The sequence below is a fragment of the Streptomyces sp. NPDC057950 genome (assembly GCF_042887295.1).
Taxonomy (GTDB): domain Bacteria; phylum Actinomycetota; class Actinomycetes; order Streptomycetales; family Streptomycetaceae; genus Streptomyces; species Streptomyces kaempferi.
Genome location: NZ_JBHVPP010000027.1, coordinates 1 through 51,087 on the forward strand (window position 1 = coordinate 1; position 51,087 = coordinate 51,087).

The following is a 51,087-nucleotide window of genomic DNA, read 5'->3' on the forward strand; positions in this document are numbered from 1 at the left end:
CACCCGCACCCGCACCCGCACCCGGCGACGCACGCGAGGGGCCGTGCCGGTACGTCGCAGCCCGTCGCTTACGCCCGGATCGAGCAACGGCTCCCCACCCGGCCCACGCCTGATCCAGCGGCGACGGGCTCGACGTACCGGCACGGCCCCGCCCCACCACCACCCGCACGCTCGGGGACACCCCTCATCCACCCCAAGGCAACCACGCCCGCACCTCGAACCCCCCGTCCCCCTCCACCCCGTGCGACAACCGCCCACCCGCGAGGGCGGCACGCTCGGTCAGTCCGATCAGCCCCTGCCCGGACCCCGGCACGTGCGGCACCTCCCCCGACGGCGCCGGATTGCGCACGGACACGGTCAGACCGTCCCCGAACCCACCCGAGACACGGACGGTGACCTCCGCGCCCGGCGCGTGCTTGCGCGCGTTGGTCAGCCCCTCCTGGGCGATGCGGTACGCGGTGCGGCCGACGGAGGCCGGCACGCCCGCGTCGTCGGCGACGACCAGATCGAGGACCACCTTCATACCCGCCTCCCGCGACTCCGCGGCCAACGCGTCGAGCGCCGCGAGCGTCGGCTGCGGCCGCCCCGCGTCGTCGGCGTCCCCCGCCCGCAGCACGCCGATGATCTCCCGCAGGTCCTGCAGCGCCTCGTGCGCGCTCTCCCGGATCACCCCGGCGGCCCGCGCGACCTCCTCGCGCGGCGCGTCCGGCCGGAACTCGAGCGCCCCGGCGTGCACGCTCAGCAGCGTCAGCCGGTGCGCCAGCACGTCGTGCATCTCGCGCGCGATGGCCTCCCGGGCCAACTGCTGCGCCTGCTCGGCCCGCAGCGCGGCCTCCGTCTCGGCCCGCCGCGCCCGGTCCCGCAGGCTCAGCATGAGCTGCCGCTTGGACCGTACGAACATGCCCCAGCCGACCACCGCCGCGGTCAGCAGCGCGGTGACCAGCACCGCGGCGAGGTACGGCAGATCGGGGTCGGGCCGCAGCCAGAAGTAGGCGGGGAGCAGCGCGAGCTGGCTGCCGGCGATCCAGGCCACGTACGGGAAGGGCCGGTGCACGGCCAGAGTGAAAAGGGCGACCAGCCCGGCGCCGCCCGCGGTGTTCGACACCATTCCGACGGGGATCATCGCCACGGCCAGCCCCAGCGGCCAGCGCCGTCGCAGCCAGACCGCGGCGCAGGCGAGCCCGCCGATCCACTGGTCGGCGACGGCCAGACCGTGCGGGACGTTCGGGTCTCCCGTCAGCGTGTCCGCGGCGAGCGCTCCGATGAGGACGGCCAGCGCAAACCATCCGAAGTCGACGATCCAGTCGCGCACGGTACGCCGGGGTCGCCCGCCCCTCCCGGTCCGTCCGGGATCGAGCTCGGCGGCCACCGCCGAGGGCAGCAGCCAGCGCCGCCCGGTCAGGAGCAGGGCGGGCGGCACCGGCAGACCCGGCGCGGACAGGTTCCCCGGTATGCGCGGCGGCAGGTCAGCACTCACGGTCGACAAATCTACGCAGTCGGATCTGCCGCTACCTCCCTCCGCCCGCCATCTGCGACCAAAGTCGCAAAGGCGAGGACTTTCGTTCCTCCTCGCCCCGGCACGGAACTCCGGACGGACGTGCCTCGCCCCGCGGGCGACGAAGACGGGGGCCATGGGCCGAGGGTCTCGCGACGAAGGGAGCGGTGAATCGGTCCCTGGAGGCACTGGGCGTCGTCACGCCGGCGCAGGGCGCTCTCGGCCCGGTGCACGGGGCGACCGGCCGCTCCAGGAGGGTGGGGCCTCATGGAACGGCTCGGCGTCCTCGACGGTTCCGTCTTGGCATATCACCGCCAAGATTTCTCCCGCCGCGTCCGATGAGTTTCCCGCAGGTCAACCTGCCGCCCGCCGTCCCCACACGGTCCCCGCGATCACGAGAACGCCGCCCAGCAGCCCCGCCGCGCCCAGTCGTTCGCCGCCGAGCGCGATGCCCGTGGCGGCGGCCCACAGCGGCTCGGTGCCGAGCAGCAGACCGACCCGGGACGGCGAGGTCCGGCGCACGGCCCACATCTGTACGAAGAAGGCGAAGAGCGTGCAGAACACCGCGAGGAACAGCAGGCCGGCCCACTCCCGCGCCCCGAAGTCCGCGGCCGTGGCCCAGGGCGTGGCGTCGGCGCCGACCGACAGCAGCGCGAACACGAGGACCGCGGTGCCCAGTTGCACCGTGGTCAGCGGCAGCGCGCCGGCGCCGCGGACCGCCTTTCCGCGGGACATGACGAGTACGTGCACGGTCCGGGCGGCGGCCGCGAGCAGCATCAGCAGATCGCCCGGCGAGGGGCGGGTGAAGCCACCGCTCTGGGTCAGCAGGACCACGCCGAGTACGGAGACTCCGGCCGCGGCGAGGAAGGAGCGGGCGGGCCGGACACGGGTCACGGCCGCCTCGGCGAGCGGCGTGAAGATCATGGTGAGGCTGATGACGAGGCCCGCGTTGGTCGCCGAGGTGTGCACGACGCCGTAGGTCTCCAGCAGGAAGATCCCGCTCAGGATCAGGCCCAGCGTCGCGGCCCCACGCCATTGCGCGGCGCTCAGCGCGCGCAGGGAACGCCACGCCACCGCCACCAGCACCGGCAGGGCGACGGCGAAGCGCAGCACCAGTACGGCGATCACCGTCCGGGCGGTGGTGACATCCTTGGCCGCGAGATAACTGGCTCCCCACACCGCCGCGACGAGCAGCAGGGGCAGGTCCGTGAGCCACGCGCGGCGGGGCGCGAGCGCGCCGGGTACGGCCATCGTCGACATGGGAGCGGTCTCCAGCGGGGCGGGCGCGGGCGTGGAGACGGCACCGGCTCGCACGGGGGAACGATCACCGTACCGACAGGAACGCGTGAGGGCTACACCTTTCCCGGGACACGACAGATTCCCCGGTCGGCCGCGCGCGGCGCCTTCGGCGGTAGTGTGCGGTCGACATTGCAGTTTGCACATGCCGAGGCGTCCTGCGTCGCGATCGGACACGTCATCCACGGTGAGGGACGATGATCGTATCGGTGGTGTCGATGCCGGAGGGCGTCGTCGTGCGCACGGACCTGCAGGGGGCCCGCGAGCGTCTGACGGCCTCCGGTTTCGTGATCGTGGACATCGATCTGGGCGAGGAGCCCCCATCTGACGACGACCGGCCCCTGTCGCGTCGGCTCGGGCTGGACGACGAGATCTGGGAGTGGCTCGGCGAACACGACGAGCACACGCGCGCCGACTTCCACGAGGGCGCCGCCGCGGGCATCGTCCCCGTGGTCTGCGGCGACCGGATCGTCCACGTCCAGATCCACGCCGACGAGGAACACGTGATCACGGTCCATCGCGGGCCCGTGGAGCTGATCGACACCTTCGTCGAACGGCTGCGGCACGACCGGCCCGTCGACTCGGTCACCGCGCTCTATCTGATCCTGCAGGGCGTCCTGGAGAGCTTCCGCCGGGCCGTCACGGCGGCTCACCTGGAGGTCGAGGACCTGGAGGAGGCGATGTTCGAGGAGCGGCAGCCGCGGCACGCCCAGGCGCTGGCCCGGCTGCGGCGGCGCGCGGCCCACCTGCACCGCTCGTTCCTGCCCTACGCCTCGGTCGTCCAGGAGATCCTCGTCCGCCGGAGGATGACCGCTCACGGCATCCCTGAGGAGCGGCGGGCGATGAACACCTTGCACGAGCACACGGTGCAGCTGGTGCTGCTGGAGATCGAGTCGCTGCGGGACGCGACCCGGCGGGCGGCGGGCAGTTACGCGTCGATCGTCGCCGATCAGCAGAACCTCGTGATCAACAGACTCACCGTCGTCTCGATGATCTTCTTGCCGTTGTCGTTCCTGACCGGGTTCTTCGGCATGAACTTCACGTTCTTGACCAAACGCCTCATGAGCGAGGACTCCTTCCTGGCGCTCGGTCTGGGCCTGCAGGCCGTCTCCGTGGTCGCCGCGCTCTACTACGTGCTGTACCGCACGCACTGGCGGCAGCTCGGGGGCAGCCGTTCCCGTGGCGCTACCGACGACCAGCTCTGACACCCCGGCCCCGGTCCCACGGCACGGCGGGGCCGACCCGGACGCCGAACGCCGGACGCCGAACGCCGGACCCCGGGTGTCGGACGCCGGGTGTCGGGCGCCGGACCCCGGACCCCGGGTGTCGGACGCCGGACGCCGGACGCCGAGCGCCGGACCCCGGGCCCCGGACGCCGCGGATCGTTCCTCCCGCGTCGGCGTCGGGCGGCCGGGACTCAGCCGCCTAGCGCCCGGTACCTGGCCTCCAGACCAGCCGCCCCCTCCCGCGTCAGCGAGCCGAACAGCCGCAGCCGGGAGATGCCGCCGTCCGGGAAGATGTCCACGCGCGCGTGGGTGCCGACGGCGGGCGCGGTGAGGGTGAAGCGATGGTTGGTGTCGGGCTGGAGGCGGGTACGGGGGAGGATCTCCCTCCACTCGCCGCCCTCGCCGTCCCGCACCGACACCGACGCCCAGCCCGCGCTGTTGCCCTTCAGACAGGCCGTGTCGATCTCCAGGGCACGGATCTCGGACCGGGCGACGAGCCGGTAGCGGATCCAGTCGTGCCCGGTGTCACGGCGGCGGCGCGTCTCCCAGCCGTCGTCCATCCTGCGGGAGCGCCCCGGCTGGATTGTGTTGGTGGCGGGCGAGTAGAAGCGGTCGGAGGCGTCCTCGGCCCGGCCGCCGTTCTCCAGGGCGACGACGTCGAAGGTGCCGAGCGCGCGGAGCCACGCCGGGTCGGGGACGATCTCGCCGTGGACCCGCAGGCGCGCGATGCCGCCGTCGGGGTGCTGGTTGACGCGCAGGTGCGTGAAGCGCTGTTCGACGTCGACGGCGAATCCGTTCGCCGCGTGGCCGCCGACCGCCGTGCGCGGGACGAGGGTGGTCCACTTCACGTCGTCCGCCAGCAGTTCGAGCGGCGACGGGGAGCCGGGCATCGACACGCCCTCGACCGACACCGCCTGCGGGTGGTTGCCACGGAAGTGGGCCGTGTCGACGACGATGCCGTGGATGACGCCGGGCGCGCCGAGGCGGACCAGCGCCCAGTCGTGGTCCTCCTCCGTCGGCCACGGGTGGTCGGCCGAGACGCCGCGCCGGCGCCGGGTCTCCCAGCCGTCCATGATCTTGCCCTTGTGGCCGAAGCGCTCGGGGTCGAACTCGGCGCGCCCGGGGACAAGGAGGTTCTCCCGCTCGGCGAAGAACTCGTCGGCGGCGACGACGACGCCCGCGCCGAGCCGCCGGTCCGCCAGGTCGGCGTCCCGCGCGAACGGGAACTCGGCGGTGCGGTAGTCGGCGTACGGGTCGCCGCCGCCGTAGGGGTTCGCGTCGCCGGTGAAGCGGGGAATCGCCGTCACGATGATCAGGTCTGCCTTTCGGGAGTCGGCCGGTGCGGGCGCACGTGCGGGTGCGGGTTGCCGGTACAGCGGGTGCGGGTACCCCACGTGGCCGCGGACGGCCACAGGAGCTACGGGGCTTACGGGGCTTACGGGGCTTACGGGCGCCGAGAGAGGAGTTCGCCGGCCGGTTCGGTGAACCGGCCCTCGGACATGACGCGTTCGCCGCGCAGCCAGGTGGACTTCACGACCCCGGTGAGGGTCTTGCCCGCATAGGCCGTGACCCGGTTGCGGTGTTCCAGCGCGGCGGGGTCGACGGTGAACGTCTCGTCGGGCGCGAGGACGGCGAAGTCGGCGTCGTGGCCCGCCCGGATGGCCCCCTTGCGGTGGCCGAGACCGACCAGCCGCGCCGTACGGGTGGACATCCAGCGGACGACGTCCTCCAGGCCGTGGCCACGCCTGCGGGCCTCGGTCCAGATGGCCGGCAGGCTCAGCTGCAGGCCGGAGATGCCGCCCCAGGCGGTCGCGAAGTCGTCCGTCTTCAGATCGGCCGTCGACGGCGAGTGGTCGGTGACGACACAGTCGATCGTGCCGTCGGCCAGCGCCTGCCACAGCAGGTCCTGGTTGGCGGCCTCACGGATGGGCGGGCAGCACTTGAACTCGGAGGCGCCGTCCGGGACTTCCTCGGCGGTGAGCGTGAGGTAGTGCGGGCAGGTCTCCACGGTGAGCCGGACGCCCTCGGCCTTCGCCGCGGCGATCAGGGGCAGCGCGTCGGAGGACGACAGGTGCAGTACGTGCACGCGTGCGTCGAGGCGCCGGGCCTGCGCGATCAGGTTCCCGATGGCGGTGTTCTCGGCGTCGCGCGGGCGTGAGGCGAGGAAGTCCGCGTACCGCCTGCCACCCTGGTGAGGGGCCGCGTCCAGGTGGTGCGGGTCCTCGGCGTGCACGATCAGCAGGCCGCCGAACCCCGAGATCTCGGCGAGGGACCGGGCGAGCCCGTCCTGGTCGAGCTCCGGGAACTCCTCCACGCCGGACGGCGACAGGAATGCCTTGAAGCCGAACACGCCGGCGTCGTGCAGGGGGCGCAGGTCCTTGACGTTGTCGGGCAGCGCGCCGCCCCAGAACCCGACGTCGACGTGCGCCCTGGAGCGCGCGACGTGCTGTTTCGTACGGAGGTGGTCGACCGTCGTCGTCGGCGGAAGGGAGTTGAGCGGCATGTCGACGATCGTGGTGATGCCGCCGGCCGCGGCGGCGCGCGTCGCCGTCCAGAAGCCCTCCCACTCCGTGCGGCCGGGATCGTTGACGTGCACGTGGGTGTCGACGAGGCCGGGAAGCAGGACGTCGTCGCCGAAGTCCTCCAGACGGGCGCCGGACGGCACCTCGGCGTCGTACGCGAGCACGCCCGTGATCCTGCCCCCGGCGACCGCGACCGAGGCGGCGCGTGTTCCCTCGGGAGTGATGACACGCGTCGAGCGCAGCATCAGTTCGATCTCTCCGACCTCGGACACCCGGACCCCTCTCGCCGCCGCTGTCGTCTTCCGGTACCGCTGTTCACTTCCACGCAAGAGAATTCAACGTTCTGTTGAAGGAGTCTTCACTCCCGCCTTCCCGCCGTCAAGAGCACGCTCCACCCTCCGCCGCGGGTACGCGCTCCCTTCCGCCGCGGGTACCCGATCTCTGGATGTTTCCACTTAATGGAAATATACTTCCGCACAGCAGAACGTAGCCACGCGCCACGAGGGAGTCAACCGACACCCGGGTAGGCTGCATCACTGCCTGTCAGCCTCGAAAGGACCGCGCCGTGCCGACGTCCCGCGCCAGCGACGCCCCAGCGCAAAACGCCTCCGCCAAGTCATCCGCGCCGAGCGGCGGTGTCCAGTCCCTCGAGCGCGCCTTCGATCTGCTCGAACGCATGGCCGACGCCGGTGGCGAGGTCGGCCTGAGCGAGCTCTCCGTCAGCAGCGGGCTGCCGCTGCCCACCATCCACCGGCTGATGCGCACGCTGGTGGTCTGCGGTTACGTACGCCAGCAGCCGAACCGCCGGTACGCGCTCGGCCCCCGGCTGATCCGGCTCGGCGAGTCCGCGTCCCGGCTGCTCGGCACCTGGGCCCGCCCGTACCTCGCGCGCCTGGTCGAGGAGACCGGCGAGACGGCGAACATGGCGCTGCTCGACGGGGACGAGATCGTCTACGTGGCGCAGGTGCCGTCCAAGCACTCGATGCGCATGTTCACCGAGGTGGGCCGCCGGGTGCTGCCGCACTCCACGGGCGTGGGCAAGGCACTGCTCGCGAACACCCCGGCGGACGAGGTGCGCGCGCTGCTCGCCCGTACCGGCATGCCCGCCGCGACGGAGAAGACGATCACCACGCCGGACGGTTTCCTCACCGCGCTGGAGGAGGTGCGCCGGCTCGGCTACGCGGTCGACGACAACGAGCAGGAGATCGGCGTCCGTTGCCTCGCCGTCTCCGTCCCCGACTCCCCCACCGCCGCCGCCATCTCGATCTCCGGACCCGCGGGCCGTGTCACCGAGGCCGCCACGGAGAAGATCGTGCCCGTGCTGCAGCAGGTCGCCGTGGAGCTGTCGGAGGCCCTGGCGAGCTCCGGCCCGAACGCCTGATCCTTCCCGCGCCCGCGCGTGAGCGACTTCCCCTCGGCTTCCCGTGTCCGCGAAGTCTGTACGCTGATTGGCCTGCCCCACAGGGCCAATGCGAGGGAGTTGGCATGGCGAACGGTCCGGTCGTCCACGGAATGGACAGGACGCTGGGAAGCCGGCAGCTCGCCGGGCTGCTGTCCGCCCCGCCGCGCACCGATGGCCGCCTCGGATACCGCGCCCTCGCCGACGGGGTCCGTACGCTGCTCCTGCACGGCCGGATCGCACTGCATGTCCGGCTGCCCGCGGAGCGTGAACTGGCCTCGACGCTCGGGATCAGCCGCGCCACGGTGACGGCGGCGTACGACCTGTTGCGGGAGGACGGGTTCGCGCGCAGCAGGCGCGGTGCGGGCACGTGGACGGAGCTGCCCGACGGCCACCGCCCGGCCAATGTGGCCTCCTTCCCGGCCGACGACGGGATGATCGACCTGGCCATCGCGGCGCCCGGCGCGCCCGAGCCGCAGCTCTCGGAGGCGTTCGCGGAGGCAGCCGGACAGCTGGCGCGGCAAGCCTCGACACCCGGCTATCACCCGTACGGGACAACGGAGTTGCGGGCCGCGGTCGCCGAGCGGTTCACCCGGCGCGGGCTGCCGACACTGCCGGACCAGATCCTCATCACGAACGGGGCGCAGCAGGCCCTCTCGCTGACGCTGGGGCTGCTCGGACGGCCCGGTGACCGGATCCTGGTCGAGAACCCCTCGTATCCGAACGCGCTCGACACGATGCGGCGTATCGGGCTGCGCACCACTCCCGTGCCCGTCACGGAGGACGGCTGGGACCCGGGGCTGATCGACGGTGCGCTGCGGCAGGCGGCGCCCCGGCTCGCGTATCTGATCCCCGACTTCCACAATCCGACGGGCCGTCTGATGCCGACCGAACAGCGGCTGGCCGTACTGGAGTCGGTGCGCGCGACGGGTACCTGGCTGGTGGTCGACGAGACGATGACGGACATCGCGCTGGAGATGCCCCCGGCCGTCCCGTTCGCGTCGCTTGCCCCGCGCGGGACGGGCGAACAGATCGTGACCGTGGGGTCGTTGAGCAAGACGCACTGGGGCGGGCTGCGGCTCGGCTGGGTGCGCGCGGGCTCGCGGCTGATCACGGAACTGGCCACCGCGCGGGTGCCGTTGGACATGGGCGGTTCCGTCCTGAACCAGTTGGTCGCTCTCGGCCTGCTGGCCCGCACGGACCAGGTGTTGGCCGAGCGGCTGCCCCGGCTGCGGACCCAGCGGGACGCGCTCGCCGCGTCTTTGGGCCGCCATCTCCCCGACTGGCGCTGGAAGTTGCCGCCGGGCGGGCTGTCCCTCTGGATCGACCTGGGGCGTCCGATCGCCTCGCCGCTGGCCCGCGCGGCTCTCGCCCGGGGCGTGCGCATCGAGGGCGGCGCCCGCTTCGGCGCGGACCCGGGCACCCATGAGTCCCGGCTGCGCTTCCCCTACACCTTGCCGCCGGAAGTGCTCGACGAGGCCGTACGCCGGGTCGCCGCCGCCCTGGACGGTGGCCTCGACACCGCGGGCGCGGACACCGGACGCCCACGCTGGGTCGCCTGACCGCGCCTGACCCGGACTACCGCGTCACGCCGTCCCCACAACTCGCCCGGCCCGGCTACCGCCTCCGCGGCCGTCCGGACAACTCGCCCGGCCCGGCTACCGCCTCCGCGGCCGTCCGGACAACTCGCCCGGCCCGGCTACCGCCTCCGCGGCCGTCCGGACAACTCGCCCGATCCGGCTACCGCCTCCGCGGCCGTCCGGACAACTCGCCCGGCCCGGCTAGCGCGTCGGCGGCCGTCCGAACAGTTCGACCGCACTGCGCACCTCCGCGAGGCCCGTCGCCAGCGCGCTGACCGAACCGATCGCGCCCGCGATCAGCAGCAGGGAGCGGCGCAGCCGCGGGATCTCGGGGACGCCGCTGAGGGCCATCGCGGCGAGCGCCGCGAGTTCGTCCTCGGCGATGCCTCGGTCGGGGAACTCCGCCGGATGCACCGCGAGTTCACGGCGCAGCCGGGAGACGGCGGTCCGCAGTTCCGCCACTCTCGGGTCCTCGTCGCTGCCGGTCACTGACCTCTGCCCCAAGCTCCGCAACACAGCTCTCTCCCCCCTCGCCCATCCCGGCGCGCGGGTGTCTCGCCCGCACGCCCGCATGTCCTGCGCCCCAGGGCGTCGGTCGGGCGCCGAGGGACGCGGGCAAGTAAACGCCACCCGGTGAGGTGGGCGCCACAGGACGGACCGAAATTCAGCCCCCCGAAACCGTGCGGTCGACGCGCGGTCAGGTATGCAGGACGTATGACGCACAGGGAAGACCAGGTCGCCGGACTGCTCCTCGCGGCGGGCGGGGGGCGACGGCTCGGGGGGCGGCCCAAGGCGCTGCTCGAACACCGGGGGCGCCCCCTCGTGGAGCACGCGGTCGAAGTGCTGCGAGCGGCCGGGTGCGCGCGCGTCCACGTGGTGCTGGGGGCGGACGCCTCCGTCGTACGGGAGCGGGCACGGCTCGACGGATGCGTGCTCGTCGACAACCCGGAGTGGGAGCGCGGGATGGGTTCCTCGCTGCGGGCCGGGCTCGGTTCGCTCGACGGCACGGGCGCGCGGGCGGTGCTGGTCGCGCTGGTCGACCAGCCGGGCATCGGGCCCAGGGCGTTCGCCCGGGTGCTCGCCGCGTACCGGGACGGGACCTCCCTGGTCTCGGCCGCGTACGACGGCAGGCGTGGCCATCCCGTCCTCTTCGGTGCCGCCCACTGGGCGGGTGTCGCGGCGAGTGCGACCGGCGACCGGGGGGCACGTGCCTATCTCGAGGAGCGGGCTGCGGCGATCACCCTCGTCGAGTGCGGGGACGTGGCGAGGCCGTACGACATCGACACGGAGGACGATCTGGGACACCTTGAGTGAGCGGCGTGGCACTGAGCGCCATAGTGCCTCGACCCGGAGAATCTCGACATCAACAAATCATTGAACTTCCACCATGAGGAAACTACTATCCACTGTTCAGAAGCGCCGTGCTGCTCTCCAGGCGCTCACTGCCCTGCCCGGGTCTCGTGGCACCCGGTGCCACGCTCGCTGAAGGAAGTGACAGCTCATGTCCGCACCAGCGCCGTCCCCGCTGGCCATCGTCGACGCCGAGCCCCTGCCCCGGCAGGAAGAGGTCCTCACGGACGCGGCCCTCGCCTTCGTGGCCGAGCTGCACCGGCTGTTCACGCCCCGGCGTGACGAGCTCCTCGCCCGCCGCGCGGAGCGCCGCGCCGAGATCGCCCGCACCTCCACGCTCGACTTCCTCCCGGAGACCGCCGCGATCCGCGCGGACGACTCCTGGAAGGTGGCCCCGGCCCCGGCGGCCCTGAACGACCGCCGGGTGGAGATCACCGGCCCCACCGACCGCAAGATGACCGTCAACGCCCTCAACTCGGGGGCCAGGGTGTGGCTCGCGGACTTCGAGGACGCCTCCGCCCCCACCTGGGAGAACGTGGTCACCGGCCAGCTCAACCTGACCGACGCCTACACCCGGAACATCGACTTCACGGACCCGAGGTCCGGTAAGTCGTACGCCCTGAAGTCGGACGAGGACCTCGCGACCGTCGTCGTACGGCCCCGCGGCTGGCACCTGAGCGAGCGTCACCTCGTCGCCGCCGACGGCACCGCCGTACCCGGCGCGCTCGTCGACTTCGGCCTGTACTTCTTTCACAACGCACAGCGGCTGATCGACCTCGGCAAGGGGCCGTACTTCTATCTGCCGAAGACGGAGTCGCACCTGGAGGCCCGCCTCTGGAACGACGTCTTCGTCTTCGCCCAGGACTACGTCGGCATCCCGCGGGGCACGGTCCGCGCGACCGTCCTGATCGAGACGATCACGGCCGCGTACGAGATGGACGAGATCCTCTACGAACTCCGCGACCACGCCTCCGGGTTGAACGCCGGCCGCTGGGACTACCTCTTCTCCATCATCAAGAACTTCCGTGACGGCGGACAGAAGTTCGTGCTGCCGGACCGCAACGCGGTCACGATGACGGCCCCGTTCATGCGCGCCTACACCGAACTCCTCGTGCGCACCTGTCACCGGCGCGGCGCGCACGCCATCGGCGGTATGGCGGCGTTCATCCCGTCGCGGCGCGACGAGGAGGTCAACAAGGTCGCGTTCGAGAAGGTCAAGGCCGACAAGGACCGCGAGGCGGGCGACGGGTTCGACGGGTCGTGGGTGGCCCATCCGGACCTCGTCCCGATCGCGATGGCCTCCTTCGACGCGGTCCTCGGCGACCGGCCGAACCAGAAGGACCGGCTGCGCGAGGACGTGTCGGTCGCGGCCGGTGACCTGATCGCCGTCGACTCGCTCGACGCCAGGCCCACCTACGGCGGTCTGGTCAACGCCGTCCAGGTCGGTATCCGTTACATCGAGGCGTGGCTGCGCGGCCTCGGCGCGGTCGCCATCTTCAACCTGATGGAGGACGCGGCGACGGCGGAGATCTCCCGCTCGCAGATCTGGCAGTGGATCAACGCGGGAGTCGTCTTCGAGAACGGTGAGAGCGCCACGCCGGAACTCGCCCGCAAGATCGCCGCCGAGGAACTGGCCGCCATCCGCGCCGATCTCGGGGAGGATGCCTTCGCCGCCGGCAACTGGCAGCAGGCGCACGACCTGCTGCTGACGGTGTCCCTGGACGAGGATTACGCGGACTTCCTCACGCTGCCCGCCTACGAGCAGCTGGCCGGCTGAACAGCCGAGCCGTCATCGCTCCGAGTGGCCCAGGGACCTGCCCGGGGCCACTCGGTCGCGTACGAGCCTCTTGACCGCCGTCGGTTCCGGGAAGCCCTGATCGCGGCGGTCCCAGACGATCTCGTCGTCGACGCGGACGACGAAGACGCCGCCCTTGCCGGGCTTGAGGGACAGCTCGTCCAGTTCGGTCTCGAACGTGGTGAGCAGCTCCTGCGCCAGCCAGGCCGCGCGGGGGAGCCAGCGGCACTGGGTGCAGTACTCGATCTGCACGCGGTGAGCGCCCGCCGAGGGTGTCGTGGTCATTCGAGGTGCACCGACCAATCCTGTTCCGCCGCCGGTTTGCCGTGGAGGTCCGGCACCCGCTTGAGCCAGTTCGGCCGCTCACGCTCGGTCCGCGCCGCCCGGTCCGCGTCCTCGGCGGCGAGCTGTTCGCGGCTCGGGAAGTCCGTGGGCAGCCAGGCCGCCGACGCCTTCACCCGGGCGAGGAGGTAGCCGACGTACGCGTCCCGGGCCTCGTCCGGGGTCGCGAAACCGGGCTCGTCCGCGAGCCAGGCGTCCGGTACCTGGGCCGTGACCTCCCGCAGCAGCGCCTCCGACACCTTGGGCGCCAGCTCGGCGTCCGCCGCCCGGGTGTCCGGGGCGCAGCCGCCGAGCGCGTGGTGCCGGAAGTCGTAGGCCCTCTCCGGCGCGGAGGCGTCCCAGCGGTGGTGGAAGACGAGGGCGGCGCCGTGGTCGATCAGCCACAGGCGCGGCGGCGCGATGCCGAACGTCGGCCAGATCATCAGGTTCGAGCTGTGCACCGTGCGGTCGACGTTGACCGTCAGCGCGTCCAGCCAGATCACCCTGCCCGCCTCGAGCGGGTCGACGGCGAAGGTCCTGGCGACCTCCGGGGTGAAGTCCCGCGCGCCCGGCAGATAATCCATCCCGAGGTTCACCCCGGCGCTGGCGCGCAGCAGGTCCTGGACCTCCTGGTGGGGCTCGTCCTCCGCGACCGCGGGGTCGAAGTGCACGAGGACCAGCTCGGGGAAGCGGAGTCCGAGGGCGCGCGCCAGCTCACCGACGATCACCTCGGCGACCAGCGCCTTGCGGCCCTGCGCGGAGCCCGTGAACTTCACGACGTACGTGCCCAGGTCGTCGGCCTCGACTAGCCCCGGCAGCGAGCCGCCCTCGTGCAAGGGCGCGACGTAGTGGTTCGCGATCACTTCTGTGAGCATTTTCCCAGGCTATCTGGCGGATGCGCCCCATCCTCCGGCACGAGGTGAGCATAGTGGTCGCGTGTGATCGTCGAGGGTGAGGGCCCCGGCCGGCTCGTGGACGCCACCACCGACCCGCCGGCCGCGTGCGGCCCCGCGCGGCCGGCGGGTCGTCCGTCGCGGTCACCGGGCGGTTCCCCCGCCGACCGGGCCTCGTCGCCCATGGCCGCCCCGGTCCCGAGCCCCGGCACGCACACCGCACTCGGACAGGAGGAACGAACATGACCACGACCGACCACGACGACACAGCCGTGCTGGACGCCGCCTTCAAGGCCGACGCGCACGACCGGTACGCGGAACTGCGTGCCCGCGGTCCCATCCACAAGGTGCAGATCCTGCGGGGCCTCGACACCTGGGTGGTGGTGGACCACGACCTGGCGAAGACCGCTCTGACCCATCCCGCTCTGCTCAAGGACGCGACGCCGGCCGCCGAGGCCCTCGAAGCGGTCGGATTCACCGCTCATCGGCCGGAGTCCGGCCTGGGTGTCAACATGCTCAACGCCGACCCGCCCGACCACACCCGGCTGCGCGGTCTGGTCGCGGCCGGGTTCACCAGGCCCCGGATCGAGGCGCTGCGGCCTCGCGTCGCCGAGATCGCCGAGGGCCTCGCCGACGCGATGGCGCCGCTGGGCACCGCCGATCTCGTCCGGTCGTTCACCGGCCCGCTTCCCGTCCAGGTCATCTCGGAACTGCTGGGCGTGCCGGAGGACGGCCGCGCCTCGTTCCGCGCCTGGACGTCCCAGGCCCTCGGTTCGCAGGCGGAGAAGCAACGGGAGGCCTTCGTCGAGCTCAACGGCTATCTGGCCGAACTCGTCGCCGAGAAACAGCGTTCACCCGGTGACGACCTGCTGTCCGCCCTCACCGCGGTGTACGACCAGCGGGACGGCCGGCTGTCGAAGGCCGAGCTGGTGGGCACCGCGAACCTCCTGGTGGTGGCCGGTCACGACACGACGGTGAACCTCCTGGGCAACGCCATGGTGGCGCTGTTGCGCCACCCCGAGCAGGCACAGCGACTGCGCGAGCGGCCGGAACTGCTGCCCGGCGCCGTCGAGGAGTTACTGAGGTTCGATCCGCCGGTCGAGTTCACACCGATGCGGTACGCGGCCGAGGAGATCACCCTCGGGGACGCCCGGATCCCGCGCGGAGGCACGGTCGTGGTGGCACTGACCTCGGTCGGACGGGCCGACCCCGCCATGACGGAGACGGAACGCGACGTCCTCGACGTGGGCCGCCCCGACGTCCGTCACCTGTCGTTCGGACACGGCATCCACCACTGCCTCGGCGCGCCGCTCGCCCGGCTGGAGGCGGAGGTCGGCCTCGGCACACTCCTGCGCCGCTTCCCGGATCTGGCCACGGCGGTGCCGCCGGCCGACATTCCGTGGATACCCGTCGGCCTCATGCGCGGGCCGGTCAGCCTGCCCGTGACCTTCACCCCGGTCCCCGCGACGGACTAGGGCGGATCCGACCGGCGTACGGCTCTGATCCCGTCGAGGACCGGTCGTCGAGGACCACGTGAGGAGGCCCGCTCGGTCCGTGTCCCGCCGTGCCCCGCCGTGCCCCGCGGCAGCCGGTGGTGGTGGCGACGGCACGGACGACGGGCCGGTCCGCGCGGGCCGGCGGCCGGCCGGGTCAGTCGCCGGCCAGCGGGTTCGGCAGCGGCAGATAGCGGGCGTCTGCGCCGTCCGCGCCAGTCCAGCGGAGCAGCAGGTTCGTCTTGCCGGGGAGGGTGGGGGCGGTGAGCAGGTCCGTGACCGCGTCCGTGATCCCGGGCAGGCCGTGACCGGCCAGTACGGTCCGTACGGCGGGCCAGGGGTCCCAGCCCGGGTGCCGCTCCGCGAGCAGGGCGGCCAGCTCGATCACGTTGTTGACGATCAGGCAGTAGACCAGCCGCTCCCACCCGGCGGCCCGGTCCACGTCCGTCAGCAGTTTCACGCCCTCCGCGTCCCGGAACAGCGCCTGGACGGGCGTGCCGGCGGCGTCCACGGCCACCAGGGTGTTCTGCAGGTGCGCCTCCAGGACGACGCCGTGCCGCGCGAACGCCTCCAGCACCGGCGGTACGACGTGGCGCAGATATGCCGTCCACCAGGCGGACGGATCACCGGGACCGTCGAGTGGGCTGCCCGCGAAGCCCTCCACCAGGGCGGCCGCGAGCAGGGGTGTGGTGCCCGGGGCGACATGCTCGCGCAGCCCGTCGCGGACGAGGACGGCGAGCTCCTCGAAGGCGAAGTCGGCGGTGCGGTACCCGCGGTCGCTCAGCCAGGCGGCGGGGGCGCCCATGGAGGTGAAGGCCGCCGCGGTCGCCGCGTCCGTGCGGCGCAGCTTCAGCAGGTCGTGCCGCCACAGCCGGCGGATGTCGTTGGTGATGCGCACGTCGAGGCTGAACTTGACGAAGAGGTCGTCCTCCGGGGCGTACAGCGTGCGGATGGCGGCCGTCGGCCACAGCGGGCGCGCCGTGCGCCCCAGGCGGACCAGCCGGCCGTCGGCGAAGGCGTCCCGGACCGACGGGCGCGAGCCGACCAGGTCGAGCTGCCAGGGGTGGGCCGGCAGCAGCCGGTAGCCGTCCGGCGCCTGCCCGAGGGCGTCGAGCGGCGTCGTGTCGCCCTCCTCGACGACCGTGTCCTCGCGCACGCCGAGCAGCTCCAACGGAAATCGCGCGTACGCCTCGGGCGCGTACGGCAGCCAGCCGGCGGCGGGGCCGCCACCGCGCGCCTTGGGCGCCGGGTGGTACGGATGCCCGGTGATCAGGGACTGCTCGGAGCGCACGTACGGGTCGGCTGGCGGCGTCGCGACCGAGCGGGCGGCGAGCAGCGCGGCCACCGTGTCACGGCTGTCGGTCATCTCCGCGGGCAGCTCGGAGTTGGGCAGCCCGGTGAGGAGCAGCAGTTCCTCCGCCGTGAGCTCGACCAGCGCGGTGTGGTCGAGCCGCTGCCACCCGCCGTCGGCGTACACCTCGGGAGCGCGGGGCCGTCGTGTGCCCCGCACCCGCATCAGCCGGCCACTGGCGCGGAGCCGGAACGCACCGGGGTCCCCGGCGGGTTCCGCCACTTCCCGCAGCAGACAATTGAGCAGCGGCGCCGCTGCGTACGCGTCGGCGGTGTCTTCGCCTTCTCGGTCGCTCCCGGCCGGCGGAGGCAGTCTCGGCGGCATGGAGTCCACACGATCCATTCGTTCCCTACGGTGCACTGGTGATCATTATGTCTGTCGGCGCGGGCGACCGCGACGCAGCCCCCGTATCCAAGGAGCCCGACCGTGCACCGTCCCCCCATGCCCGAGGCCGAAGCCGTGCTCGCCGACGAACTGGGCAGCGTGCGTCCGGACCTGTCGGCGCCGTACGCGGACGGCCTCCCCGGCGCTCGGGCCGCCGTGCTGACCCGGCTGTGGCGGGCGCTGGCCCATGAGCCGCTGCCGTGGGTCGCGCGCCGCGAGCGGGGGCGTGAGGGTCTCACCCTGCACCTCACGGACGGGCGGCGGCTGCACGGCCCGCACGCGGACCCGTACGCCTCCGCCGCGTACGTCACCGAGCTGCGGCTCGACGACCGGCCGTACGACCGTCCGGACCGGCTGATGACGGCTCTGGCCGTCCCGCACGCCCCCGCCTTCGCGGCCGAACTCGGCCACAGCGCGGCATCGTTGGCCCTCTCCCGCGCACATTCCGTCCCGGTCGGCCGGGAACCCGCGGCGAGCTGGGAGTGGGAGCAGCGGGTGGTCGACGGGCACCCCTACCATCCGAACTGCCGCTCCCGTCCGGGGTTCTCGGCGGCCGAGCAGCTCGCGTACGGCCCGGAGCACCGGCCGGTCGTGGAGCTGGGGCTGGTCGCCGTGGACGACTGTGTGGTGCGCGGCGAGTGGCCCAAGTGGCTGCGGGACGAGGACCGTGTACTGATCCCGGTACACCCCTGGCAGGCGGCTCACGTCCTCGACCGGCGTCACCAAGAGGGTTTCCCCGCACATCCGTTGATGTCACTGCGGACCCTGGCGCTGCCGGACGGCCCGCATGTCAAAACGGCCCTGAGCGCCCGGCTGACGTCCTCCGTCCGGGACATCTCGGTCTACTCGATCGAGACGTCGGCGACGGTCTCGGCGTTCGCGGAACAGATCGCGGCCCGTACGGACGGTCTGCTGCACGTGACCCGCACCCTCGGTGCCGTGTCCGCCCACTCCCCCGCTCTGGCGGCGGTGCTGCGCGAGACGCCGGACCTGTACGCCGACGCCGGCGAGCGCGTCGTCCCGGTGGCGGCCCTGGCGGCCACCGGGCTCCCCCGGTCTCCGGGCTGGACGGCGCGGTTCGCCCGTCTCGCGCTCACCGTCGGGCTGCGGCTGCTCGACCTGGGGGTGGCCCTGGAGGCGCACGGACAGAACCTCCTGGTCGTGCTGTCCGCCGCGGGGGAGCCGCTGCGGCTCGTCTACCGCGACCTGGCGGACATCCGCGTCAGCCCCCTCCGGCTGGCCCGGCACGGCATCGCGGCCCCCGCGATGTCCGGACGGATCGTCACGGACGACGAGACGACGCTGCGCCGCAAGCTGTTCGGCTCGCTGGTCGCCGGCGCGCTGGGCGCGACGGCGGGTTCCTCGGCCGTGCTGCGCGAAGACCTGGCGAGCGTGGTGGGCGACCTGCCCCGCACCCCCGACCTCACGGCGCTGCTCGACGAGCCCCTGCCGACCAAGGCGTTGACCCTGATGAGGCTGTCCCCGGAGACTCCCGGGGACATCTGGGCGCGGCTTCCCAACCCGTTCACCGGCCGCCCGTCCTGAAGATCGTTTTGAAGCCCGGCACCTTTGATCAATAGGATCCGGCGATGATCACAAGACAACGGCTGGCGGCGGGAGTCTGCGCCCTGCTCGCCGCCCTGACGGCCGGGATCGCCTTCCCTGCCGGAGCGGTCGCCGACGAAACGGCGGCGCAGGCCGCCCCCAAGGTCGAACTCGTGCTGGACGTCAGCGGTTCGATGCGGGCGCGCGACATCGACGGCGGATCACGGATGGCCGCCGCCAAGCAGGCGTTCAACGAGGTGCTCGACGCGACACCCGAGGAGGTCCAGCTCGGCATACGCACCCTCGGCGCCAACTACCATGGCAACGACCGCAAGACGGGCTGCAAGGACACCGCCCAGCTGTATCCGGTGGGAACGCTGGACCGCACGGAGGCGAAGACCGCCGTCGCGACCCTGAACCCCACCGGCTGGACACCGATCGGCCCCGCGCTGCTCAAGGCCGCCGCCGACCTCGACGGCGGCGACGGCACCCGGCGCATCGTCCTCATCAGCGACGGCGAGGACACCTGCCAGCCGCTCGACCCCTGCGAGGTGGCCCGGGAGATCGCCGCCAAGGGGGTCGGTCTCACCATCGACACGCTCGGGCTGGTGCCCGACGCGAAGACCCGCGACCAGCTCAGCTGCATCGCGGACGCGACCGGGGGCACCTACACCTCGGTCCAGCACAAGGAAGAACTCACGGACCGTGTCGGCCAGTTGGTCGACCGGGCGGCCGATCCGGTGGCGACGCCGGTCGCCGTCGAGGGCGCCGGCGCCTGCGCCGAGGCCCCGGCCCTGAAGTCCGGGCTCTACACCGACCGTGAGGAGTTCGCGCAGCACCGCTGGTACCGGGTGGACGTCGAGCCGGGCAAGGAGCTGCGCGCCTCGGTGAGCGTCGCGGCCGACCGCACGGTCAATCCCGACTACGGGGTGCTGCTGCGCGCCGTCACGGTGCACGGACGGGAGATCGTACGGGGCGAGGCGGCGGGCAACGGCCGTACCGACGTCATCTCGACCGGTCTGCGGTATCCGAAGGCGGAGAGCGACGACGAGAACGCCGCGGCCGAGACCGTGTGCCTCCAGGTGTCCAACTCCTTCTCGGCGGCGAGCGGCGTGAAGACCACGCCCGGCATGCCGCTGGAGCTGACGGTCGACGTCGTCGACGGACCGGACCAGGCGAGCGACGTGGCCTCCTTCGGCCTCGGGCGCGGCTGGTGGCTGCTCGGCGCCCTCGTCGTCATCGGCTTCCTCGCGGGTGTGCTGTGGGGCTGGCTCTCCCGCCTGCGGATCGCGATCTGGAGGACCAACTGATGCGTTTCGAACGTGTGTTGAGTACGGCTCTGCTGCTGCTCGGGGTCGCGGCGGCACCCGCCGTCGCCGACTCCTCGCCCTCCCCGAGCCCCTCGGGCGACGACAGCGCGCCCACCCGGGCCGGTACGTCGTTCCGTACGGCGACCGAGATCGGGCAGGGCTCGCGGGCCACCGCCAGCGGGTCCGCGGGCGACTACCTGTACTGGTCCTTCCCCGCGGACGCCGGTCAACGGCCCACCGTGAAGGCGACGGTGAAGCTGCCGGAGGCCTCGACGCGCGGGGCGTCCGAGACCTGGCAGGTCGACGTGTACGACGGGCTGCGGCGGCGCCAGGCGTGCCAGTACGGGGCGCAGACGCGGACGGCGGCGCAGGACACGGCCACCGTGGAGCTGTCCTGCACCCTGCGCACGGTGCGTGCCTGGTCGGAGACCTGGGCCGACGATCCGCTGCCGGGCACGTACTACATCCGGCTGACGGCCACCGGACTGCCTGCGTCCGAACTGGGTCTGCCGGTCGGCGCGGAGGTGAAGGTCGACTCCAAGGACATCGGCGGCGCGGCCGCGGTGGACGGCTCGCTGGGCAAGCCGCTGGTGCCGGGGATCGCGACGAGCGCCAAGGAGTCCGACGACTCAGGTTCGCGAACGTCGAAGACCGCGCTGTCGTCGATCGAGCCCGACGACGGCTGGACTTCCGGCTGGTGGTCCGACCGCTGGGTGTGGACCGGGATCGGCGGCATCCTCGCGGCGCTCGCGGGCATCGGCGGCTACGCGCTGACCCGCGGATCGGGACGCCCCTCCCGGGTGCCCCCGGGCGTCTAGTACCGCTCGACGGCGTGGACGCCCGTGCAAGGGCGTGAACGCCGCCCGCACGAAGGGCGTGGACGCCCGTACGACGACGAGGGCCCGCCGTGCTCCCCCACGGCACGGCGCGCCCCGTCCCCGTCCGACCCGCCCTCCTGTCCGGCCCGTCCCCCGTCCGGCCCGTCCCCCCTCCGCCCCGTCCCCCGTCCGGCCGATGGCGCGCGGGTGTCACTCCCCGCGCAGCACCTTGGCGAGGGTGCTCTCCCCGGTGACCTCGATACGGCCCTCCCGCACCGCCTCCAGCACGGTCGAGGCCCCACGGCTCACCGCCGTACAGGTCGCGGTGTCCAGCGACAGCCGGACGTCCGGCTCCTGCGGGGCGGGCCCGTCCCCGTAGACCGGCCCGTCCTGGACACCCAGCCGTACATGGAACTCGCCCTCGTCCAGCCGGACTTCGACCAGCCCCTCACCTTCCCCCGCCAGGCCCCGCAGCAGCGGCAGCGCGAACCAGTGCGCCCGTACGGCGTCGGTGGCCCCGCGCTCGCCGAGAGCGGGCGCGCCCCATGCGCCGAGCGCCTGCAGGACCGGGAGCAACTCGCCGCCCCGGTCCGTGAGTTCGTAGACGTACGCGGCGCCGGGCGGCGGCAGCCTGCGCCGGGTGGTCAGCCCGTCTCGTTCCATGTCCCTGAGCCGGGAGGCGAGAACGTCCGTGCTCACGCCGGGCAGATCCGCGTGCAGATCGGTGTAACGGCGCGGGCCGCCGAGCAGCTCGCGGACGATCAGGAGGGTCCAGCGGTCACCGACGGCGTCGAGCGCGCGGGCCGCGGAACAGTACTGGTCGTAGCTTCGGCGAGGTGACATGCGACGCAGTCTAGACACGTTGTTGGACTTTCCAAGCGCCTACTTGGTAAAACCAAGCAACACCACGAAACCGGAGGACGCAGCTCATGGAGTTCCGGCAGTCCAGCAAACTCAGCGAGGTCTGTTACGAGATCCGCGGCCCGGTGATCGAGCACGCCGACGCACTGGAGGCGGCCGGCCACAGCGTGCTGCGCCTCAACACCGGCAACCCCGCGCTCTTCGGTTTCGAGGCTCCGGAGGAGATCCTCCAGGACATGATCCGGATGCTGCCCCAGGCGCACGGGTACACCGATTCGCGCGGCGTCCTCTCGGCCCGCAGAGCCGTCGCCCAGCGGTACCAGGACCGTGGCCTGGAGGTGGACGTGGACGACGTGTTCCTCGGCAACGGCGTCTCCGAACTCGTCTCGATGGCCGTCCAGGCCCTGGTCGAGGACGGCGACGAAGTCCTCATCCCCGCACCGGACTTCCCGCTCTGGACGGCCGTCACCACACTCGCCGGCGGCAAGGCGGTGCACTACCTCTGCGACGAGCAGTCGGACTGGTACCCGGACCTGGCCGACATGGCGTCGAAGATCACCGACCGGACCCGGGCCGTCGTCATCATCAACCCGAACAACCCCACCGGCGCCGTCTATCCGAAGGAGGTCGTCGAGGGCATCCTCGACCTCGCCCGCCGGCACGGCCTGATGGTCTTCTCGGACGAGATCTACGACCAGATCCTCTACGACGACGCGGTCCACCACTCGGCCGCCGCGCTCGCCCCCGACCTGGTGGTCCTGACCTTCTGCGGTCTGTCGAAGACGTACCGGGTGGCGGGCTTCCGCTCGGGCTGGCTGGTGGTGACGGGCCCCAAGCAGCACGCCCGCAACTACCTGGAGGGCCTGACGATGCTCGCCTCCATGCGGCTGTGCGCCAACGCGCCCGCCCAGTACGCCATCCAGGCCGCGCTCGGCGGCCGCCAGTCCATCCACGAACTGACCGCGCCGGGCGGCCGGCTGCGCGAGCAGCGCGACCGGGCCTGGGAGAAGCTCAACGAGATCCCGGGCGTCTCCTGCGTCAAACCGAAGGGCGCCCTGTACGCCTTCCCGCGCATCGACCCCGAGGTGCACCGGATCCACGACGACGAGCGGTTCGTCCTGGACCTGCTGCTCCGCGAGAAGATCCAGGTCGTCCAGGGCACCGGCTTCAACTGGCCCCGTCCCGACCACTTCCGCATCCTCACCCTCCCGCACGCCGACGACCTCGACGCGGCGATCAGCCGGATCGGGAGATTCCTGAGCGGGTACCGGCAGTAGCGGCGGACGCCCGGCGCCGCGTTCACCCCAGGCCGACCTCGCACCACACCGTCTTGGTGTACGGGTCACCGCACGTCGTCCCCCAGTGTGCCGCCAGCGCCTCGACCAGGAGGAGCCCCCGGCCCGACTCGGCCTCGGGCGGGGCCTGTCGGAGGGAACCCGGCTCGGGCGGACGGCGGTCCGGGCGGGGGTCCGTCACCTCGATACGGAGCGTCGCGTCGGCGCGGGCGGTGAGGGCGAGCCGGAAGTCCCGCCCCCTCTCCCGGCCGTGCAGCGCCGCGTTCGACGCCAGCTCCGCCACCAGCAGCGCGGCGGTGCGGTTCCCCTCGCAGCCGTAGGGCCAGCCCCACCGGTGCAGTTGGTCGGACGTGAGGAGGCGGGCCAGCCGGGCGCCTCTGCGGGTCGCCGACAGCTGGAGGGTGAGGTCGCGGGTGGCAGCGGCAATATCCACGTTCATGTCACTCAGCGTGGTCGATCGTCACTACGCTGAACAGCGACATCGGCGGTACGCGGGATCACTGTCCGGTCGCGGTCCGGCGCTGTCCGGCCCGCGCCGCGTGGAGGTGGGGGGACATGGACGTCACGGCCAACGAGCCGCGGCCGGCCGACGGCAACGACGACGACTCGGCGGCCGTGCTGCGCACGGTGGGCAAGGTCATCAAGATGTGGCGCGAACGGGCGGCGCTCAAGCAGTCCGAACTGGGCACCGCGATCGGATACAGCGAGGAACAGGTGTCGTCCGTGGAGCGCGGACGACGTGCGCCCAGAAGGCAGTTCCTCGAAGCGGCGGACCAGGCACTCGGGGCGGCCGGAATGATCGCCGGGCTGGCGAAGGACGTGGAGGAGGCCCGGTACCCGAAGAAGGTACGGGATCTGGCGAAGCTGGAGGGTGAGGCCGTCGAGATCTGCGCGTACGGCAACACGGTGGTCCACGGTTTGCTGCAGACCGAGGAGTACGCGCGAGCCCTGTACGGCATGCGTCGCCCGCTGTTCACGGAGGACGAGACGGAACGGCTGGTCGCCGCGCGACTGGCACGCCAGGAGGTCTTCGCCCAACAGCCGCCCCCCATCTTCAGTTTCGTCCAGGAGGAGGTGACACTGCGCCGTCCGCTCGGAGGCAGAATGGTGATGCGCAGACAGCTCGAACACCTCTTGGACATCGGCCGACGACGCAACGTCGAGATCCAGGTCATGCCCACGGACCGCGAGGACCACGCGGGACTCGCGGGGTCGCTCCATCTGCTGAAGCTCCGGGAAGGCGACACGGTGGGACACAACGAGGTCCAGCTCACGAGTCGGCTGATCTCCAATCCCAAGGAGACTCAGGTCCTCGAGATCCGGTATGGGATCATCCGGGCCCAGGCCCTCACGCCGCGTGATTCGCTGGCCTTCATCGAGAAAGCGCTGGGAGAGACATGACCACCGGTAGTTCCGAGCTGAAGTGGTACAAGAGCAGCTACAGCACGAACGACGGCCCTGAGTGCGTCGAAATCGCCGTCACGCCCCGCACGATCCACATACGGGACTCGAAGAACGCCCAAGGCCCCCACCTCGGCTTCACCCCCGACCACTGGACCGCCTTCGTCACCTTCGCTATCTCCTCCTCCCCCTCCTGACGGCCACGCCCCACCCGTGCGCGTCCGTGGAGTCGGAGGTCCGGGCTCGTAGCCTGGGGTCGCGTGAACCTTCGGCGAGCAGAGGAACCACAACCATGGGCGACCTCCTTCTCGTGCGGCACGGCGAGACCGAGTGGTCCTTGTCCGGGCGGCACACCGGATCGACCGACATCCCGTTGACCGAGAACGGCCGCGAGCAGGCGCGGCGGCTGGCCCCGCTGATCGCCTCGTTCCACATCTCCGCGGCGTTCGTCAGCCCGATGCAGCGGGCGCGGGAGACTGCGCGGCTGGCCGGGGTGGAAGGGGCGCGGGTCGACGCGGACCTGTGCGAGTGGGACTACGGCGGGTACGAGGGCGTGACGACCGTGGAGATCCACCGGGCCCGGCCCGACTGGTTCCTCTTCGACGACGGTGTCGCGCCCGGACCGCCGGAGCGTCCCGGGGAGAGCCCCGGGCAGGTCGGAGCGCGCGCGGAACGGATGCTGGCCAAGATCGACGCGGCTCTCGCCGAGGTGCAGGGCAGCGTCGCCGTCTTCTCCCACGGGCACTTCCTGCGGGTGCTGACGGCGCGGCGCCTGGGGCTGCCCGCGGAGGACGGCGCGCTGTTCCAGCTCGCCACCGGGACCGTGAGCCGGCTGAGCACCGAGCACCGCCGGCATGTGGTGGCCGGCTGGAATGTCAGACCCACCTCGTAGTCTTCGAAGGGACCGGCACCGGGCGGGTCCGGGGGAAGGGGTGCGCCATGACACGACCGCCCACTGCCGCACAGCGGCATGTGATCGACGCCGCCGACCCCGTGACCGGCCGGCTGAAGGGCACCGGGGCGCAGCTCGCGGCGCTGGTGACGCGCGGCCTCGCCTTCCGGCATCCGCGTGCACCGCACGACCACTTCCTGACGCCCGCCGGACATCGCGTCCGGGAGACCTCCGAAGCGCTCGCGGAAACCCCCGAGGCCGTCCCGGTGACGCCCGCTCCCCCGGCCGCCGACACGGGGGTGTTCGCCGCGCGGATCGGTGGCGAGGACGCCTCGGCGAGCGGACCCGCCCGTGCCCGTGAGGTGCGCAGCGCCTGGGAGGGGCTCCTGGAGCTGCGCCGGATGACCCATTCGGACGGCGCCGTGGACCGCCCGTGCGGGTGGGAGCGTGCGCATCTGGTGCAGGCCGCAGCGCTCGCCCTGGAGGCCGCCGGGCACCGCCCGGCGGGCGCGGACACCGCGGCCGGCGGCTACCGCGTACGGGCGACACCGCAGCCGGAGGCCGTCGCCGTCCACGAACCCGGTCCCGAGGCGCTGCGGGCCTGCGCGGCCACGCTGGAGAAGGCGGGCTGGCAGACCGGCGAGTACACGGAGCCGCGTACCGGCGTGCGGTACGTGCTGGCGTCTCCCCGGCGCGTCTGAGCGAGGCGGTCTACGCGTCCAGCGGCTCCGGCCGGTGCCGGTCGTCGTAGGCCGCGCGGGACTCGGCGATCGTGACGCGGTGCCGTTCGGCCCAGTCCGTCAGGGACAGCAGGGTCACATGCAACTCACGTGCCACCGTCGTCAGTTCGTACTCGACCTTGGGTGGAACCGTCGGGTGGACGGTACGCGTGACGAGTCCGTCGCGTTCCAGATTGCGCAGTGTCAGGGTGAGCATGCGGCGGCTGATGCCGTCGATGCTGCGCTCCAGCTCGGTGAAGCGGATCGGACCGTGCGCGGCGGCCACGAGGATCTGCACGCTCCATTTTCCGGCGACCCTGTCAAGAACTTCCCGGACCGGGCACGCCTCCGCGTGCACGGCCTGCGCGGTAACACCGGTGTTCCCCCGGGACATCCGAGTACCTCCTTATGCCGTACCCCATGGGCACTCACGATGTACCCCGTTACAAGTCGTGCACCTATGGAGTGTCCCGCACCCACGGACTTCGCGGAACAGCGAAGTCCGTGGATGACACGGAGGTCGTCGCCATGCCGTCCCGGAACCCGCCCCCGACACCGACACGCGCACCGGCACCGGCGCCGCGGACGTACTCCCGCCGGGCGTCGCTGATCGTCCTGTGCGCCGGCACCCTGATGACCGTCCTGGACGGGAACGTCGTCACGGTCGCGATGCCCGCGATCCAGAGCGACCTGGGGTTCTCGGGGCCCGGTCTCGCCTGGGTGGTGAACGCGTATCTGATCCCGTTCGGCGGCCTGCTGCTGCTGGCGGGACGGCTGGGCGATCTGGTGGGCCGCAGGCGGATGTTCACCACCGGGCTCGCGGTGTTCACGGCGGCGTCCGTGCTGTGCGGGGTCGCCACCGGTCCGGGCACGCTGGTCGCTGCCCGCGCCCTGCAGGGCGTGGGCGGGGCGATGACCTCGGCGGTGGTCCTCGGCATGCTCGTCGCGCTCTCCCCCGGACCGCGTGAACAGGCCCGCGCCATCGCGGTGTTCAGCGCGGTCGGCGCCGCGGGCGGTGCGCTCGGGACGTTTCTCGGCGGAGCGCTGACGCAGGCCGCCGACTGGCACTGGATCTTCCTGGTCAACCTGCCGATCGGGGTGGCCGCCTGGGTCGCCGCGGTGCGGATCCTCGCGCCGGAGAAGGGAGTCGGGCTGGGCAGGGGGGCCGACTGGGCCGGGGCGGCGCTGGTCACGGCCGCACTGATGCTGACGGTGTACACGATCGTCGGCACCGGCGGCCGGAGTCCGGGCACCACACTCACCCTGGCCGGGCTCGCCGTCGCGCTCTACGCCGGGTTCCTCGTGCGCCAGACACGAGCCGTACGTCCACTGCTGCGCCTGCGGCTGTTCCGCTCCCGTCCGCTGTCGGGCGCGAACACGGTCCAGATCCTGATGATCGCCGGCATGTACGGCTTCCAGTACATCGGTGCCCTCTACCTCCAGCGCGTCCTGGGCTACGACGCGTTGCTGACCGGGACGGCGTTCCTGCCGGCACCGGTCACGATCGGGGCGCTGATGCTGGGCCTGTCGGCGCGGACGATCGCCCGCTTCGGCCCGTACCGGGTCCTGCTTCTCGGGCTCGCCCTCGTCACGACGGGGATGGCTCTGCTCAGCCGGGCCCCGGTCCATGGCACGTACGCCGCCGACGTGCTGCCCGCGATGCTGCTGCTCGCCGCCGGGTTCGCGGCCGCGATGCCCGCGGTGACGGGACTCACCATGACGGGCGTCCGCGAGGAGGACGCCGGACTGGCCTCCGGACTGTTCAACACCACGCAGGTGGTGGGGGGTTCACTGGGCCTCGCGGTCCTCACGACGCTGGCGGCGAGCCGCACGGAGCGCCTGATCGGCGCCGGCGCTCCGTTCGTCACGGCGACGGCGGACGGCTACCGGCTGGCGTTCGCGGTGGCCACCGGGATCGCGGCGGCGGCCCTGCTGCTGACGGCCGCCGTCCTGCGTCCGGGAGCCGCCTCCGCCACGCCCTCGACGGACGCCCGGCCCGTCCACGACGCGCACACCCCCTCATGACCGTCGACTGAATGCCCAAACTGCCTGCCTTTAGGGCCTGTTGGCCGGTAAGCATCGCCAACTCGCCTTCTCCTGACGGGTATCCGCCGCGCCCAATCTCTGGTAGGAAACCTTCCTAACAGTAAATGGACGCCTCACTCCCCTCTCGGAGGTACCGTGCACACCCCCCACGTCCACACCTCACGACGCACCCTGCTCGCTCTGATAGGAGCCTCCCTCGTGGCAGGTCCGGTCCTCGCGGCGCAGTCCGCGAGCGGTGCCGCGGCCGTCGGCCTGGACGACCCGGCGAAGAAGGAGATCGCCATGAAGCTGGTCTCCAGCGCGGAGAACTCCTCGCTGGACTGGAAGGCGCAGTACAAGTACATCGAGGACATCGGCGACGGCCGCGGCTACACCGCCGGGATCATCGGCTTCTGTTCGGGCACCGGTGACATGCTCGACCTCGTCGAGCTGTACACCCAGCGCAAGCCCGGCAACGTCCTCGCCAAGTACCTGCCCGCGCTGCGCGACGTGGACGGCAGCGACTCGCACCAGGGCCTGGACCCCGGCTTCCCCGCCGACTGGCGCAAGGCCGCCCAGGACACGGCGTTCCAGCAGGCCCAGAACGACGAGCGCGACCGGGTCTACTTCAACCCGGCCGTCCAGCGGGGCAAGGCCGACGGCATCGGTGTGCTCGGCCAGTTCACCTACTACGACGCCATCGTCATGCACGGCGACGGCACGGACAGCACCAGCTTCAGCAGCATCCGCAAGCGGGCGCTGGCCAAGGCCAAGACGCCGGCCCAGGGCGGCGACGAGGTGACGTATCTGAACGCCTTCCTCGACGCCCGGGTCTGGGCGATGAAGCAGGAGGAGGCGCACTCCGACACCAGCCGGGTCGACACCGAGCAGCGGGTGTTCGTCAAGAACCGGAACCTCAATCTGAACACACCGCTGGACTGGAAGGTGTACGGGGACAGTTACCACATCGGCTGACGGTCCCAGGTCCGACGGCGCGGGGCGCGGCACTCGTGATGCCGCGCCCCGCGCGCGTCGTCGGGGCGTCTCCGTGCCGGTGGTGACGTCCGCGGGGTCAGTGGGCCGGGACGGTCTTCAGGTCCTCGCCGGCTTCCATGGGGTGGGTGACCTCGCCCGCGTCGCGCCGCCGGCCCCCGTGGTCGAAGACGAGGTTGAGGAGCACGGCGGTCACGCACCCCGTCGAGATCCCCGAGTCCAGGACGATCCGCGCGGTCTGCGGGAAGGCGTGGTAGAAGTCCGGCGCGGTGATCGGGATGATGCCGACGGCCAGCGACACGGCGACGATCAGGACGTTGTCGTCCTTGTCCAGGCCGGCCCTTACGAGGGTCTGGATACCGCTGGCGGCGACCGAACCGAAGAGGACCACACCCGCGCCGCCGAGCACCGGGCGCGGTACGACCGCGATCAGTGAGGCCGCCATCGGGCACAGGCCCATCAGGACCAGGAAGCCGCCGCCCGTGGCGACCACGTACCGGCTGCGGATGCGGGTCATCGCGACGAGCCCGATGTTCTGGGCGAAGGCGCTGCACATGAAGCCGTTGAAGAGCGGGCTGAGCGCGGAGCCGAGCGCGTCGGCCCGCAGACCCGCCGCGATGGTCCGCTCGTCGGCGGGCCGCTCGACGATCTCGCCCAACGCCAGCATGTCCGCGGTCGATTCGGTCATCGAGACCACCATGACCACGCACATCGAGAGGATCGCGGCGAGCTGGAACTGCGGTGCGCCGAAGTGGAACGGGGCCGGGAAGCCCACCGCGTCCGCGTCGGCGACCGGGGTGAAGTCCGTGCTGCCGAGGGGGATCGCGACGAGTGTGCCGGCGACCAGGCCGAGCAGCACGGCGATCTGCTTGACGAACCCGTGGGTGAAGCGCCGTAGCAGCAGCACGATCACGAGCGTCGTACCGGCGAGGCCCAGGAAGGTCGGCGAACCGTAGTCGTGGGCCGTCGGGTCGGGGCCCTGCGCCCAGCCGAAGGCGACCGGCAGCAGGGAGACGCCGATGAGGGTGATGACGGACCCGGTGACGGCGGGCGGGAAGAAGCGGACCGCCTTGCTGAAGAAGGGGGCGGCGACGAAGCCGAGGACGCCCGCGACGACGACCGCGCCGAAGATGACCGGCAGCGCGTCGTTCTCGTCCTTGGTGGAGGCGACGATCGCGGTCATGGGGGCGACGCCGGCGAAGGTGACCCCGTTGACGAACGGCAGCCGGGCGCCGATCTTCCAGAAGCCGAGCGTCTGGAGGAAGGTGGCGAGGCCCGCGGTGAAGAGACACGCGGCGGTGAGGAAGGTCAGTTCGCTGCCGGAGAGCCCCGCGGCGGCGCCGACGATCAGAGGTGGGGCGACGACTCCCGCGTACATGGCGGCGACGTGCTGGAGACCGCTGGCGGCCATTCTCAGCGGCGGGAGTTTCTCGTCGACCGGGTGCTTCGACTCGTTGTGCGGTATCGCCTTGCTGGGCTTCGATGGGGCGGCCACGGCGGCTCCTCCGGTCGGTTACGCGTCGGCTGTGACGCGGGTGTCAGGGAGGTGATGCGCGATCGTGCGGGACCGGGACGATGGCCGTCACGAGGAAGCCCGTCCGGACGGCGGGGACCGTCAGGAGGCGGGGCGTCCGGGTGACGGGGACCGTCCCGGTGGGCGCGCACGTCCATGCGCGCCCACCGGGGACGGCCGCCATGGACCCGGCTCGGGTCCATGGCCTCCGGCCGAGGGCCGTCCCCCCCGGCCGGAGATCTTCGGACTGCTCAGTCCCGCGCGGTGATCCGCGCGAGGCGCTGCGCCTCCGCCCGCGTGGAGCGGGCGACGGCGTCCTCGTCGACGTGCAGCAGCCGGCTGTTCTCGACGACCGGGAGGCCGTTGACGAGGGAGAGGGTGACCGGCGCCGCCGCGCCGAGGACCAGCGCGGTCACCGGGTCGGGGATCGAGGCGTGCGCCAGCGTGTCGAGCCTCCACAGCACGAGGTCGGCGAGCTTGCCGGGCTCGAGGGAGCCGATCTCCGCCGCCCTGCCGAGGACCTGGGCGCCGCCGAAGGTGCCGAGGCGCAGCGCCTGTCGGGCGCTGAGGGCGGCTTCCCGGTGGGCGCCGAGGCGGTTGACGAGGAGCGCGTTGCGCAGCTCGGTGTGGAGTTCGCCGGACTCGTTGGAGGCGGTGCCGTCGACGCCGAGGCCGACCGGGACGCCGGCCGCGAGCATGTCGGGGACGCGCGCGATCCCGGCCGCCAGACGGGCGTTGGAGGAGGGACAGTGGGCGACACCCGTTCTCGTACGGGCGAAGGCGGCGATGTCGGAGTCGTTCATGTGGACGCAGTGGGCCATCCACACGTCCTCGCCGAGCCAGCCGGTGGACTCGAAGTAGTCGGTCGGGCCCATCCCGAACAGTTCCTTGCAGAACTGCTCCTCCTCGACGGTCTCCGAACCGTGCGTGTGCAGCCGTACACCCTTGCGCCGGGCCAACTCGGCGCCCTGGGTGAGGAGTTCGGTGGAGACGGAGAACGGCGAGCAGGGCGCGACTGCGATCTGCGTCATGGCGCCGAAGGAGTCGTCGTGGTGCTCGTCGACGGTCGCCTCGGTGGCGGCGAGGGCGCCTTCGAGGGTCTCGACGGCGAAGTCCGGCGGCAGGCCGCCGTCCTTCTCGCTGCGGTCCATGGAACCGCGGGCCAGGATGAAGCGGACACCCGTCTCGCGGGCGGCCCGGATGATGGCGCCGGACAGGTCTCCGGAGCCCTTCGGGAAGACGTAGTGGTGGTCCATGGCCGTGGTGACACCACCACGGGCCATCATCGCGAGGGAACCCTGCGCGGCGGCGTACACCATCTGCTCGTCGATGCGCGCCCAGGTCGGGTACAGCGCGACGAGCCAGTCGAACAGGTTGTGGTCGGTGGCGAGCCCGCGGGTGATCCACTGGTAGAAGTGGTGATGGGTGTTGACCAGGCCGGGTGTGGCCAGGTGGCCGGTGCCGTCGATGCGGCGGACCACGTTCTCCAGCCCCTCGGGGGCACTGCCCGCGCCGAGTGACTCGATGCGGTTTCCGGCGACGACGACGTGCCCGGTGGCGTACTCGGTGTCGTCGGCGTCGACGGTCGCGATCGAACAGTTCTCGATGACGATGCGCTGGACTGCTGCCACGATGCGTCCTTTTCGCTCTGCGGAGAGGGGACGGCAGGACCCCAGGAGGTTTGAGTGCCGCGGCGGTTGACGCCACGGGTGCCGATGGAGAGGGGTGCCCCCGGCCGGCCGGGGGCACCGGCGGGGCTCAGAGGTTGGTGAGGTCCACCGGGATGCGCGGCTCGCACCCGTCACGCAGGACGGTGGCCTCGATCAGCCCGTAGGGGCGGTCGGCCGCGTAGTAGACCTCGTTGTCGTTCTCCAGCCCGAACGGCTTCAGGTCCACCAGGAAATGATGCTTGTTCGGAAGGGAGAAGCGGACCTCGTCGATCTCGCTCCGGTTGTCGATGATGCGCGCGCCCATCTGGTACAGGGTCTGCTGCAGCGAGAGCGAGTACGTCTCCGCGAAGGCCCGGAGCATGTGCTTCCTGACCTGGTCGTAGGACTTCTCCCAGTCGGGCATCTTCTGCTCGTCGCCGCTCCAGTTGAAGCGCCAGCGGCCGGAGACCTCGGTCGCCAGGATGCGGTCGTGCGCCTCGGGCAGCGTCGTGTACTCGTCCTTGACGAAGCCCCAGAACTCGGAGTTCGTCGAGTTCATCACGACGAGGTCCTTCAGTCCCGAGACGACCTCCCAGGTCGCACCGTCGAAGGTGATCTGGGTGACCCGGGTCTCCTGGCCCTTGCGCACGAAGGAGTGCTTGACCTCGTCGGCGCCGATGAACCCGGAGTCGGCGTCCGAGGTCCCGATGCGCTCCCAGGCGTACTCCTCGATCCGGATGCGCGCCGTCCTGATCGGCTCCTGGCTGGTCACGAAGTGCCGGGCGAGGTGGATGCCGAACTGCTCGGCGGACTCGATGCCGTGCTCCTTGGCGAAGGCGTACACCGTGTTCTTCGTGGTGTCCGTCGGCAGGACGTTGGCGTTCGAGCCGGAGTAGTGGACCTCTTCCATGGCGCCGCTCAGCGCCACGGAGACGTTGAGGTCCTTGATGTGATGGGTGTCGCCGTCGCGCGTGATCCTGACGACCCGGTTCTCGGCCTTGCCGTACTGGTTCTGTCCCAGGACCACAGGGCGCGCGGGTCGGGAGTTGTCCGTCATCTGTCTGCTAGCTCCCTCGGTAAACGGAGTAGCCGAACGGGTTGAGCAGCAGCGGTACGTGGTAGTGCTCGCCCGGCGTCACGGCGAAGGTGATCGCCACCTCGGGGAAGAACACTCCGCTCGTACCGCTGTCCCGGTTCGCGGGGGCGTCCTGCTGCGCATCGGCTTGCTTCTTCTCGAAGTACGCCTCGACCTCGAAGTCGAGCCGTACGTGGGTCGTCCCCTCCGGCAGCGCCGGCAGGTCCTTGCACCGCCCGTCCGTGTCGGTCGCGGAGCCGCCGAGCGGGCGCCAGTCGGCGTCGCGGCCGGCACGGGCCGCCAGCCGCACGGCGACGTCCGCGGCGGGGCGGCCGACGCTGGTGTCCAGGATGTGCGTGGACACGGAAGCGGTGGTGTCGGTGCCCTTGGTGTCGGTGCTCGTGGAGTCGGTGCTCGTGGAGTCGGTGCTCGTGGAGTCGGTGCTCATGGGGTCGGTGCTCATGCCTCTTCTTCCTCCAGGAGTCGGCCGAGGCGGATGCGGTTGATCGCCGTCAGTTCGACGCGGACGATCTCGTACTCCCGCTCGGGAGCGTTGCCGAGGCGTTCCTCGGCCGCGTCCCGCATCTGCTCGCCGGTCCGGCCGGTGGCACAGATGAGGAAGACATGGCCGAACTTCTCCTGGTAGGCCAGGTTCAGTTCGAGCATCTCCGCCCTGAGCTTCTCGGAGGCGCCGGCCATGCCGCGCTGCTCCCGGGAGGAGGTCGGGTCGCCGGGTTCCGGCCGCCCGATCGGCGGGTGCCCGGCCATCGCCTCCGCCAGGTCCGCCGCGGTCAGTTCGGCCATGGCGGCCTCACTCGCGGTGAACAGGGCGTCGGGGGTGGCGTAGGGGCGCCCGGCGAGCAGTCCGCGCACCCAGGCCGCCGAGGCGCACACCTCGAGGAGTGCGGCGTGGGCCGCCCGCTCCTCCAGGGCGTTGAACCGGGCGAGAGCGCCGGGTGTCGTACTCGACGTCACGGGATGCCTCCGTGGCCTTGTGCTGGACGGGCTGCGGACAGCTAACGCCCTCGAAAACATCACGTCAACACTTTGTTGAAAAATCCGGGTAACAAAAACCGCCGTCCGGGTGATCCGGACGGCGGCGGCCCCACGATGGGCCCATCGGCCGGAAGGGGAGGGCTTGCCGGACCCCTGACCTGCGCGTCTTCGCCGCGGCGGCGCCCGCCCCTCAGGAATCCGTCCGCCACCTCCGGGCCCCGCGGATTCCCCTCAGACCTGCTTCTCGCGGTTCAGGTAGTTGTAGACGGTGAAGCGGCTCACCCCGAGCGCGCTCGCCACGGTCTCCACGCCGTGCCGCACGGAGAAGGCCCCGCGCGCCTCCAGCACCCGTACGACCTCCTGCTTGGCCTTGCGGTCGAGGTCGGCCAGGGGCCTGCCGTGCTTGCGCTCCAGGGCGGCCAGGATGTGATCGAGCGAGTCGGCGAGCTGCGGCAGGCGTACGGCCACCACGTCCGAGCCCTCCCAGGAGAGCACGACGTCGTCCGGTCCGGCCTCGCCCGGCGCCAGCATCTCGCCGCCCATGGCGTCGACCAGCGGCTTGACCGCCGCGACGAAGGGATCGTCCCCGGTACCGGTCACTTATCGCCCTCCCCGACCACGTTCACCTGCAGCGAGACCCGCGTGGCGCCCGCGGCCAGAGCCTTGCGCAGCAGTGCGTCGACCGCGTCGAGCACGGCATCGGCGCCACCCTCCGCGGTGTTGCCGAACGGGCCGACGTCCACGGCGTCCAGCGCGGCCGCCTCGATGACCTCGCGGGCGACCAGCGCGTGCGGGGGTGCCTCGTCGAGGTCGAAGGGCTCGGTCGTGAACTCCACTCTCAATCGCACCCGCTCAACCTACTGCTCGGCGTCGATTTTCCGGCAGCCCCCTCTTGACAAGCCCAGCGACCCGACGGCAATCTTCCATTAAGCAGAAATGAACTTCCGCAATGTGGAAGTGCGAGCGGGATTTGAGCGGCCGGGACGAACACCGGCCGGACCTGTCGAAACGGAAGGGGGCGCCGAGTCCATGACCGGTTCCGCATCGAGCACGGCCGCGGAGCAGCGCTTCAACGTCAACCTGTCGATCCTCTTCACGGAACTCCCGCTCCTGGAGCGCCCCGCGGCCGCCGCGGCGGCCGGCTTCACCGCGGTCGAACTGTGGTGGCCGTGGGTCGACTCCCCCACCCCCGCACCCGCCCGACTCGACGCCCTGAAGCGGGCCGTCGAGGACGCGGGCGTCCGGCTGACGGGCCTCAACCTCTATGCCGGGCGGCTGCCCGGTCCCGACCGGGGCGCACTGTCGATCCCCGGCGTGGAGTCGGAGAGGTTCCGCGCCAACATCGACGTGGCGGCGGACTTCGCGCGGTCGCTGGACTGCGGGGCGCTCAACGCCCTGTACGGCAACCGCGTCGAGGGCGTGGACCCGGCCGAACAGGACGCGCTCGCCCTGGAGAACCTGGTCCTCGCTGCGCGGGCGGCCGACCGGATCGGCGCGATCCTGCTGATCGAGACGCTCAACCGGCCAGAGTCACCGGACTATCCGCTGGTGAGCGCCACGGCCGGCGTCGCCGTCGTCGACCGGGTCAACGAGGCGGCCGGCCTCGGCAACGCCAGGTTCCTCATGGACCTCTACCACCTGTCCATGAACGGCGAGGACCTGCCGCGGGCGATCTCCGCGTACGCCGAGAAGACCGGCCATGTGCAGATCGCCGACAACCCGGGCCGCGGTGCGCCGGGCACCGGCACGCTCCCGCTGGACGACCTGCTCGGGCAACTGCGCAAGGCCGGTTACACGGGCTGGGTCGGCCTGGAGTACAAGCCGGGCGACCGCCCGAGCGCCGAGGCCTTCGACTGGCTGCCCGCCGAGGCCCGAGCCGCCCGCTGAGCGGCATCCCACCGACGTAGAGCCTGTCAGAGCAGGCGGAGAGGCACCCTCATGAGCAAACTCCCGAAGGTCGCGTGGATCGGGCTCGGCATCATGGGTTCCCCCATGTCGGAGAACCTGATCAAGGCCGGGTACGACGTCACCGGGTTCACCCTGGAGCAGGACAAGCTGGAACGGCTGGCCGCGGCCGGCGGCACCGCGGCAGGATCCATCGCCGAGGCCGTGCGCGACGCCGACGTGGTGATCACAATGGTGCCCGCATCCCCGCAGGTCGAGGCCATCGCGTACGGGCCCGACGGCATCCTCGAGAACGTGCGGTCCGGAGCGCTGCTCGTCGACATGTCGTCGATCACGCCGCGGACCTCCGTGGACCTCGCGAAGGCCGCGGCGGCCAAGGGCGTACGGGTCCTCGACGCCCCGGTCTCGGGCGGTGAGGCCGGCGCCGTCGAGGCCGTGCTGTCCATCATGGTCGGCGGGGAGCAGACCGACTTCGACGCGGCCGAACCGATCTTCGAGGCGCTCGGACGGACCATCGTGCTGTGCGGTCCGCACGGCTCGGGCCAGACCGTGAAGGCCGCCAACCAGCTGATCGTCGCCGTGAACATCCAGGCGTGCGCCGAGGCCGTGGTGTTCCTGGAGAAGTCCGGCGTGGACCTGAGGGCGGCGCTCGACGTCCTGAACGGCGGCCTGGCCGGCTCGACCGTACTGACCCGAAAGAAGGACAACTTCCTCGGCCGCGACTTCAAGCCGGGCTTCCGTATCGACCTGCACCACAAGGACATGGGCATCGTCACGGACGCCGCCCGCACCGTGGGGGCCGCACTGCCGGTCGGCACCGTGGTCGCCCAACTGGTGGCCTCGCTGCGCGCGCAGGGCGACGGCGGCCTGGACCACTCCGCCCTGCTGCGGGGCGTCGAGCGCCTCTCCGGCGCGCGGCTCTGAGACTTCCGGGCGGTGCCGCCGCCGACACCTGTCCTGTCGCGCCCAGGCGGTGGCACCGTCCGGAATCGACTCCACCAGACTGTTGACGTCCATGGACCCCAACTCCGGGCTCCACGAAGCGGACGGTCCACATGGCGGAAGAAGGTTTCAGCCCGCCCCGCTGCCCTCTCGTACGGAAGGTCCACTATGTCCAAGCGCGTGCCGGCGACCGAGTCCGGCGCCCCGGTCGCCGACAACCAGAACTCCGCCACCGCAGGCGTCGACGGCCCGCCGCTCCCCCAGGACCAGCATCTCCCGGAGAAGCTCGCCCGGTTCAACCGCGAGCGCATCCCGGTGGGGGCCCCGAGGGCGACGGCCGCCCGGAACCACGGCCGCGACGGTCTGACGGCCTCCGACGACCAGGGCCGTGCGGCGAAGAACCACGAACCCGACTCCTACGGCGGCCCGGCCGGGACCGGCCGCCCGTTGTCGGCCCCGCTCGCCGTGCACGGCCGCACGGACACGCACGAGGCCCCGCTCCACACCGAGGACGACCACTTCTTCATGGCGGGTGAGCTCTACCGCCTGATGTCGCGGGACGAGCGGTCCCGGCTCGTGGCGAACATCGCCGGCTGCGTCGCGCAGGTCTCCCGTGACGACGTCGTCGAGAAGAACCTCGCCCACTTCCACGCTGCCGACCCGTCGTACGGCGACCGCGTGGCGGAGGCGGTCCGCGCCCTGCGCGAGGACTGAGCCTCTCCTCAGGCCGCCCGAGGCGGTGTTGGACCCGGATGAGGGGTGCTCCAGCGCTGTCCGGGCAGGACCGGGACCGCGGCGGCTTGCGAGCCAGTGCGGTGGTCAAGGTTCCGGAGCCCCTTCTCGACCTGAGGGAAGGAAGCCCCGGTCCCGTCGCATCCGCCGCGGTCCCCATCCCACCTTCCCGGTGCGGCCCGTCCCACGGCCCCCGGGTCACGGTGGGACCCCAGCCCCGTCCGGCGGCGCGACCGCGCTGTCACGCCCAGCCTCGCGCCGTCGGACGGACACCACCTCGTACGTCATCGGGCCGGGAACGCCGGACACGGGATCGTCGTCCGTGTCCGGCGTTCCTGGGTGCGTCGGCGTGCGTATCCGTCCCGTCGGCAGCAGCCTGAGGGCATGGACTATCCCAGTATCGTTGTGCACGCCCCAGGGCTGGACGGGTCGCGGCGGGTCACCGCCGGGGACGAGACGCTCGGTATCGCCTATCACCTCGACGACGTCGTCGAGATCCTGCGGCTGGCGGACCTGGACGAGATCGAGGTCGAGGAGAGCGACATCATCGACTGGCAGGGCGGCGGCCCGGACGACTGGCCGGGGCTGTCGGAGCACCCGTCCGGGTGACGACCGGCCCCGCGCACCAACGGTGTACGCCACCGGACGTACGTCGCCTACGGAACCCTCAAATCAAGCTCTGAACAACGCTCCGGAGGCTTCACCCCACCCCGGGCAAGGGCACATTCTCGGCACATGAGGCCCGCCGGCACGGGGGCGGCGGGCCTCATGCCGTAGGTGACGCGGGGGGCGGCCATGGGCGACGGCATGTCGGAGGAACCGGATCCGTATGCCGTCGCCCTGGTGCGTGGCGGGCCCCGCGCCGCCGTGACGGTCGCCGTGCTCGCCCTGCGGCTGCGGGGCGCGGTCGTGGCCGGCCGGCCGGGCACGATGCGGACGGCACGGGCGCCCGCGCTCGCGGAGCACCCGCTGGAACGAGCGGTGCACCCGCTGGAGCGGGCCGTGCACGCCTCCCTCTACCGCCCCGCGGGCATGGGCGAGTTGCTGCGGCGGACGGGCGTACGTCAGGCCCTCGCACAGGTGCGGACCGAGCTGACCGCAGCGGGAACGTTCCGCACCTTCCCTCCCGGCCCCACCCTCGGCGCCCGGCGCCTCCTCAGACGGACACGGGCCGAGCGTCCCCTGCCCACCGGCAGGGAGGGCCTGTCCAGGCACGACATGCTCCTCGCGGTCGCGCTCCACGGCGCCGGGGCCCTCACCGTCCTGGAGCCGCGCTTCGCCGTGGACGCGGGGCTGGTGGGACGCGGCGGCACGGCCGACAAGGGGCTGCTGCCGCACTCCTGGGGCGGCGGGTGCGGTGGAGGCTACACCGACAGCGGCGGCTCGGACGCGGGATCGGGCTGAGACCCCATCACCCCCTGGGGCCCAACACCCCTGCCACCTAACCCTCCTGACCGTCCATCGAACATGCCGGGCGCCTCGGCCTCGGTACGCGAGCCGTACGAACGACCCTGACACGGAGCCGGGATCCGCCCTTCGAGGCGGCGACGGCCCCGCCCTCCGGGCAAGAGGGCGGGGCCGTACGGTCGGCGCGGGCGCCGGGCGACGCGCCGGGGTCAGACCTTCAGCGTCCTGATCGAGGTCGGCGCGTGGGCCGGGTCGGTCGCGATCTCCTCGAACTCGACGACGTTGCCGATGTCGTTCGTCGTCGACATGGAGATGTTGGTGACCCGCTCCAGGATCGCCTCGACGACCACGGGCACCCGGAACTCCGCGGCGAGCTTCTTGGCCTGTTCGAAAGCGGCACCCAGCTCGGCCGGGTCGGTGACCCGGATCGCCTTGCAGCCGAGGCCCTCGACGACCTTGACATGGTCGACGCCGTAGACGCCGAGTTCGGGCGAGTTGATGTTCTCGAACTCCAGCTTGACCTGGAAGTCGATGTCGAACGCCCGCTGCGCCTGCCGGATGAGACCCAGGTACGAGTTGTTCACCAGGACATGGATGTACGGAATCCGGTGCTGGGCACCGACGGCCAGTTCCTCGATCATGAACTGGAAGTCGTAGTCGCCGGAGAGCGCGACCACGGAGGCCTCCGGGTCGGCCGTGGCGACTCCGAGCGCGGCCGGCACGGTCCACCCGAGCGGCCCGGCCTGGCCGCAGTTGATCCAGTGCCGCGGCCGGTAGACGTGCAGCATCTGGGCACCGGCGATCTGGGAGAGGCCGATGGTGGAGACGTACCTGGTCTCCGGTCCGAAGGCCTTGTTCATCTCCTCGTAGACACGCTGCGGCTTGATGGGGATGTCGTCGAAGTGCGTACGGCGCTGGAGAGTGGCCCGGCGCTCCTGCGCGGCGGCGGCCCACCCGGAACGGTCGGGCAGCCTCCCCGCGGCCTTCAACTCCCGTGCCACCTCGACGAACAGCGCGAGGGCGGCCTTCGCGTCGGAGGCGATCCCGTAGTCCGGGGCGAAGATCCTGCCGATCTGCGTGGGCTCGATGTCGACGTGGACGAACGTGCGCCCCGCCGTGTAGACGTCCAGCCTGCCGGTGTGGCGGTTGGCCCACCGGTTGCCGATGCCGAGGACGAAGTCGGACTCCAGGAAGGTCGCGTTGCCGTAGCGGTGCGAGGTCTGCAGGCCCACCATGCCGGCGTTCAGTTCGTGGTCGTCGGGCAGGACGCCCCAGCCCATGAGGGTCGGCACGACCGGGACACCGGTCAACTCGGCGAACTCCACCAGGAGTTCGCAGGCGTCGGCGTTGATGACACCGCCGCCCGCGACGATCAGCGGGCGCTCGGCCCCGTTGAGGAGGGTGAGTGCCTTCTCGATCTGGGCACGGCTCGCGGTGGGCCGGTACGCGCGCAGCGGCTCGTACGTCTCGGGGTCGAACTCGATCTCCGTCTGCTGGACGTCGACGGGCAGGTCGATGAGGACCGGGCCGGGGCGGCCCGAACGCATCAGGTGGAAGGCCTGCTGGAAGACGCCGGGGACCTGCGCGGCCTCCAGAACGGTGACGGCCGCCTTGGTGACGGGCCCCGCGATCGAGGCGATGTCGACGGCCTGGAAGTCCTCTTTGTGGATCACGGCGGTCGGGGCCTGGCCCGTGATGCACAGGATCGGGATCGAGTCGCCGAGGGCGGAGTACAGCCCGGTGATCATGTCGGTGCCGGCCGGCCCGGACGTACCGACGCAGACGCCGATGTTGCCCGGATGGGTCCGGGTGTAGCCCTCCGCCATGTGGGAGGCGCCCTCGACGTGCCGGGCGAGCGTGTGGCTGATCCCGCCGGCGGCTCGCAGGGCCGCGTAGAAGGGGTTGATCGCCGCACCCGGGACGCCGAACGCGTTGCTGACGCCCTCGCGCTTGAGGATCTCGACTGCCGCGCGGGCAGCGGTCATACGAGCCATGGAGTACTCCTGCTTCGGCTGTCGGATTCGCGCTCCGTCGCGCCCCGCGGAGAGCTGGTGATTCCGTAGGTGATCCGTGGATGACTTCGCGTTCCGTTCCGCATGCGGTAACCACTAAATTCCACATTACGGAAACTAACTTCTACTATCTGGAAACAATGTAAGTGGCGTGCCAGGAGCCGTCAAGGGCGGTCGCCCGGCGGGAACCCTTTGAGGGAGGGCCCGGAAGGGAACCCGGAGGAAGGCATCGAGGCCGTCGGGCCGTTTCGCTGTCGTCGGCCCCCTTCCTGGAGGACGATGGACGCGCTGTCCCGACGTGACGTCCTGGAGTGGGCCATGGCCGAGAGCGTGCCGGTGCGGTGTCCGGCCTGCCGCCGCGAGCATCTCTTCGCCGCGTCGTCGTACCCGTGCGTCTGCGGCGCCCCCGTCACTCCCGCGCTCGACCGCCTCGCGGATCCCGTACCCGTGACACACCGCGTCTGGGACGACGACTGGGTGACGGTGCCCTGCGACGCCTGCGGCCGCGAGGACGAGTGGCCCCATCCGGAACTGGGCTGCGTGTGCGGGACCGTGCTGCGGGTTCCGGTACGAGGGATACGGCCGGAAGGGGTACGGCGACCGCCGCGCGCCGCGATCGCGCCGGACCCCGCCGCCGGGCCGGACCCCGGCCGGGACGGGACGCCCGAGCGCTCACCGCACACGGCCGGGGCCCACGCCCCGCAGGCCGCCGCCGAGGCACTCGCCCCACGCGGGGCCGGGGCGACGGCCCCGCCGGCCGCCGAGGCGTCGCCGGCGACCGGTGCGGGCGACGCGTCGGCGCGGGCCACCGAGGGCCCCTCCCACGGCGGTTCCGCTCCGGACGAAGGTCACCACGCCGACGTTCCGCCCCCGGCGGGCGGCGCGCCCGGCCACTCCCCGCTTCCCCCCACCGACCCGACACCCCGCCCGGCGTTCCAGCCGGTCACCGTCCGCACCGCGCGGGACGCCGTGACGGCCGCCGCGCTGTACCTGCGCTGGCTCGGCTACCGCGACATCCGCAGGGCCGACCAGCGACCGCCGTCGGGAATCGGGCTCGCGGCCCGGGGCGTCCTGGCCCAGGTGGACCCGACGGTCCGCCCCGCCTCGCTGCGCGACGTGGAATGCCTGTGGCTGACGGCGATGAGCGATTCCACTCGGTGCGTCTACTTCTCGCTGGCCGGCTACACGGACGACGCGCGCTCCCGCGCCGACCTGCTCGGGATCCCCCTCTTCGTCCTCGACCTCACCGGCACCCCACAGCCGGTCAACGCCCCCGCGGACGAACTCACCGCCACGGGGGCCTGACCGGCGGGCGGCCACCGGGGAGCACGGGACAGCCCTCAGTCCCGGTCGGCGTACGTCTCGCGCAGTTCGATCTTCCGGACCTTGCCGGACACCGTCATCGGGAAGGCCTCCAGGATCCGCAGGCGGCTGGGGATCTTGTAGTGGGCCAGCCTGCCCTCGCAGAAGGCGCGCAGTTCCGCCAGTGTCGGCGGGTCGGCCGGGTCACGGGCGATGGCGCACGCGAGCACCTCCTCGCCGTACCGCTCGTGCGGCACTCCGACCACCTGGACGTCGGCGATCTTCGGATGGGCGTAGAGGAACTCCTCGATCTCCCGCGGGTAGATGTTCTCGCCACCCCGGATGATCATGTCCTTGATGCGGCCGACGATCTCGACGTAACCGTCCTCGCGCATCACGGCGAGGTCCCCGGTGTGCATCCAGCGGCCGGGGTCGACGGCCTCGGCGGTCTTCTCGGGCTCGTTCCAGTAGCCGAGCATCACGCTGTAGCCCCGGGTGCACAACTCGCCCGAGGCCCCCCGGGGCCGGGTCACGCCGTCCACCGGGTCGACGACCTTGACCTCCAGGTGCGGAAGCACCCGGCCGACGGTGCCGGTGCGGTGCTCCAGGTCGTCGTCGCGGCGGGTCTGCAGGGAGACCGGTGAGGTCTCGGTCATGCCGTAGCAGATGGAGACCTCCGCCATGTGCATCTCGGCGACCACCCGCTTCATCACCTCGACCGGGCACGGCGAGCCGGCCATGATCCCGGTGCGGAGCGAGGACAGGTCGTACGTCGCGAAACCGGGGAGGTTCAACTCCGCGATGAACATGGTCGGGACGCCGTAGAGCGAGGTGCAGTGCTCGTCCTGGACCGCGCGCAGCGTCGCCGCGGGGTCGAAGGACGGGGCCGGGATGACGATGCACGCGCCGTGCGAGGTCGCCGCGAGATTTCCCATCACCATGCCGAAGCAGTGGTAGAAGGGCACGGGGACGCAGACGCGGTCCTGCTCGGTGTAGGCGATCGACTCACCCACGAAATAGCCGTTGTTGAGGATGTTGTGGTGGGAGAGCGTGGCCCCCTTGGGGAAGCCGGTGGTCCCCGAGGTGTACTGGATGTTGATCGGGTCGTCACAGGACAGCTCGCTCCCGCGAGTCCGGAAGTCCTCGTGCAGATCGGGCGTCCCCCGCCGGATCAGCGCGTCCCAGCTCGGGTCGCCGATGTAGACGGTCTCCCGCAACTGCGGGCAAGCGCGCCGCACTTGCTCGACCATCCCCCGGTAGTCGCTGGTCTTGTGGCGGAGGGAGGCGACGAGCAGCGAGATGCCGGCCTGCTGGAGGACGTACTCGACCTCGTGGGTGCGGTAGGCGGGGTTGATGTTCACCATGACCGCGCCGATGCGAGCGGTCGCGTACTGGACGAGCACCCACTCCGGGCAGTTGACCGCCCAGATTCCCACCCGGTCGCCCTTGGCGACGCCGGAGGCGAGCAGCGCGTACGCCAACCGGTCGACGTCGGCGGCGAACGCGGCGTACGTCCAGCGTCGCCCCGAGGGTACGTCGACGAGGGCCTCCCGGTCCGGCCAGGCCGACACCGTCCGGTCCAGGTTGGCCCCGATCGTGTCACCCAGCAGAGCGGTCCCGCTCGTGCCGTGCGTGTAGGCGAGTTCGGTCACCGGAAGTCCTCCTCGCGGTACTCGGCGTCCGAGCCCGCGGCCGTGGCCTCGCGCAGCTCGATCCGGCGGATCTTGCCCGACACCGTCTTGGGCAGCTCGCCGAACTCCAGGCGCCGGATGCGTTTGTAGGGCGCGAGGACCGTGCGCGAGTGCTCGAAGAGCACCTTGGCGAGGTCGGGGCCTGGTTCATGGCCCGCCGCGAGGACGACGTACGCCTTGGGGACGGCAAGCCGCAGCGCGTCGGGGGCCGGGACGACGGCCGCCTCCGCCACCGCCTCGTGCTCAAGCAGCGCGCTCTCCAGCTCGAAGGGCGAGATCTTGTAGTCGGATGCCTTGAAGACGTCGTCGGACCGGCCCACGTACGTGATGTAGCCGTCGGCGTCGCGGGCGCCGATGTCGCCCGTCCGGTAGTAGCCGCCCGCCATCGCCTCCGCGGTGCGGTCGGGGTCGCCGTGGTAGCCGGTCATCAGACCGACCGGCCGGCCCGACAGGTCGAGCGCGATCTCCCCCTCGTCCACGCCCGGCGCGCCGGAGACCGGGTCCAGGAGTTCGACACGGAAACCGGGGCTCGGCCGCCCCATGGAGCCCGTCTTGAGCAGCTGCCCGGGGCTGTTGGAGACCTGGACGGCCGTCTCGGTCTGCCCGAACCCGTCCCGGACGGTGACGCCCCAGGCCCGCCGCACCTGTTCGATGACCTCGGGGTTGAGCGGCTCGCCCGCGGCGACGGCCTCGCGCGGGGGTGTCGGCAGCTGCGTCAGGTCTGCCTGGATGAGCATGCGCCACACGGTGGGCGGGGCGCAGAAGGTGGTGACCCCGGCCCGGTCCATCTCCGCGAGCAGCCGGCCCGCGTCGAAGCGTGTGTAGTTGTGGATGAAGACGGTGGCCTCCGCGTTCCACGGCGCGAAGAGGTTCGACCAGGCGTGCTTGGCCCAGCCCGGTGAGGAGATGTTCAGGTGCACGTCGCCGGGCTTGAGCCCGATCCAGTACATCGTCGACAGATGGCCGATCGGGTACGACGCGTGCGTGTGCTCGACGAGTTTGGGGCGGGCGGTGGTGCCGGAGGTGAAGTAGAGCATCAGCGGGTCGTCCGAGTGGGTCACGCCGTCCGGCTCGAACGACGCGTCGGCGGCGTACGCCTCCTCGTACGACTGCCAGCCGGGCCGTCCGCCGCCGACCGTGATCCGGGTGTGCCGGCCGGGCACCTCGTCGAACTTCGCGGTGTCCTCGGCGCGCACGATCACGTGCCGGACCCGGCCGCGCTCGACGCGGTCACGCAGATCGGCCGGGCCGAGCAGGGTGGTCGCCGGGATGACGACGGCACGCAGCTTCATCGCGGCGAGGGCCGTCTCCCACAGCTCGACCTGGTTGCCGAGCATGACGAGGATCCGGTCCTCGGCGCGGACGCCCCGCGCGCGCAGCCAGTTGGCCAGCCGGTCGGAGCGCTCGGACAGCGCGGCGAAGGAGAACTCGGCGCGCGCGCCGTCCTCCTCGACGATGTGCAGGGCGGTGCGGTCGTTGCCGCGTGCGATGACGTCGAACCAGTCGAGAGCCCAGTTGAAGGACTCCGGACGCGGCCACTCGAAGCCCTCGTACGCCGTCGCGTAGTCCTCCCGGTGCGCCAGCAGGAAGTCCCGCGCGGCGCGGAATCGCTCCGTCGCGTCCGTCGTCACCGTCATGTGTCCTCCTCGTTGCCGGACCACCGCCTAACATCGTGTATTCCGTTAGGGAGGTATCACTACCCCCGAACGGGGGTGCGCCGCGACGAAGGGGCGAACAGGTGGCAGCAGAAGCGGCCGACGCGGTGGAGATGCGCGCCGCGCTGGTGGGGCTGCGGCGCGCCACGGGACTGCCGGTCGCGTTCGGCGGCCTGATCGAGCCCGGGCGCGCGCAGGTGCGCATCAGCGAACTCAGCGGCACGGCGACGCCCGCGCTCAGCGCGCTCGCGGTGTCGTCGGGCAACGGTCTTGGCGGCAAGGCGGTGGCCCTGGCGCGGCCCTGCGCGGTGACGGACTACTCGGCCTCGCGGCAGATCAGCCACGAGTACGACGGGGCGGTCGCCACCGAGGGACTGTGCTCGGTGCTGGCGGTGCCCGTGGTCGTACGCCGCCGGGTGCGCGGCGTGCTGTACGGCGCCCTGCGGACGGCGCAGCCCCTGGGTGACCGCACGCTCGGCGCGGCCGTGGCGGCGGCCCGGGACGTGGAGCAGGCGCTGGTCGTACGGGACGAGGCGCGGGGTCTGCTGGCCGTCGCGCGCGAGCCCGAGCCGGTGGCGGGAAGCGCCGCGTGGGAGGAGGTGCGGGAGGCGCACGGGGCACTGCGGGCGCTGGCACCGCGTATCGGCGACCCGGCGCTTCGGGGCGAACTCCTCGACGTGTGCGGGCGCCTGGCCGGCGCGGCGGCCCCCGGGCCCGGCGGACCGCACGTCGGGCTCGCCCCGCGCGAGGTGGACGTCCTGGCTTGTGTGGCGGCCGGGGCCACCAACGGAAGCGCCGCGCGGCGGCTGGGGCTGCGCCCGGAGACCGTCAAGGGATATCTGCGGTCGGCGATGCGCAAGCTCGGCGCCCACACGCGCTGGGAGGCGGTGATCGCGGCACGCCGCGCCGGACTGCTGCCGTAGGAGGGGCTGTTTTCGGGCGGTGGTTCTGCGGGCGGTGGGCGTCCGGCGGCGGCCGTCCTGGGCGTTCCATTCAATGAGGCGCACCCTGAAATACCCTATGCATAGGCCCTGTTATTTCCCTCACCACCCTGAGAGTCCGAAATTCAAAGAGTTATTGCCTAACATTGGCCCGGACACGACATGCGAGGGGAGCGGTGACCGTGCGAGGGGACTTCAAGGAACCTGCGAGACCCCGCCCCGACCTGGTCATCGGCCGGGAGGAACTCTTCGCGGCGGCACGCGAGCAGCTCTCCGGCGGAGGCAGCCTGCTGGTGCACGGCCCCGCCGGAATAGGAAAGTCGACCGTGCTGCGGGCGCTGGCCGCGGAAAGCGCCGAATCGGCGCACACCGTGTTGCGCTGCTCCGCGACCGAGTCCGAATCCCATCTGCCCTTCCTCGCGCTGACCGACCTGCTCGGTCTGGTGGTGGACACGGTCTCGGACCGGCTGCCCGCACCGCAGCGCACCGCCCTGGAATCGGCCCTCACCGGCCGCGGGGAGTCGACTCTGCAACGGGACGGGCTCGCCCTGCGGCTCGCGGTCCTCTCCGTGCTCCGGGCGCTGGCCGCGCGGGGCCCCGTCCTGATCGTCGCCGACGACCTGCAGTGGCTGGACCCGGCCAGCGCCGAACTGCTCGGCTTCGCCGCCCGCCGGCTCGGCGAGATGCCCGTACGGATGCTGTGCGCCGTGCGTACCGACACCGATCCGCAGGGCCAACAGCACGACCCCTTTCTACGCGCGTCCCCGCCGAACACCCTGGCCGTGCGGCTCAACCCGCTCTCCCGGGCGCAGACCGCTGAACTCCTCGGCCACCGCGGCCACACCGGGCTGTCGCGTTCCACCGTCCGCGACATCCACCGCACCAGCGGCGGCAACCCGCTCTTCGCCCTGGAGCTGGGCCGCGCGCTCGCCGAGAGCCCGACCCGGCCGAGCCCCGGTGATTCGCTGCCCGTACCGACCTCGCTGCGCGCGCTCGTCCTCAGCCGTCTGGAGATGCTGTCCGCCGAGGCCCGCCGCACCCTGCTCGTGGCGAGCGCGGGGGCCCGCCCCACGGTGGCGCTGCTGCACGCGGCCGGGCGCAAGGACGCCGAGGCCGAGACCGCGCACGCGGCCTCCCTCGGACTGCTGGCGACCGAGCGCGAGACACCCGGTATCCGTTTCGCGCACCCCCTCATCTCCGCCGCCCTGTACGCGGAGGCGAGCGCCGCCGAGCGCCGCGCCGCGCACGTCGCGCTCTCCACCGCGGCCTCCGACCCCATCGAGCGGGCCCGGCACCTCGCCCTGGCCACGACCGGCACCGATCCGCAGGTCGCCGCGCGGCTCGGGGAGGCGGCGGCCGCGGCCAGGGACCGCGGCGCGCCGTCGGTCGCCGCCGGGCTCGGCCTGCTCGCCGCCCGGCACACCCCCGTGGACGCCGAGCCCGGCCCGGACGAGCGGCGGTTGCAGGCGGCCGAGGACGCGCTGACCGCCGGGGAGTCGGACCTCGCGCGGGACATCGCCCGCGACGCGCTGCGCCGGGTCACCACACCGGCCGACCGGGTACGGGCCTGGATGGTCGTCATCGACGCCGCGGGGCAGGCCATGGCCGAGGTCGACGCCGTCTTCCCGCAGGCGCTCGCGGACGCGGGTGACGACCCGCGGCTGCTCGCGCTCGTGCGCTACCAGCTCGCCTGGCGGGCGCTGCTGGTCGAGGGCGAGATGACCAAGGGCCGCGAGGAGGCCGCCATCGCCGCGCGGCTCGCCGCGCGCGCCGGGGACCGGCCCACCGAGCTCCTCGCGCTCGGTTTCCAGGCGCAGATGGAGACCCTGATGGGTCACCCGGGCGCGCCCGCGACCATCCAGCGGGCGCTGCGCGAGCCGCAGGACCCCCGGGTGGCGTGCGATCACAACGGCGCCGGCGCCGTCCGCTTCCGCTGGCTGATCATGGGCGATCAGCTCGCCGAGGCGCGCACCACGATCACCGCCCTGCTGCGCGAGGTCCGGCGGCGCGGGATGGTCGAGAGCGAACTGCACTTCCTGCGCGGGCTCGCGGAGACCGAGCTGCGTTCCGGACACTGCGGGCGGGCATTGGACCTGGCCCGCGAGAGCCTGAGGCTGGCCCGCGACACGGGGATCGGCGAGGCGGCGACCGCCATGTTCACCTCGCTCGCGGAGGCCGCGGGCGGCGACGTGGACCGGGCGCTCACGCTCGCGCGGGAGGCCGTGGACCGCGCCGAGGAGGACGGTGACCTGGTCTATCTCTCGCGCGCACTCGGCGCCCTCGGGCACGCCCAGCTGGTCGCCGGGGACTCCGTGGCGGTGGTCCGGTCGCTGCGCCGGGTACGGGAACTGGAGGAGCGGCTCGGGATCACCGACCCGGCCCGCGGCCGCTGGCACGGCGACCTCGCGGAGGCGCTGGTGCGGATCGGTGAGCCGGTCGAGGCGCAGGACGTCATCGACGCCACGCGGGCGCGGGCGCTGCGGCTCGGCCGCGAGAGCGTGCTCGCCGTGCTCGACCGGGCCGAGGCGCTGGTCCGGGCGGCACGCGGCGAACACGGAGCCGCCGTACGGCAGCTGACCGCGGCGCAGGACCGGCTCGGCAAGCTGGGCTACGGGCTGGAGGAGGCCCGCGCCGCGTACGCCCTGGCCGGTGTGGGCACCCACCGGCCGGGCCCGACCTCGTACGACGAGGCGACCCGGCTGTTCCGGCGCTGCCGCGCGCTGCCCTGGCTGCGTCAGGTGGAGAGAGCGACCGCGACGGCGACCGCGACCGGGCCCACGCAGGCCGCGCCGGCGCCCGCCGCGCTCGACAGCCTCGCGGCGACGGAGCGTCAGGTCGCCGCACTCGTCATGGAGGGCGCCACGAACCGCGAGATCGCGGCGCGCCTGTTCATCAGCGTGAAGACCGTGGAGGCCACGCTCACCCGGGTTTACCGGAAGCTGGGGATCCGGTCACGGGTGGACATCGTCCGGCTGGCGGCGCGGCGCCGGAACGGATGAATCCGCGTACGGGGTGACGCGCCGGCCGTCGGGGCAATCCGGGCGCCGCACCCCTTTGCCGACCGCCTGTCATCACCCTTCGGACCACGGCAGGTCGGGCCGTCCGGTGGGTGTGGACGGCGCCGTGCGGGGCGGTGCGGGCTGTCAGGAGGGGCCGGACCTTACGCTAAACCCCGGTGCGTGCAGCCAAGGGTTTTCCCTCCTCCAACTCGGCTAGGGAGTTCCCCCCTTGGAAGCGGAACGCTCCCGCTTCTAGCGTGAGCGTCGTGCCGCTCGCTCGGGCACACGGCGTCTGCCCGCAGGCGCCGTGTCCACCCCCCACACCCGTGCGTCCCCCCACCGGCAACTTCTGAGGAGATCCATGTTCGCGCTCAACCGCGCCGCGAGGACAGCCGCTCTGTGTACGGCGGCCGCTGCCGCCGCCGCGACCGCTCTCCTGTGCGCACCGGGCGCCGTCGCCGCCCCCCAGCCGATCGTCGGCGGCACGACGACCACCACGACCGCGTACCCGTTCATGATGCAGATCACGGACGCCTCGCAGAACCAGTTCTGCGGGGGCACCCTGGTCGCGGCCGACAAGGTCGTCACCGCCGCCCACTGCATGGTCGGCGAGACGACGAGCAGTGTCCGCGTGGTCGGCGGCAGAACGTACCTCAACGGTACGAACGGCACCGTCAGCAAGGTCGGCAAGATCTGGATCAACCCCGGCTACACGGACGCCACCAACGGCGACGACGTGGCCGTTCTGACCCTGTCGACGGCGATGTCGTACACCCCGGCGTCGTACGTCGCCTCCACGAACACCGGCGTGTACGCGGCCGGTACAACGGCCCGCATCGTCGGCTGGGGCACCACGTCGGAGAACGGCAGCTCTTCCAACCAGTTGCGCACCGCGACCGTCCCGGTCGTCTCGGACTCCAGCTGCAGGAGTTCGTACGGCTCCGACTACGTGGCCTCCGACATGGTCTGCGCCGGTTACCCCAACGGCGGCACCGACACCTGCCAGGGCGACAGCGGCGGCCCGCTGCTCATCGGCGGTGTGCTGGCCGGCATCACGTCCTGGGGCAACGGCTGCGCGGAGGCCGGACACCCCGGCGTGTACACCCGCCTGACGACCTTCTCGAACCTGGTGAAGACGCAGATCGACTCGTAGTCACCGCACCACTCCTGAGCATGGCTCAGGCACAGACCAGGGGGCGGGGGGGGGGGGCGCCCGCCGGGCCGGCCCCCCCCGGGGAGGCCCAAACCCCGCCCCCCCCCCCGGGCGACCAACGCCGGCGAGCACGCGGTCAGGAGCCCGGCGC

Annotated in this window: 46 protein-coding genes; 25 read left to right on the forward strand and 21 right to left on the reverse strand. The window is 72.1% G+C overall.

Features of this window, described 5'->3' with window-relative positions; all coding sequences use genetic code 11:
• Window positions 1-184: 184 nt before the first annotated feature.
• Window positions 185-1,426 carry a histidine kinase gene (locus tag ACFVTC_RS35585; RefSeq protein WP_390132975.1) on the reverse strand — a complete coding sequence of 414 codons (1,242 nt, stop codon included), beginning with the start codon at window positions 1,424-1,426 and terminating at the stop codon, window positions 185-187.
• A 423-nt stretch (window positions 1,427-1,849) separates the two neighbouring features.
• Window positions 1,850-2,755, reverse strand: a complete 906-nt coding sequence (locus tag ACFVTC_RS35590) for a DMT family transporter (RefSeq protein ID WP_390132977.1) — start codon at window positions 2,753-2,755, stop codon at window positions 1,850-1,852.
• Window positions 2,756-2,988: 233 nt separating this feature from the next.
• On the opposite strand from ACFVTC_RS35590, the gene ACFVTC_RS35595 reads away from it, so the two are divergent.
• Entirely contained in the window at window positions 2,989-3,996 is a 1,008-nt protein-coding gene (locus ACFVTC_RS35595; RefSeq protein ID WP_390132782.1) for a CorA family divalent cation transporter, read from the forward strand.
• A gap of 212 nt (window positions 3,997-4,208) precedes the next feature.
• On the opposite strand, the gene alc is transcribed toward ACFVTC_RS35595, so the two are convergent.
• Together alc and allB are read right to left on the reverse strand one after the other, a co-directional pair.
• Complete coding sequence (gene alc, locus ACFVTC_RS35600; RefSeq protein ID WP_390132784.1) at window positions 4,209-5,324, reverse strand: allantoicase; 1,116 nt, start codon at window positions 5,322-5,324, stop codon at window positions 4,209-4,211.
• A 137-nt stretch (window positions 5,325-5,461) separates the two neighbouring features.
• Window positions 5,462-6,784, reverse strand: a complete 1,323-nt coding sequence (gene allB / locus ACFVTC_RS35605; RefSeq protein WP_390132979.1) for an allantoinase AllB — start codon at window positions 6,782-6,784, stop codon at window positions 5,462-5,464.
• A gap of 320 nt (window positions 6,785-7,104) precedes the next feature.
• Between allB and ACFVTC_RS35610 the strand changes: the two genes are divergently transcribed.
• Window positions 7,105-7,920, forward strand: coding sequence for an IclR family transcriptional regulator (locus tag ACFVTC_RS35610; RefSeq protein ID WP_390132786.1), 816 nt, complete (start codon window positions 7,105-7,107; stop codon window positions 7,918-7,920).
• Between the two features lie 104 nt (window positions 7,921-8,024).
• Window positions 8,025-9,500, forward strand: a complete 1,476-nt coding sequence (locus ACFVTC_RS35615) for a PLP-dependent aminotransferase family protein (protein WP_390132788.1) — start codon at window positions 8,025-8,027, stop codon at window positions 9,498-9,500.
• 219 nt (window positions 9,501-9,719) lie between these two features.
• Here the strand turns inward: ACFVTC_RS35615 and ACFVTC_RS35620 are convergent, their stop codons facing one another.
• Window positions 9,720-10,034 carry a DUF5955 family protein gene (locus ACFVTC_RS35620; RefSeq protein WP_390132790.1) on the reverse strand — a complete coding sequence of 105 codons (315 nt, stop codon included), beginning with the start codon at window positions 10,032-10,034 and terminating at the stop codon, window positions 9,720-9,722.
• A gap of 198 nt (window positions 10,035-10,232) precedes the next feature.
• On the opposite strand from ACFVTC_RS35620, the gene ACFVTC_RS35625 reads away from it, so the two are divergent.
• Both ACFVTC_RS35625 and aceB read left to right on the forward strand, forming a co-directional pair.
• A complete protein-coding gene (locus tag ACFVTC_RS35625) occupies window positions 10,233-10,832 on the forward strand; it encodes an NTP transferase domain-containing protein (protein WP_390132792.1) in 600 nt (199 codons plus the stop codon).
• 187 nt (window positions 10,833-11,019) lie between these two features.
• Window positions 11,020-12,645 carry a malate synthase A gene (gene aceB, locus ACFVTC_RS35630; protein ID WP_390132794.1) on the forward strand — a complete coding sequence of 542 codons (1,626 nt, stop codon included), beginning with the start codon at window positions 11,020-11,022 and terminating at the stop codon, window positions 12,643-12,645.
• Between the two features lie 12 nt (window positions 12,646-12,657).
• On the opposite strand, the gene ACFVTC_RS35635 is transcribed toward aceB, so the two are convergent.
• A complete protein-coding gene (locus tag ACFVTC_RS35635) occupies window positions 12,658-12,948 on the reverse strand; it encodes a SelT/SelW/SelH family protein (RefSeq protein ID WP_390132796.1) in 291 nt (96 codons plus the stop codon).
• Window positions 12,945-13,859 carry a HipA family kinase gene (locus ACFVTC_RS35640; protein ID WP_390132798.1) on the reverse strand — a complete coding sequence of 305 codons (915 nt, stop codon included), beginning with the start codon at window positions 13,857-13,859 and terminating at the stop codon, window positions 12,945-12,947. Before ACFVTC_RS35640 ends, ACFVTC_RS35635 begins: the two co-directional genes overlap by 4 nt.
• Window positions 13,860-14,119: 260 nt before the next feature.
• On the opposite strand from ACFVTC_RS35640, the gene ACFVTC_RS35645 reads away from it, so the two are divergent.
• The gene (locus ACFVTC_RS35645; protein WP_390132800.1) at window positions 14,120-15,352 is read left to right on the forward strand and encodes a cytochrome P450; all 1,233 of its coding nucleotides are present in this window, start codon (window positions 14,120-14,122) and stop codon (window positions 15,350-15,352) included.
• Window positions 15,353-15,527: 175 nt separating this feature from the next.
• Here the strand turns inward: ACFVTC_RS35645 and ACFVTC_RS35650 are convergent, their stop codons facing one another.
• The gene (locus tag ACFVTC_RS35650) at window positions 15,528-17,063 is read right to left on the reverse strand and encodes an IucA/IucC family protein (RefSeq protein ID WP_390132802.1); all 1,536 of its coding nucleotides are present in this window, start codon (window positions 17,061-17,063) and stop codon (window positions 15,528-15,530) included.
• Between the two features lie 99 nt (window positions 17,064-17,162).
• Between ACFVTC_RS35650 and ACFVTC_RS35655 the strand changes: the two genes are divergently transcribed.
• The 3 genes from ACFVTC_RS35655 to ACFVTC_RS35665 are packed head-to-tail and all read left to right on the forward strand — an operon-like array spanning window position 17,163 to window position 20,778.
• Window positions 17,163-18,650: an IucA/IucC family protein gene (locus tag ACFVTC_RS35655; RefSeq protein ID WP_390132804.1), complete on the forward strand. Its 1,488-nt coding sequence runs from the start codon at window positions 17,163-17,165 to the stop codon at window positions 18,648-18,650.
• Window positions 18,651-18,694: 44 nt separating this feature from the next.
• Entirely contained in the window at window positions 18,695-19,960 is a 1,266-nt protein-coding gene (locus ACFVTC_RS35660; protein WP_390132806.1) for a VWA domain-containing protein, read from the forward strand.
• Window positions 19,960-20,778: a hypothetical protein gene (locus ACFVTC_RS35665; RefSeq protein WP_390132808.1), complete on the forward strand. Its 819-nt coding sequence runs from the start codon at window positions 19,960-19,962 to the stop codon at window positions 20,776-20,778. Before ACFVTC_RS35660 ends, ACFVTC_RS35665 begins: the two co-directional genes overlap by 1 nt.
• Window positions 20,779-20,988: 210 nt before the next feature.
• On the opposite strand, the gene ACFVTC_RS35670 is transcribed toward ACFVTC_RS35665, so the two are convergent.
• Window positions 20,989-21,621: a winged helix-turn-helix transcriptional regulator gene (locus ACFVTC_RS35670; protein ID WP_390132810.1), complete on the reverse strand. Its 633-nt coding sequence runs from the start codon at window positions 21,619-21,621 to the stop codon at window positions 20,989-20,991.
• Between the two features lie 86 nt (window positions 21,622-21,707).
• Between ACFVTC_RS35670 and ACFVTC_RS35675 the strand changes: the two genes are divergently transcribed.
• Complete coding sequence (locus ACFVTC_RS35675) at window positions 21,708-22,916, forward strand: pyridoxal phosphate-dependent aminotransferase (RefSeq protein ID WP_390132812.1); 1,209 nt, start codon at window positions 21,708-21,710, stop codon at window positions 22,914-22,916.
• 22 nt (window positions 22,917-22,938) lie between these two features.
• Here ACFVTC_RS35675 and ACFVTC_RS35680 read toward each other — a convergent pair whose 3' ends face one another.
• Window positions 22,939-23,373: an ATP-binding protein gene (locus ACFVTC_RS35680; RefSeq protein ID WP_390132814.1), complete on the reverse strand. Its 435-nt coding sequence runs from the start codon at window positions 23,371-23,373 to the stop codon at window positions 22,939-22,941.
• 116 nt (window positions 23,374-23,489) lie between these two features.
• On the opposite strand from ACFVTC_RS35680, the gene ACFVTC_RS35685 reads away from it, so the two are divergent.
• The 4 genes from ACFVTC_RS35685 (at window position 23,490) to ACFVTC_RS35700 (ending at window position 25,928) form a co-directional block, all read left to right on the forward strand.
• A complete protein-coding gene (locus ACFVTC_RS35685; RefSeq protein ID WP_390132816.1) occupies window positions 23,490-24,335 on the forward strand; it encodes a helix-turn-helix domain-containing protein in 846 nt (281 codons plus the stop codon).
• Window positions 24,332-24,532 (forward strand): DUF397 domain-containing protein, encoded by a 201-nt coding sequence (locus ACFVTC_RS35690; protein WP_390132818.1) that lies wholly within the window; start codon window positions 24,332-24,334, stop codon window positions 24,530-24,532. Before ACFVTC_RS35685 ends, ACFVTC_RS35690 begins: the two co-directional genes overlap by 4 nt.
• Window positions 24,533-24,627: 95 nt before the next feature.
• Window positions 24,628-25,227: a histidine phosphatase family protein gene (locus ACFVTC_RS35695; RefSeq protein ID WP_390132820.1), complete on the forward strand. Its 600-nt coding sequence runs from the start codon at window positions 24,628-24,630 to the stop codon at window positions 25,225-25,227.
• A gap of 47 nt (window positions 25,228-25,274) precedes the next feature.
• Window positions 25,275-25,928, forward strand: coding sequence for a hypothetical protein (locus ACFVTC_RS35700; protein ID WP_390132822.1), 654 nt, complete (start codon window positions 25,275-25,277; stop codon window positions 25,926-25,928).
• Between the two features lie 10 nt (window positions 25,929-25,938).
• Here the strand turns inward: ACFVTC_RS35700 and ACFVTC_RS35705 are convergent, their stop codons facing one another.
• On the reverse strand, window positions 25,939-26,340 hold the full coding sequence (locus ACFVTC_RS35705) for a helix-turn-helix domain-containing protein (RefSeq protein ID WP_168530806.1): 402 nt from the start codon (window positions 26,338-26,340) through the stop codon (window positions 25,939-25,941).
• A 239-nt stretch (window positions 26,341-26,579) separates the two neighbouring features.
• On the opposite strand from ACFVTC_RS35705, the gene ACFVTC_RS35710 reads away from it, so the two are divergent.
• Window positions 26,580-27,971, forward strand: a complete 1,392-nt coding sequence (locus ACFVTC_RS35710) for an MFS transporter (protein ID WP_390132981.1) — start codon at window positions 26,580-26,582, stop codon at window positions 27,969-27,971.
• Window positions 27,972-28,127: 156 nt separating this feature from the next.
• A complete protein-coding gene (locus tag ACFVTC_RS35715) occupies window positions 28,128-28,946 on the forward strand; it encodes a chitosanase (protein ID WP_390132824.1) in 819 nt (272 codons plus the stop codon).
• A gap of 97 nt (window positions 28,947-29,043) precedes the next feature.
• Here ACFVTC_RS35715 and ACFVTC_RS35720 read toward each other — a convergent pair whose 3' ends face one another.
• The 7 genes from ACFVTC_RS35720 to ACFVTC_RS35750 form a co-directional block, all read right to left on the reverse strand.
• Complete coding sequence (locus ACFVTC_RS35720; RefSeq protein ID WP_390132983.1) at window positions 29,044-30,375, reverse strand: nucleobase:cation symporter-2 family protein; 1,332 nt, start codon at window positions 30,373-30,375, stop codon at window positions 29,044-29,046.
• A gap of 353 nt (window positions 30,376-30,728) precedes the next feature.
• On the reverse strand, window positions 30,729-32,108 hold the full coding sequence (locus tag ACFVTC_RS35725; RefSeq protein WP_390132827.1) for an 8-oxoguanine deaminase: 1,380 nt from the start codon (window positions 32,106-32,108) through the stop codon (window positions 30,729-30,731).
• 127 nt (window positions 32,109-32,235) lie between these two features.
• Entirely contained in the window at window positions 32,236-33,183 is a 948-nt protein-coding gene (gene pucL / locus ACFVTC_RS35730; RefSeq protein ID WP_390132829.1) for a factor-independent urate hydroxylase, read from the reverse strand.
• Window positions 33,184-33,190: 7 nt separating this feature from the next.
• A complete protein-coding gene (uraH, locus tag ACFVTC_RS35735) occupies window positions 33,191-33,664 on the reverse strand; it encodes a hydroxyisourate hydrolase (protein WP_390132831.1) in 474 nt (157 codons plus the stop codon).
• Window positions 33,661-34,176 (reverse strand): 2-oxo-4-hydroxy-4-carboxy-5-ureidoimidazoline decarboxylase, encoded by a 516-nt coding sequence (gene uraD, locus ACFVTC_RS35740; protein ID WP_390132833.1) that lies wholly within the window; start codon window positions 34,174-34,176, stop codon window positions 33,661-33,663. The genes uraH and uraD overlap by 4 nt, the downstream gene beginning before the upstream one ends.
• Window positions 34,177-34,428: 252 nt before the next feature.
• Complete coding sequence (locus ACFVTC_RS35745; protein WP_390132835.1) at window positions 34,429-34,797, reverse strand: helix-turn-helix domain-containing protein; 369 nt, start codon at window positions 34,795-34,797, stop codon at window positions 34,429-34,431.
• Entirely contained in the window at window positions 34,794-35,045 is a 252-nt protein-coding gene (locus ACFVTC_RS35750; protein WP_168530799.1) for a hypothetical protein, read from the reverse strand. Before ACFVTC_RS35750 ends, ACFVTC_RS35745 begins: the two co-directional genes overlap by 4 nt.
• A gap of 181 nt (window positions 35,046-35,226) precedes the next feature.
• Between ACFVTC_RS35750 and ACFVTC_RS35755 the strand changes: the two genes are divergently transcribed.
• The 5 genes from ACFVTC_RS35755 (at window position 35,227) to ACFVTC_RS35775 (ending at window position 39,180) form a co-directional block, all read left to right on the forward strand.
• Window positions 35,227-36,084, forward strand: a complete 858-nt coding sequence (locus ACFVTC_RS35755) for a TIM barrel protein (RefSeq protein ID WP_390132837.1) — start codon at window positions 35,227-35,229, stop codon at window positions 36,082-36,084.
• Between the two features lie 51 nt (window positions 36,085-36,135).
• Window positions 36,136-37,026 carry a 2-hydroxy-3-oxopropionate reductase gene (locus ACFVTC_RS35760; protein WP_390132839.1) on the forward strand — a complete coding sequence of 297 codons (891 nt, stop codon included), beginning with the start codon at window positions 36,136-36,138 and terminating at the stop codon, window positions 37,024-37,026.
• Between the two features lie 186 nt (window positions 37,027-37,212).
• Window positions 37,213-37,758 carry a catalase-related domain-containing protein gene (locus tag ACFVTC_RS35765; protein WP_390132841.1) on the forward strand — a complete coding sequence of 182 codons (546 nt, stop codon included), beginning with the start codon at window positions 37,213-37,215 and terminating at the stop codon, window positions 37,756-37,758.
• Between the two features lie 402 nt (window positions 37,759-38,160).
• A complete protein-coding gene (locus ACFVTC_RS35770; RefSeq protein WP_390132843.1) occupies window positions 38,161-38,385 on the forward strand; it encodes a hypothetical protein in 225 nt (74 codons plus the stop codon).
• A gap of 198 nt (window positions 38,386-38,583) precedes the next feature.
• Window positions 38,584-39,180 carry a TIGR04222 domain-containing membrane protein gene (locus tag ACFVTC_RS35775; protein WP_390132845.1) on the forward strand — a complete coding sequence of 199 codons (597 nt, stop codon included), beginning with the start codon at window positions 38,584-38,586 and terminating at the stop codon, window positions 39,178-39,180.
• Window positions 39,181-39,392: 212 nt separating this feature from the next.
• Here the strand turns inward: ACFVTC_RS35775 and gcl are convergent, their stop codons facing one another.
• Window positions 39,393-41,177: a glyoxylate carboligase gene (gene gcl, locus ACFVTC_RS35780; protein WP_390132847.1), complete on the reverse strand. Its 1,785-nt coding sequence runs from the start codon at window positions 41,175-41,177 to the stop codon at window positions 39,393-39,395.
• Between the two features lie 297 nt (window positions 41,178-41,474).
• Between gcl and ACFVTC_RS35785 the strand changes: the two genes are divergently transcribed.
• Window positions 41,475-42,500, forward strand: a complete 1,026-nt coding sequence (locus tag ACFVTC_RS35785) for a hypothetical protein (protein WP_390132848.1) — start codon at window positions 41,475-41,477, stop codon at window positions 42,498-42,500.
• A gap of 35 nt (window positions 42,501-42,535) precedes the next feature.
• Here ACFVTC_RS35785 and ACFVTC_RS35790 read toward each other — a convergent pair whose 3' ends face one another.
• Window positions 42,536-44,149 (reverse strand): AMP-binding protein, encoded by a 1,614-nt coding sequence (locus ACFVTC_RS35790; RefSeq protein WP_390132850.1) that lies wholly within the window; start codon window positions 44,147-44,149, stop codon window positions 42,536-42,538.
• Entirely contained in the window at window positions 44,146-45,825 is a 1,680-nt protein-coding gene (locus tag ACFVTC_RS35795; protein WP_390132852.1) for an AMP-binding protein, read from the reverse strand. Before ACFVTC_RS35795 ends, ACFVTC_RS35790 begins: the two co-directional genes overlap by 4 nt.
• Before the next feature lie 101 nt (window positions 45,826-45,926).
• On the opposite strand from ACFVTC_RS35795, the gene ACFVTC_RS35800 reads away from it, so the two are divergent.
• From ACFVTC_RS35800 to ACFVTC_RS35810, 3 genes are all read left to right on the forward strand, one after another.
• Complete coding sequence (locus ACFVTC_RS35800; RefSeq protein ID WP_390132854.1) at window positions 45,927-46,766, forward strand: response regulator transcription factor; 840 nt, start codon at window positions 45,927-45,929, stop codon at window positions 46,764-46,766.
• Between the two features lie 194 nt (window positions 46,767-46,960).
• Complete coding sequence (locus ACFVTC_RS35805) at window positions 46,961-49,783, forward strand: AAA family ATPase (protein WP_390132856.1); 2,823 nt, start codon at window positions 46,961-46,963, stop codon at window positions 49,781-49,783.
• A gap of 361 nt (window positions 49,784-50,144) precedes the next feature.
• On the forward strand, window positions 50,145-50,936 hold the full coding sequence (locus ACFVTC_RS35810; protein WP_390132858.1) for a S1 family peptidase: 792 nt from the start codon (window positions 50,145-50,147) through the stop codon (window positions 50,934-50,936).
• Window positions 50,937-51,087: the final 151 nt, after the last annotated feature.

Bases quoted from the DNA above. Each gene is read 5' to 3' on its own strand.
- ACFVTC_RS35665 (WP_390132808.1), top strand. From the start codon at position 19,960: ATGCGTTTCGAACGTGTGTTGAGTACGGCTCTGCTGCTGCTCGGGGTC.
- ACFVTC_RS35810 (WP_390132858.1), top strand. From the start codon at position 50,145: ATGTTCGCGCTCAACCGCGCCGCGAGGACAGCCGCTCTGTGTACGGCG.
- ACFVTC_RS35675 (WP_390132812.1), top strand. From the start codon at position 21,708: ATGGAGTTCCGGCAGTCCAGCAAACTCAGCGAGGTCTGTTACGAGATC.
- ACFVTC_RS35650 (WP_390132802.1), bottom strand. From the start codon at position 17,063: ATGGATCGTGTGGACTCCATGCCGCCGAGACTGCCTCCGCCGGCCGGG.
- ACFVTC_RS35705 (WP_168530806.1), bottom strand. From the start codon at position 26,340: ATGTCCCGGGGGAACACCGGTGTTACCGCGCAGGCCGTGCACGCGGAG.
- ACFVTC_RS35625 (WP_390132792.1), top strand. From the start codon at position 10,233: ATGACGCACAGGGAAGACCAGGTCGCCGGACTGCTCCTCGCGGCGGGC.
- ACFVTC_RS35615 (WP_390132788.1), top strand. From the start codon at position 8,025: ATGGCGAACGGTCCGGTCGTCCACGGAATGGACAGGACGCTGGGAAGC.
- ACFVTC_RS35645 (WP_390132800.1), top strand. From the start codon at position 14,120: ATGACCACGACCGACCACGACGACACAGCCGTGCTGGACGCCGCCTTC.
- ACFVTC_RS35590 (WP_390132977.1), bottom strand. From the start codon at position 2,755: ATGTCGACGATGGCCGTACCCGGCGCGCTCGCGCCCCGCCGCGCGTGG.
- aceB (WP_390132794.1), top strand. From the start codon at position 11,020: ATGTCCGCACCAGCGCCGTCCCCGCTGGCCATCGTCGACGCCGAGCCC.
- ACFVTC_RS35670 (WP_390132810.1), bottom strand. From the start codon at position 21,621: ATGTCACCTCGCCGAAGCTACGACCAGTACTGTTCCGCGGCCCGCGCG.
- gcl (WP_390132847.1), bottom strand. From the start codon at position 41,177: ATGGCTCGTATGACCGCTGCCCGCGCGGCAGTCGAGATCCTCAAGCGC.
- ACFVTC_RS35760 (WP_390132839.1), top strand. From the start codon at position 36,136: ATGAGCAAACTCCCGAAGGTCGCGTGGATCGGGCTCGGCATCATGGGT.
- ACFVTC_RS35655 (WP_390132804.1), top strand. From the start codon at position 17,163: ATGCCCGAGGCCGAAGCCGTGCTCGCCGACGAACTGGGCAGCGTGCGT.
- ACFVTC_RS35785 (WP_390132848.1), top strand. From the start codon at position 41,475: ATGGACGCGCTGTCCCGACGTGACGTCCTGGAGTGGGCCATGGCCGAG.
- ACFVTC_RS35795 (WP_390132852.1), bottom strand. From the start codon at position 45,825: ATGACGGTGACGACGGACGCGACGGAGCGATTCCGCGCCGCGCGGGAC.
- ACFVTC_RS35690 (WP_390132818.1), top strand. From the start codon at position 24,332: ATGACCACCGGTAGTTCCGAGCTGAAGTGGTACAAGAGCAGCTACAGC.
- ACFVTC_RS35695 (WP_390132820.1), top strand. From the start codon at position 24,628: ATGGGCGACCTCCTTCTCGTGCGGCACGGCGAGACCGAGTGGTCCTTG.
- pucL (WP_390132829.1), bottom strand. From the start codon at position 33,183: ATGACGGACAACTCCCGACCCGCGCGCCCTGTGGTCCTGGGACAGAAC.
- ACFVTC_RS35635 (WP_390132796.1), bottom strand. From the start codon at position 12,948: ATGACCACGACACCCTCGGCGGGCGCTCACCGCGTGCAGATCGAGTAC.
- ACFVTC_RS35640 (WP_390132798.1), bottom strand. From the start codon at position 13,859: ATGCTCACAGAAGTGATCGCGAACCACTACGTCGCGCCCTTGCACGAG.
- ACFVTC_RS35770 (WP_390132843.1), top strand. From the start codon at position 38,161: ATGGACTATCCCAGTATCGTTGTGCACGCCCCAGGGCTGGACGGGTCG.
- ACFVTC_RS35710 (WP_390132981.1), top strand. From the start codon at position 26,580: ATGACCGTCCTGGACGGGAACGTCGTCACGGTCGCGATGCCCGCGATC.
- ACFVTC_RS35680 (WP_390132814.1), bottom strand. From the start codon at position 23,373: ATGAACGTGGATATTGCCGCTGCCACCCGCGACCTCACCCTCCAGCTG.
- allB (WP_390132979.1), bottom strand. From the start codon at position 6,784: ATGCTGCGCTCGACGCGTGTCATCACTCCCGAGGGAACACGCGCCGCC.
- ACFVTC_RS35755 (WP_390132837.1), top strand. From the start codon at position 35,227: ATGACCGGTTCCGCATCGAGCACGGCCGCGGAGCAGCGCTTCAACGTC.
- uraH (WP_390132831.1), bottom strand. From the start codon at position 33,664: ATGAGCACCGACCCCATGAGCACCGACTCCACGAGCACCGACTCCACG.
- ACFVTC_RS35765 (WP_390132841.1), top strand. From the start codon at position 37,213: ATGTCCAAGCGCGTGCCGGCGACCGAGTCCGGCGCCCCGGTCGCCGAC.
- ACFVTC_RS35685 (WP_390132816.1), top strand. From the start codon at position 23,490: ATGGACGTCACGGCCAACGAGCCGCGGCCGGCCGACGGCAACGACGAC.
- ACFVTC_RS35700 (WP_390132822.1), top strand. From the start codon at position 25,275: ATGACACGACCGCCCACTGCCGCACAGCGGCATGTGATCGACGCCGCC.
- ACFVTC_RS35595 (WP_390132782.1), top strand. From the start codon at position 2,989: ATGATCGTATCGGTGGTGTCGATGCCGGAGGGCGTCGTCGTGCGCACG.
- ACFVTC_RS35660 (WP_390132806.1), top strand. From the start codon at position 18,695: ATGATCACAAGACAACGGCTGGCGGCGGGAGTCTGCGCCCTGCTCGCC.
- ACFVTC_RS35775 (WP_390132845.1), top strand. From the start codon at position 38,584: ATGTCGGAGGAACCGGATCCGTATGCCGTCGCCCTGGTGCGTGGCGGG.
- ACFVTC_RS35720 (WP_390132983.1), bottom strand. From the start codon at position 30,375: ATGGCCGCCAGCGGTCTCCAGCACGTCGCCGCCATGTACGCGGGAGTC.